The organism is Microcoleus sp. A6-C6, from assembly GCF_036705955.1.
Lineage (GTDB): Bacteria > Cyanobacteriota > Cyanobacteriia > Cyanobacteriales > Microcoleaceae > Microcoleus.
Genome location: NZ_JAUBVR010000016.1, coordinates 1 through 57,671 on the forward strand (window position 1 = coordinate 1; position 57,671 = coordinate 57,671).

General features: G+C 46.0%; 51 protein-coding genes (1 of these 51 running past the window's edge). 21 read left to right on the top strand and 30 right to left on the bottom strand.

Features of this window, described 5'->3' with window-relative positions:
* Positions 1-165 precede the first annotated feature (165 nt).
* Positions 166-534, top strand: a complete 369-nt coding sequence (locus tag QUB52_RS09215; protein ID WP_332976160.1) for a hypothetical protein — start codon at positions 166-168, stop codon at positions 532-534.
* Positions 535-614: 80 nt separating this feature from the next.
* Here QUB52_RS09215 and QUB52_RS09220 read toward each other — a convergent pair whose 3' ends face one another.
* From QUB52_RS09220 to QUB52_RS09235, 4 genes are all read right to left on the bottom strand, one after another.
* Positions 615-1,379, bottom strand: coding sequence for an ABC transporter ATP-binding protein (locus QUB52_RS09220; RefSeq protein ID WP_321161633.1), 765 nt, complete (start codon positions 1,377-1,379; stop codon positions 615-617).
* A gap of 221 nt (positions 1,380-1,600) precedes the next feature.
* Positions 1,601-2,308 (bottom strand): Uma2 family endonuclease, encoded by a 708-nt coding sequence (locus tag QUB52_RS09225; protein ID WP_332973668.1) that lies wholly within the window; start codon positions 2,306-2,308, stop codon positions 1,601-1,603.
* 214 nt (positions 2,309-2,522) lie between these two features.
* The gene (locus tag QUB52_RS09230; protein ID WP_332973670.1) at positions 2,523-2,813 is read right to left on the bottom strand and encodes an HNH endonuclease; all 291 of its coding nucleotides are present in this window, start codon (positions 2,811-2,813) and stop codon (positions 2,523-2,525) included.
* 7 nt (positions 2,814-2,820) lie between these two features.
* Positions 2,821-3,075 carry a hypothetical protein gene (locus tag QUB52_RS09235; RefSeq protein ID WP_332973671.1) on the bottom strand — a complete coding sequence of 85 codons (255 nt, stop codon included), beginning with the start codon at positions 3,073-3,075 and terminating at the stop codon, positions 2,821-2,823.
* Between the two features lie 522 nt (positions 3,076-3,597).
* Between QUB52_RS09235 and gor the strand changes: the two genes are divergently transcribed.
* The 8 genes from gor to QUB52_RS09275 all read left to right on the top strand — a co-directional run bounded on the left by gor (position 3,598) and on the right by QUB52_RS09275 (position 10,399).
* On the top strand, positions 3,598-4,941 hold the full coding sequence (gene gor, locus QUB52_RS09240; RefSeq protein ID WP_332973672.1) for a glutathione-disulfide reductase: 1,344 nt from the start codon (positions 3,598-3,600) through the stop codon (positions 4,939-4,941).
* Between the two features lie 245 nt (positions 4,942-5,186).
* The gene (locus tag QUB52_RS09245) at positions 5,187-5,777 is read left to right on the top strand and encodes a sigma-70 family RNA polymerase sigma factor (RefSeq protein ID WP_265237696.1); all 591 of its coding nucleotides are present in this window, start codon (positions 5,187-5,189) and stop codon (positions 5,775-5,777) included.
* Positions 5,774-6,208, top strand: coding sequence for a hypothetical protein (locus QUB52_RS09250; protein ID WP_332973673.1), 435 nt, complete (start codon positions 5,774-5,776; stop codon positions 6,206-6,208). Before QUB52_RS09245 ends, QUB52_RS09250 begins: the two co-directional genes overlap by 4 nt.
* 19 nt (positions 6,209-6,227) lie before the next feature.
* Complete coding sequence (locus QUB52_RS09255; protein WP_265237700.1) at positions 6,228-6,716, top strand: Spy/CpxP family protein refolding chaperone; 489 nt, start codon at positions 6,228-6,230, stop codon at positions 6,714-6,716.
* A gap of 279 nt (positions 6,717-6,995) precedes the next feature.
* On the top strand, positions 6,996-7,688 hold the full coding sequence (locus QUB52_RS09260; RefSeq protein WP_265237702.1) for a YqiA/YcfP family alpha/beta fold hydrolase: 693 nt from the start codon (positions 6,996-6,998) through the stop codon (positions 7,686-7,688).
* Between the two features lie 32 nt (positions 7,689-7,720).
* The gene (locus tag QUB52_RS09265) at positions 7,721-8,428 is read left to right on the top strand and encodes an ROK family protein (protein WP_265237704.1); all 708 of its coding nucleotides are present in this window, start codon (positions 7,721-7,723) and stop codon (positions 8,426-8,428) included.
* A 328-nt stretch (positions 8,429-8,756) separates the two neighbouring features.
* Positions 8,757-9,950, top strand: coding sequence for a histidinol-phosphate transaminase (locus tag QUB52_RS09270; protein ID WP_265237706.1), 1,194 nt, complete (start codon positions 8,757-8,759; stop codon positions 9,948-9,950).
* Between the two features lie 53 nt (positions 9,951-10,003).
* Positions 10,004-10,399, top strand: a complete 396-nt coding sequence (locus QUB52_RS09275) for a VOC family protein (protein WP_265237708.1) — start codon at positions 10,004-10,006, stop codon at positions 10,397-10,399.
* A 30-nt stretch (positions 10,400-10,429) separates the two neighbouring features.
* Here the strand turns inward: QUB52_RS09275 and QUB52_RS09280 are convergent, their stop codons facing one another.
* The gene (locus QUB52_RS09280; RefSeq protein WP_265237710.1) at positions 10,430-11,008 is read right to left on the bottom strand and encodes a hypothetical protein; all 579 of its coding nucleotides are present in this window, start codon (positions 11,006-11,008) and stop codon (positions 10,430-10,432) included.
* Between the two features lie 58 nt (positions 11,009-11,066).
* Between QUB52_RS09280 and QUB52_RS09285 the strand changes: the two genes are divergently transcribed.
* Positions 11,067-11,489, top strand: coding sequence for a DUF2358 domain-containing protein (locus QUB52_RS09285; protein WP_265237749.1), 423 nt, complete (start codon positions 11,067-11,069; stop codon positions 11,487-11,489).
* On the opposite strand, the gene QUB52_RS09290 is transcribed toward QUB52_RS09285, so the two are convergent.
* The 7 genes from QUB52_RS09290 to QUB52_RS09320 all read right to left on the bottom strand — a co-directional run bounded on the left by QUB52_RS09290 (position 11,482) and on the right by QUB52_RS09320 (position 23,239).
* The gene (locus tag QUB52_RS09290) at positions 11,482-13,134 is read right to left on the bottom strand and encodes a mechanosensitive ion channel family protein (RefSeq protein WP_265237712.1); all 1,653 of its coding nucleotides are present in this window, start codon (positions 13,132-13,134) and stop codon (positions 11,482-11,484) included. The genes QUB52_RS09285 and QUB52_RS09290 overlap by 8 nt on opposite strands.
* Before the next feature lie 7 nt (positions 13,135-13,141).
* Positions 13,142-14,254 (bottom strand): mechanosensitive ion channel family protein, encoded by a 1,113-nt coding sequence (locus QUB52_RS09295; protein WP_265237713.1) that lies wholly within the window; start codon positions 14,252-14,254, stop codon positions 13,142-13,144.
* A 146-nt stretch (positions 14,255-14,400) separates the two neighbouring features.
* Positions 14,401-16,014, bottom strand: coding sequence for a mechanosensitive ion channel family protein (locus QUB52_RS09300; RefSeq protein ID WP_332969667.1), 1,614 nt, complete (start codon positions 16,012-16,014; stop codon positions 14,401-14,403).
* 269 nt (positions 16,015-16,283) lie between these two features.
* Positions 16,284-17,495, bottom strand: coding sequence for an RNA-guided endonuclease InsQ/TnpB family protein (locus QUB52_RS09305; RefSeq protein WP_332973674.1), 1,212 nt, complete (start codon positions 17,493-17,495; stop codon positions 16,284-16,286).
* A 366-nt stretch (positions 17,496-17,861) separates the two neighbouring features.
* Positions 17,862-19,418, bottom strand: a complete 1,557-nt coding sequence (locus QUB52_RS09310; RefSeq protein ID WP_332973676.1) for a Na+/H+ antiporter — start codon at positions 19,416-19,418, stop codon at positions 17,862-17,864.
* A 143-nt stretch (positions 19,419-19,561) separates the two neighbouring features.
* The gene (locus QUB52_RS09315) at positions 19,562-21,382 is read right to left on the bottom strand and encodes a DUF389 domain-containing protein (RefSeq protein ID WP_332973677.1); all 1,821 of its coding nucleotides are present in this window, start codon (positions 21,380-21,382) and stop codon (positions 19,562-19,564) included.
* Positions 21,383-21,772: 390 nt separating this feature from the next.
* Positions 21,773-23,239: a glycoside hydrolase family 13 protein gene (locus QUB52_RS09320; protein WP_332973678.1), complete on the bottom strand. Its 1,467-nt coding sequence runs from the start codon at positions 23,237-23,239 to the stop codon at positions 21,773-21,775.
* A gap of 62 nt (positions 23,240-23,301) precedes the next feature.
* Here QUB52_RS09320 and QUB52_RS09325 point away from each other — a divergent pair, with 62 nt between their 5' ends.
* The 5 genes from QUB52_RS09325 (at position 23,302) to QUB52_RS09345 (ending at position 27,613) form a co-directional block, all read left to right on the top strand.
* The gene (locus QUB52_RS09325) at positions 23,302-23,439 is read left to right on the top strand and encodes a hypothetical protein (RefSeq protein WP_332969671.1); all 138 of its coding nucleotides are present in this window, start codon (positions 23,302-23,304) and stop codon (positions 23,437-23,439) included.
* 533 nt (positions 23,440-23,972) lie between these two features.
* Complete coding sequence (locus QUB52_RS09330) at positions 23,973-25,262, top strand: glucose-1-phosphate adenylyltransferase (protein WP_332969673.1); 1,290 nt, start codon at positions 23,973-23,975, stop codon at positions 25,260-25,262.
* 801 nt (positions 25,263-26,063) lie between these two features.
* Entirely contained in the window at positions 26,064-26,348 is a 285-nt protein-coding gene (locus tag QUB52_RS09335) for a hypothetical protein (RefSeq protein WP_265237723.1), read from the top strand.
* On the top strand, positions 26,335-26,487 hold the full coding sequence (locus tag QUB52_RS09340; RefSeq protein WP_265237724.1) for a hypothetical protein: 153 nt from the start codon (positions 26,335-26,337) through the stop codon (positions 26,485-26,487). The genes QUB52_RS09335 and QUB52_RS09340 overlap by 14 nt, the downstream gene beginning before the upstream one ends.
* A 109-nt stretch (positions 26,488-26,596) precedes the next feature.
* The gene (locus tag QUB52_RS09345; RefSeq protein WP_265237725.1) at positions 26,597-27,613 is read left to right on the top strand and encodes a J domain-containing protein; all 1,017 of its coding nucleotides are present in this window, start codon (positions 26,597-26,599) and stop codon (positions 27,611-27,613) included.
* A gap of 162 nt (positions 27,614-27,775) precedes the next feature.
* Here the strand turns inward: QUB52_RS09345 and QUB52_RS09350 are convergent, their stop codons facing one another.
* The 6 genes from QUB52_RS09350 to psb35 form a co-directional block, all read right to left on the bottom strand.
* Positions 27,776-28,051 (bottom strand): DUF1816 domain-containing protein, encoded by a 276-nt coding sequence (locus QUB52_RS09350; protein WP_265237727.1) that lies wholly within the window; start codon positions 28,049-28,051, stop codon positions 27,776-27,778.
* A gap of 373 nt (positions 28,052-28,424) precedes the next feature.
* On the bottom strand, positions 28,425-28,712 hold the full coding sequence (locus QUB52_RS09355; protein ID WP_265237729.1) for a DUF1816 domain-containing protein: 288 nt from the start codon (positions 28,710-28,712) through the stop codon (positions 28,425-28,427).
* 236 nt (positions 28,713-28,948) lie between these two features.
* The gene (locus tag QUB52_RS09360) at positions 28,949-29,704 is read right to left on the bottom strand and encodes an LmeA family phospholipid-binding protein (RefSeq protein ID WP_265237731.1); all 756 of its coding nucleotides are present in this window, start codon (positions 29,702-29,704) and stop codon (positions 28,949-28,951) included.
* Positions 29,705-29,831: 127 nt separating this feature from the next.
* Positions 29,832-30,425 carry a pentapeptide repeat-containing protein gene (locus tag QUB52_RS09365; protein ID WP_332973680.1) on the bottom strand — a complete coding sequence of 198 codons (594 nt, stop codon included), beginning with the start codon at positions 30,423-30,425 and terminating at the stop codon, positions 29,832-29,834.
* Positions 30,426-30,533: 108 nt separating this feature from the next.
* Positions 30,534-31,949: an HD domain-containing phosphohydrolase gene (locus QUB52_RS09370; RefSeq protein WP_332973681.1), complete on the bottom strand. Its 1,416-nt coding sequence runs from the start codon at positions 31,947-31,949 to the stop codon at positions 30,534-30,536.
* Between the two features lie 300 nt (positions 31,950-32,249).
* A complete protein-coding gene (gene psb35 / locus QUB52_RS09375; protein WP_332973682.1) occupies positions 32,250-32,444 on the bottom strand; it encodes a photosystem II assembly protein Psb35 in 195 nt (64 codons plus the stop codon).
* Between the two features lie 136 nt (positions 32,445-32,580).
* On the opposite strand from psb35, the gene QUB52_RS09380 reads away from it, so the two are divergent.
* Entirely contained in the window at positions 32,581-35,610 is a 3,030-nt protein-coding gene (locus tag QUB52_RS09380) for a glycerol-3-phosphate acyltransferase (protein WP_332973684.1), read from the top strand.
* 157 nt (positions 35,611-35,767) lie between these two features.
* Here QUB52_RS09380 and QUB52_RS09385 read toward each other — a convergent pair whose 3' ends face one another.
* The 5 genes from QUB52_RS09385 to QUB52_RS09405 all read right to left on the bottom strand — a co-directional run bounded on the left by QUB52_RS09385 (position 35,768) and on the right by QUB52_RS09405 (position 43,412).
* A complete protein-coding gene (locus tag QUB52_RS09385; protein ID WP_265237740.1) occupies positions 35,768-37,495 on the bottom strand; it encodes a phosphatase PAP2 family protein in 1,728 nt (575 codons plus the stop codon).
* Positions 37,496-37,832: 337 nt separating this feature from the next.
* Positions 37,833-39,053 carry an ABC transporter permease gene (locus QUB52_RS09390; protein ID WP_332973706.1) on the bottom strand — a complete coding sequence of 407 codons (1,221 nt, stop codon included), beginning with the start codon at positions 39,051-39,053 and terminating at the stop codon, positions 37,833-37,835.
* A gap of 163 nt (positions 39,054-39,216) precedes the next feature.
* On the bottom strand, positions 39,217-40,434 hold the full coding sequence (locus QUB52_RS09395) for an ABC transporter permease (RefSeq protein ID WP_265237746.1): 1,218 nt from the start codon (positions 40,432-40,434) through the stop codon (positions 39,217-39,219).
* Between the two features lie 457 nt (positions 40,435-40,891).
* Positions 40,892-42,763, bottom strand: coding sequence for an efflux RND transporter periplasmic adaptor subunit (locus QUB52_RS09400; RefSeq protein ID WP_332973686.1), 1,872 nt, complete (start codon positions 42,761-42,763; stop codon positions 40,892-40,894).
* Between the two features lie 508 nt (positions 42,764-43,271).
* Entirely contained in the window at positions 43,272-43,412 is a 141-nt protein-coding gene (locus tag QUB52_RS09405) for a hypothetical protein (RefSeq protein WP_332973687.1), read from the bottom strand.
* A gap of 49 nt (positions 43,413-43,461) precedes the next feature.
* Between QUB52_RS09405 and QUB52_RS09410 the strand changes: the two genes are divergently transcribed.
* Positions 43,462-43,884, top strand: a complete 423-nt coding sequence (locus QUB52_RS09410; protein ID WP_332973688.1) for a hypothetical protein — start codon at positions 43,462-43,464, stop codon at positions 43,882-43,884.
* On the opposite strand, the gene QUB52_RS09415 is transcribed toward QUB52_RS09410, so the two are convergent.
* From QUB52_RS09415 to QUB52_RS09440, 6 genes are all read right to left on the bottom strand, one after another.
* Positions 43,885-44,895 carry an ABC transporter permease gene (locus QUB52_RS09415; protein WP_332973689.1) on the bottom strand — a complete coding sequence of 337 codons (1,011 nt, stop codon included), beginning with the start codon at positions 44,893-44,895 and terminating at the stop codon, positions 43,885-43,887.
* Between the two features lie 137 nt (positions 44,896-45,032).
* Positions 45,033-46,691, bottom strand: coding sequence for an ABC transporter substrate-binding protein (locus tag QUB52_RS09420; RefSeq protein ID WP_332973690.1), 1,659 nt, complete (start codon positions 46,689-46,691; stop codon positions 45,033-45,035).
* A 354-nt stretch (positions 46,692-47,045) separates the two neighbouring features.
* Positions 47,046-47,660, bottom strand: coding sequence for a hypothetical protein (locus QUB52_RS09425; RefSeq protein ID WP_265235648.1), 615 nt, complete (start codon positions 47,658-47,660; stop codon positions 47,046-47,048).
* 289 nt (positions 47,661-47,949) lie between these two features.
* Complete coding sequence (locus tag QUB52_RS09430; RefSeq protein WP_332969685.1) at positions 47,950-49,077, bottom strand: type II secretion system F family protein; 1,128 nt, start codon at positions 49,075-49,077, stop codon at positions 47,950-47,952.
* A gap of 101 nt (positions 49,078-49,178) precedes the next feature.
* Positions 49,179-50,279, bottom strand: a complete 1,101-nt coding sequence (locus tag QUB52_RS09435; protein ID WP_332973692.1) for a type IV pilus twitching motility protein PilT — start codon at positions 50,277-50,279, stop codon at positions 49,179-49,181.
* A gap of 130 nt (positions 50,280-50,409) precedes the next feature.
* On the bottom strand, positions 50,410-52,422 hold the full coding sequence (locus QUB52_RS09440; RefSeq protein ID WP_332973694.1) for a GspE/PulE family protein: 2,013 nt from the start codon (positions 52,420-52,422) through the stop codon (positions 50,410-50,412).
* A 176-nt stretch (positions 52,423-52,598) separates the two neighbouring features.
* Here QUB52_RS09440 and QUB52_RS09445 point away from each other — a divergent pair, with 176 nt between their 5' ends.
* Positions 52,599-52,799, top strand: a complete 201-nt coding sequence (locus tag QUB52_RS09445; protein ID WP_332969687.1) for a hypothetical protein — start codon at positions 52,599-52,601, stop codon at positions 52,797-52,799.
* A 258-nt stretch (positions 52,800-53,057) separates the two neighbouring features.
* On the opposite strand, the gene QUB52_RS09450 is transcribed toward QUB52_RS09445, so the two are convergent.
* The gene (locus QUB52_RS09450) at positions 53,058-53,243 is read right to left on the bottom strand and encodes a hypothetical protein (RefSeq protein WP_332973695.1); all 186 of its coding nucleotides are present in this window, start codon (positions 53,241-53,243) and stop codon (positions 53,058-53,060) included.
* A 155-nt stretch (positions 53,244-53,398) separates the two neighbouring features.
* Here QUB52_RS09450 and grpE point away from each other — a divergent pair, with 155 nt between their 5' ends.
* From grpE to dnaJ, 3 genes are all read left to right on the top strand, one after another.
* A complete protein-coding gene (gene grpE / locus QUB52_RS09455) occupies positions 53,399-54,190 on the top strand; it encodes a nucleotide exchange factor GrpE (protein WP_265235654.1) in 792 nt (263 codons plus the stop codon).
* A gap of 548 nt (positions 54,191-54,738) precedes the next feature.
* A complete protein-coding gene (gene dnaK / locus QUB52_RS09460; protein WP_265235655.1) occupies positions 54,739-56,871 on the top strand; it encodes a molecular chaperone DnaK in 2,133 nt (710 codons plus the stop codon).
* A 126-nt stretch (positions 56,872-56,997) separates the two neighbouring features.
* A protein-coding gene (dnaJ, locus tag QUB52_RS09465) for a molecular chaperone DnaJ (RefSeq protein ID WP_265235656.1) crosses the window boundary here: on the top strand, positions 56,998-57,671 show its 5' portion. 457 nt of this gene lie beyond the right edge of the window; the window shows 674 of its 1,131 coding nt (coding positions 1-674); its start codon is at positions 56,998-57,000; its stop codon lies beyond the right edge, outside the window.

Consider the following 57,671-nt stretch of genomic DNA (forward strand, 5'->3'; position numbering starts at 1 on the left):
AATTGAAGGCGGTTGAAACCGCTACCGAGTTCCTCCTCATGTCTAAAGCCAGGGGCTTCCCTCTCGTTTTTTGGTGATATAATGTTTTTTGGTGCTGTAGAGAGTTGTGGCACTTATTTTGCTTGTTATTGTCTGTATTAAGGGTCAGCATTAATGGATTGTGCTTTGAACTTTAAACCCGGTCAAATTGTCAGTTTAGAATGTGGAAATGCGTGCCTGCATTCAGAGGTGATTGAAGTGGTTGAAGCACGTCAAATTTGTTGGGTGCGCCCTCTAATGTTGGTTGGATTGGTATCGGGGAAGGATTTCTCGCAAAAGTGGCCGGAAGAATACACTTTATCGGATTTGCGAGATGGTGCTGATTTGCTTTGGCCGTTGAGTTTGTTTCGGGCGGCGCTGGATACTGAGGTGATTTCGCTGTTGACTCAGTTGCAGTCTCTGGATTCTGATAAGAAGGATAGCGCGATCGCGTCTCGGCAACTTAGAGATTTTGTCGATCGAGTTTGGGCTGCTTTTCCGAGTGCTTTTAATTAGTTATTGGTTATTGGTTATTTGTAACAGGTAACAAATAACCAATAACCAATAACTAATAACTAATAACTAATTACAAAATTTTAAAATACTGCGTGAGAAAGCTCTGCCGGATCGAGATTATTATGAATAACTTCACCGTCGCGGAACCAGACCACGCGGCGAGTTTGACGCGCCACTTCCGGTTCGTGAGTCACCATCACCACAGTCATGCCGCTTTCATTAAATTCTGTAAAAATATCCATTACTTCTTGAGTGGTTTTAGTATCCAATGCACCAGTCGGTTCATCTGCAAGCAACAATACCGGACGGTTGACAATCGCGCGGGCGATGGCTACGCGCTGCTGCTGTCCTCCTGATAGTTGATTCGGTTTATTTTGCAGCCGACTTTGCAGGCCTACTTTCGTTAAAGCGTCTACGCCCCGTTCGCGTCTTTCGGCTGCGGGAATGCCTGCATAAACCATCGGTAACATGACATTTTCTAAGGCTGTTAATTGAGCTAGCAGGTGAAATTGTTGGAAGACAAAACCTAATTTTAAATTGCGAATTCCGGCTAATTCTGCTTCGGGCATTTGGGCGACATCTACGCCGTCTAGGTAGTAACTGCCGCTCGTAGGGCGATCGAGACAGCCGATAATATTCATGGCTGTAGATTTGCCAGAACCCGATGCGCCCATAATTGAGCAATATTCTCCTTGCGTTACCGTCAAACTTACACCATTTAGGGCGCGCACTTCTAGGTCGCCAATGCCGTAAACTTTTGTTACGTCTTGCAGGCCGACGATGACGGGTTTTGAGGTGTCTTGCTGCTGGAGGTCTTGGTGGGTCTGGGTTTGTAGTTCAGGCATTTGTTTTTATGTGCGATCGACACAACGTACTACTAAGTTAACACTTCTGAGAGGTTTTGGCGGGTGGAAGGGCGATCGTTTGGACGCTTATAGGACTTACGCACGGGCGGGTCAGAAACCGGGATTTTTCACGAAAACAATTCGTTATAGCCCGCAAAAACGATAAAAAACCCGGTTTCTTTGGTATTAATGAATAAGTCCTAAATTAAATAATTTATGGCTTAAATGCGATCTGGATCGATGTTCAATTCCCGCATTTTTGCTGCTAAACGTTCGGCTCGCTGACGTTCTTGTTCGGCTTTTTGAGATGCTTGTTCGGATATTTGAGCTGCTTGTTTTCTGCGCTGACGGTTTAATTCTATCTGTTCCACCAATTCTAAATAGGAAATAAACTTTTGTCCATTAGGTTCATAAATTTCTAACCCATCTTCGCCCAACTCAAATCGGATTCCCAATCTCGGACTTACCCATCCCCGCATCTGCTCGATTACTTCTAAGTTTACTTCTTTTCTTTGCCAACCGCTCATTTTTTTTTCATCTTCATCTAGCTCGTAAACGTAATATTCGTCAACTCCATAGCGATTGTAAAATAAAAATTTATCGTCCATTTTTGTTTGACTGTCTTTGTAAGAGCGAATCTCAAACACGAATTGAGGAGCAATATCATCTTCGCGAAATTGTAGATAGGAAAGTCTGTCACCTTTGGGTCTGCCAAAGATTACCATTGTATCCGGTGCTTGAAAGATGTCATTTCTTCCCTCAACCGGATACCACAGTAAATCTGCTGCTACAAATACGTTTGGATCTTTTTTAAACAGCGACTCGCAACCCTGTTGAATTTTGACCATTAAATCAAATTGAGTTGTGCTATCTGCCATTGGTTGACCGTCGCTGGATGGATAAATAATTTGTTCGGTCGTGACTTGCATAGTGGGTGTCTCCGAGAACTATCCGATCTTAATTATACTATTATTGGGTGATGTTTCTTGATTTACTGGGTCATCCGTTGTTGCGCGGCTGGTGACGGATATGCACCAAATTCTATGAACATCTGTCGCTCTCTAATCCGCTCATTATGATTAAATTCTAGGATTCGTGCTGTCACTTCTCCAATATCTGTTTTTGGTTGAATTGCAGCTTCATCTAAGCGAAAATGTTCTCCCAAAAATCTCTGCGCGGGTTGAAAAAACGCACCAATTCTCCAGTGCGCCAAACAATTGATCCTAAATCTGTTCCTTTCTGGAGGTTGCAGAAAATACAAGCATAGGCGAGGTTATCGGCTGTTGTTTCTCCACCATGTTTGACGCTGATGATATGATCGACTTGACAGCCTGATGCTCTGTTTGTCTCTGCAATTAGGCAGTATTCGCAAATGCGATCGGCACGGAGAGCAACTAAACGCCTAAGTTCGGCATTAATGTAAGGACGAGGCATAAAAAACTTACTCTGTGACGACGTGTTTGTGAGCGACTGCTTTGATAAGAGTTATCAGATGTTCTAGGATTAGATAGTTGTCTAATTCGGTTTTTTCATCGGTGGTTAAACCTTCGTTATTGTGTGCGTAAATTAGGTCGGCGATATGCTCTTTTGCTTCTTCGGATAGTTGAAAGTTGAGAATGCTTTCGGGAGTAGCGCCAGCAGCAAAAAACTCAACTATTTCTGCATAAGCTTGGGGGAGCTTAGTGGCTACAGTCATAACTTGTTTCTCCTTTTTTTGTTTATATCACAGCTTGTCTAGTTATGCCAATTGTTCCTCGGCAAATTTGCGGACTTTTTCATCTGGAGCGTTGACAAATCGATCGCGAAGTGTTTCTAATATTTTTGGGCGGGGTATTGCTCGATCGTTATTTTAATTGCTGTGTGCCTGCGCGGGTCATCCTCTGATCGGTCATACTTGTATTCAAATGTTGTGTTGGGTTTCGCCCCCTGTCAACCGAACTTACTTTCTTTTAGCAATTTAGTTATTTTCTGTTCGGCCGCCGCCCAAAAATAGTTACATTTTTATATGTTTTTTGCGCCTTGCTTGTGCTATACTCAAATAATGGAAGTGTGAGCAATTTAAAAATTAACAGACAGATTTCTATTATTTAATAATACCATGTCAAGCGGAAGAAGTAAAGTAGTTGACCCCCCAAAAAAAACAAAAAATTTTTGAGATATCATTAAGAAAAGTAAAGCGTAAAATTGGTAAAATTGAGATAGGAAACTAACGAGAATTATGACATACGACTACGACTTGTTTGTGATAGGTGCGGGCTCCGGCGGATTGGCTAGTTCCAAGCGGGCGGCATCCTACGGGGCGAAAGTGGCGATCGCCGAAAATGACTTGGTAGGCGGCACCTGCGTAATTCGCGGCTGTGTCCCCAAAAAACTGATGGTTTACGCCTCTACATTTTCGCACCTTTACGAAGATGCGATCGGCTACGGTTGGAGTCCAGTAGAAAGCAGTTTCGATTGGGAAAAACTCGTCACCAGCGTAGACACAGAAGTGCGGCGGCTGAGTAAACTGCACATCAGCTTCCTTGAAAAAGCCGGAGTGGAATTAATCTCAGGATACGCCAAATTTATCGACGCCCACACCGTCGAAGTTGGTGATAAAAAATACACCGCTGCTAAAATCTTAATTGCAGTCGGTGGCGAAGCTCACAGAATCGACATTCCTGGCATCGAACACGCCATTACTTCCCGCGAAATCTTCTTGATAAAAGAGCAGCCGAAACGGTTGGCAATTTTGGGAGGAGGTTACATCGGCGTTGAATTTGCCTGCATTATGAACGGTTTGGGAAGTCAAGTAACTCAAATCATCCGGCGCGATTTAATTTTGAACGACTTTGATGGAGAACTTCGCGCCAACGTGCAGGAAGGAATGGTTAAGCACGGGATCAATTTTGTGACGGGAAACTCGATCGCCCAAATTGAAAAAACCCCGGAAGGCTTAAAATTAACTTTGTCGGGAGAATCCGAAGAAACCTTGACAGTTGATGCGCTTTTGTGCGCTACTGGACGCTGGCCCAACTTGGAAAAATTGGGTTTGGAAAATGCGGGAGTTGAAACCGAAAAAGGTGCGATCGTAGTTACGAAAGACAGCCGCACCAGTCAACCGCACATTTTTGCCGTCGGAGATTGCACCAACCGGATTAATTTAACGCCAATTGCGATCGCCGAAGGACGCGCTTTTGCCGATACGGAATTTGGCAACAATCCGAGAGCAATTAGTTATGAAAATGTCGCATCAGCCGTATTTTCCCAGCCGGAAGCTGCTACAGTCGGTTTAACCGAAGAGCAAGCGAAAGCTAAATTTGGCGACTCTATTAAGTGCTACACAGCCAAGTTTCGACCGATGTTTCACTCTTTGACAGGTGCAGATGAAAAGATTTTTGTCAAGTTAGTTGTTGAAACTAATACTGACAGAGTTTTGGGCGTACACATGGTGGGGAAAGACGCGGGCGAGATTATTCAAGGAATGGCGATCGCTGTTAATATGGGAGCGACGAAGAAAGATTTCGACGTGACTATTGGCATTCACCCATCGACTGCTGAAGAGTTTGTGACTCTGCGGTAAAGAAAAGACGGCGGTTGAAACCGCGTCTACACAAACAATGTCCGCCTCCGCGGACTGAAGACGATCTTCAACCCGCGCACCATCCGGGTTTTGTCTGTATAGGCGCGGTTTCAACCGTACGTCCGATCTACCTGTCTGATCTACCTGCCACCTCATTAAAAAAGAATTTTAAATAATTTGAACCTTTTTCGAGATCGTCCTGTCTAAAGCCTTCAGATAACGAACAGGTGGGGGAGACTTCACAGGTGTTAGGTGTGCCAGCCAATGTTTTAACCGATGATTGTTCCGACTCCGACTTAGTTGATAAATGCTTAAAGGGCGATCGTACTTCCTTTCGATACCTTTACCAACGCTACCAACACAAAGTCAGGTCAACCCTTTACCAACTTTGTGGCCCGTCACTGCTAGACGATTTAGCACAAGAAGTATTCCTGCGGGTTTGGAAAGGATTACCCAAACTCAAGCAACAGGAAAATTTTGCTACTTGGCTTTATCGAATTACATGGAATGTGGCTTCCGACCAAAGACAAGCATTTGCTAAACAGCATTCTTTTGACTCCAAGCTCAAAAATCAAGAAACAATGGATCGAGTTATTGTCAACAATCACCGCTCCGACTTGATGCAGTTACACTATCAAGATTTAGTGCAGCAGGGACTGGAGCAACTGAGCTTTGAACACCGCAGCGTTTTGGTGTTGCACGACCTAGAAGATATCCCGCAAAAAGAAGTATCCCAAATTTTGGGACTGCCATCAGGGACTGTCAAATCTCGCGTGTTTTATGCCAGAAATGCTATGCGGCAATTTTTGCAAAAACAGGGAGTTCACGAACTATGAAGGACGGAAATAGTGACGAAAAATTAGTTAATTTTTTAAAGCAATATCGCCCAGATGTTCCGGAATCTGCCCCAGATTTTGAGCTAAAACTTTTAGCAGCAATAGACAGGAATGAGGCGACGGTAGAGTTAAATCATCTAGGAGAAGCGCGAGCGAGCGAGACTACTAAAAAGTCAAAAATCCTCCGTTTTCCCAAATGGGCTTTTCCTACTGCGATCGCTGCAAGTCTGCTAGTTTTTGGATCGGGTTATCGCGTCTTAGTTACCGCACAACATCAGAAGGATGAGGCGGCACACCTAGAAGCATTTCTGGTCAATAACTGGGAGGCTGTATTGAAGGAGCCTTCAGCGGACAACTTGCTGGAACGCTCGCCAACTGACTTGTTTAATTACGCTGTCACCCCTGACAGCGAACAGCCAACAAATAACTAATCTCAAAGAGGTAATTTTCATGTCTATTCGCCGAATTTCTGCCCTAGCAGTTTTAATGTTAACCCTCGGCACTACAGCCGCTGCGACAGCCGTTTCTGCCCCCGCCAAAGCAGAAACAATTGCCCAAAACCAGCCTCCCAATCGACCCGCTGGCAAGAAAGGCGGGCTGTTCGAGCAACTCAATTTAAGCGCTGACCAAAAGCAGAAAATGCAGGCTGTGCGCGATCGCTACAAAGACCAAGTTTCCCAGCGAATGCAAGCCGTCCGCCAAGCCAGACAAGAATTGGAAACAATGATGTCTAGTGCGACATCAAATGCCAGCCAAATGCGCGATAAAAACCGTCAAATCATGGGATTGAGACAGCAGTTAGAAGAAGCGCAATTTGAAAGTATGCTAGGAATGCGAGAAGTGCTCACCCCCGAACAGCGCAGCCAACTATCTCAAATGATGCAGCAGCGCAGGGAAGCTGCTAAAACCCGGAGGCAAAACAGCCAAAAACCGCAGTAAAATACAAGTAATTTTGAGTTAATCCTAGGGTGTGCATTGCACACCTTAATAATCCTCCTGTACGCACTGGACACCTTACTAATTAAGTTAATTGTAGGGTGGGCACTGCACACAGGAGGATTGGCTGTAAGCAGCTAGAGATCAATAGGACTTAGGCGAAAAGTGGTTTGACGCGCTAGCTATAGCGACCGGTGCGCGGTGCACACCCTACAAAAGAATTGCGTACCTTACTAATTTAAGTTAAAATAATTAGTTGGTAAATTTCATAAAATTTTCTGGATGAATCTACAAAACGATTCAACTTACATTTATTTACACGGATTTGCTTCAAGTCCAGATTCAGCTAAGGCTAAATATTTCCGATCGCACTTTTCTTCCCTAGGAATCGATCTCAAAACTCCCGATCTCAATCAAAACGATTTTTCCAGCCTCACCCTCACCCGCCAATTAAACCAAATAGAAACAGAATTTTGGCAAACCCAATCCTCCCCATCTCCGGCAGAAAATGTAAATAATCCAGGGGGAGTTACAATCATTGGGTCAAGTTTTGGCGGCTTGACAGCGGCTTGGTTGGCCCAGCGACAATTATCGGTAAAACGAATAGTTTTGTTAGCGCCGGCTTTTCAATTTCTCTCTCACTGGCTGCCGCTGTTGGGACAGCAAAAGTTAGAAAAGTGGCAGTCCGACGAGTATTTACCAGTTTATCATTATGGCGAACAGCGCTATCTGCCGCTAAATTATCAGTTTGTGGCAGATATGGCTCAATACCCTGAAGAAAAATTAATGCGGTCAGTCCCTACGTTAATTCTTCACGGCAAGCATGATACAATCATACCGATTCAAGCTAGCAGAAGTTTTGCCGCTGACCGTCCCTGGGTGCAATTAATCGAATTAGAAGACGATCATTCTTTGGGAAATGTCCTAGGGGAAATTTGGGAAGCGATGCAAAAGTTTTGCCAATTCAAAAATTAAAATTTGACCAACTTGCAAGTCTCAACAATCAAATGACTGAACAAGATTCATCGACTCGCACCTTAGCCGTTGACATTGGCGGAAGCGGCATCAAAGTTATGGTTTTGGACGCTGAAGGTGAACCTCTGACGGAACGCAGCCGTTTAGAAACGCCTCAACCGCCGAAACCGGAACCGGTACTAGAGGCGATCGCCTCTTTAGCCAGCGCACAAGGCGAATTTGACCGAGTATCCCTGGGTTTTCCCGGCGTTGTGCGTCACGGTGTCATCAAAACCGCAGTAAATTTAGATCCGTCTTGGATAGATTTTGACCTAGCAACTACCCTCAAAGATCGCTTGGGAAAACCTGTGCGAGTGGCGAATGATGCCGATATTCAAGGATTGGGATCGATCGCTGGGACGGGGGTAGAATTAGTAATTACCCTCGGCACCGGTTTCGGTTCTTCCTTATTTGTCGATGGTATTTTGGTGCCAAATCTAGAATTAGGACATCACCCGTTTCGCAAAGGGGAAACTTACGAACAGCAATTAGGGCGATCGGCATTAGATGCAATCGGCGCGAAAAGATGGAATCGCCGTCTGGAAAAAGCCCTCGTGTCTTTGCAAAATCTCTTTAATTACGATCGCCTTTATATCGGCGGTGGCAATACAAAAAAGATTGTTGTACAGTTACCATCACTGGTTAACATAGTGCCGAATGTGAGCGGTTTGTTGGGCGGCATCGCTTTGTGGCGCGATTAACATAGTCATTAGTCATTGGTCATTGGTCATTGGTCATTAGTCATTAGTCATTAGTCATTAGTCATTAGTCATTAGTCATTAGTCATTAGTCATTAGTCATTAGTCATCAGTTATTTATAGCGGTTCTCGAAAAAGTGAGGTATGCCCTATGCCCTATGCCCTATGCCCTATGCCGTTCGCGTACCTCATCTTTCTGAAAAAGGCTATATTTATTTGTGAGAATGAAGAGTTTACCAACTAGATATTAGAGACTAATGACTAATAACCCTAATAGTGTCAAACTAAATCGTAATTAGACAATCTACAATCTCAGACCCGAAATCATACTATGCTGCCTTTTATCCGCCAAGACTTAGCCGAACTTACCGCCTACACTCCCCATCCGGGCGGCGCATCAACAGAATCGGCGCACTCCGAAAGTGTAATCGATCGCCTAGACACCAACGAATGCCCCTACGACTTACCAGAAGAATTAAAACAAAAGCTAGCTTGGACTTACCAGCAGTTAATTGAAACAAATCGCTATCCCGACGGAGGCCACGCAGCACTCAAACAGGCGATCGCCCAATACGTCAACGAATCATCTCAAAATATCTGCCCAGAGGGCGTTACACAGCCAAAAACCGCCATTACAGCCGACAATATTTCTGTCGGCAACGGTTCCGACGAACTAATTCGATCGCTCTTAATTGCAACCTGTCTGGGTGGCCAAGGCTCAATTTTAGTCGCCAATCCCACCTTTTCGATGTATGGAATTATCGCCCAAACCCTCGGCATTCCCGTTGTCAGTGTTGCCCGACAAGAGGATAATTTTGAAATTGATATTGAGGCGGCAAAAAGAGCGATCCTCTCCGAGGGCTGCGCTAACGACCAAAATCAAAATCCCCCCGTGCGCGTCGTCTTTGTCGTCCATCCCAATTCCCCCACCGCCAATGCTTTAACAACCAATGAAATAGAATGGTTGTCAAGTTTGCCCGAAGATATTTTAGTAGTAATTGACGAAGCCTATTTTGAATTCAGTCAAAATACTTTAGCAGACAGATTGCACCAACACTCGAATTGGATAATTTTGCGAACATTTTCCAAAGCATTTCGACTAGCATCAATGAGAGTCGGATATGCGATCGCCCATCCCGAACTCACAGCCACCTTAGAAAAAATCCGCCTCCCCTACAACCTTCCCACTTTCTCGCAAACCGCGGCCGAGTTTGCCCTAGCGCAGCGGCAGTTATTGCTAGCAGTAATTCCCGAAATCATTGCAGAAAGAGCCAAATTAATTGCAGCCCTAACTCAGTATCAAAAATTGCAAGTTTGGCCAAGTGCGGCGAACTTCGTTTATCTGCGGGTTAAATCGGTTGAGGGCGAATCGGCAGAAAAGGCACACCAACAAATCATGCAGCAGCTAAAAGCTAGAGGTACTTTGATTCGGCACACAGGCGGAGGTTTGCGAATTACGGTAGGGAGTCCCGATGAAAATCAGCGAACTTGCGATCGCATTGCAGAAATTTTTGACAACTCATAATATTCGGTATCCAGTTTTTGCTTAACACAAAAATAACTTTGGAGAAGATATATATGCTTAAAGGAAAGGTTTTACGGGTTGCTCGTCCAACTGATTGCCTTGATCAAGTTGTTCATTTCTACACAGAGGGTTTAGGGCTGCAAATCCTCGATAGTTTTGAAAACCATGAAGGTTTTGACGGAGTAATGGTTGGGATGCCAGGAGAAAGCCACCACCTTGAATTCATCCATCAACGGGGACATATTGTAGGTGGCGCTCCAACTCAAGACAATATTATTGTCTTTTACCTTCCTAACCAACAAGAATGGCAGCAGGCTGTTGAGCGAATGAAAGCAATTGGATTTGAGCCTGTAAACTCATACAACCCCTACTGGGACAAAAATGGAGTGACTTTTGAAGACCCAGATGGCTATCGAGTCGTTTTGCAAAATGCCGAGTGGAGCTTGTAGCAGCGCGCCGCATCAGGTATGTACACCAATTTATAACTCATCATTTCCTTGTCTGGCCGCGCGAATAGTTTGGGGAAATACGCCTACTAAAAGTGCCAAAGCTTCATCGGGAATTTGTGCCACTGTTTCCCCATCAAAATATTGTTCAAACTGAGTTAAAATCATTTGTGCCCGTTCCAAAGCTACAGGCTTTGCCGTTAACTGTTCCGTTAACCGCACCCAATGCCGCCGAATTTCAAAAGCTTTCTGTTTTTCTTCGGGAGATTGAGGACAAACCAAACAAAAATCCCCCACCGGAATCGCCCGCACAGAATCAACATCAAAAGCACCGCCAACCGCAGCCCCCGGCCCGGCAAACTCTGCGTGAAAGCGTTTAATCAAAATTAGACCGTTCCGGCGACGGCTATCTACCATCAACAGCTTGCCGCTGTTGATTTCTGCGAGAATGTCAGAGGAGTGGGGGTGTTCATTCAAATCTGTGCCAAGGTTTCGATGTCCCAAGTCCGGGTCAGCAGAAAGGTGGGCTCGGACAATACCGCTAGAGTTAAAATCAGAACTGGATGAAATCTCAAATCTGCGATACTCCAGCGATCGATCGAGATTATTCATTTAAACTTATAAATTAATACTGTCACAAGGTGGTAGCTTGAGCGCGATCGAATATCAAATGCAGGTAGAACAAGTAGTAGACACCCTGAAAGCGGATCTCCCGACGCTGTTTGAGAAAGACATCTCCTACGACATCTACACAAAAGCCATCTATTTTCAAGATCCAGTCAACAAATTTAAAGGAAAAATCAACTACCGCATTATCTTTTGGACTTTGCGATTTCACGGCCAGCTATTTTTTAACGAGATTTACTTCGACCTCCACGACGTAAGCCAGACAGCCCCTGATACTATTGTGGCAAATTGGACTGTGCACGGGACACTGCGCGTACCCTGGAAAGCTCAGATTTTCTTTAACGGCTACTCTACCTACAAAATGGATGAGGACGGCTTAATTTACCAACATATCGACACTTGGGACAGAAATCCCGGAGAAATTTTAAAGCAGTTTTTCCGTAAGGGCAGCGTTGTCTTCAAATAGTAGCAGGGGACTGCACATAAACCGTAGGATTTTCCATCGTAAACACAATACCGTGGACTGCAAGAGATTTAGCAATTTCAGCACTTGCTAACTCTAGTAGGCGTTTACGCACCTCGATCGCATTATCCTGAGAGCCTAAAATTGCCAAACTCACCCTTAATCTTTTTCCCGATCCATCGGCGAGAGCAATATTTGTGCTGTTAGGATCGATTCCTGATAAAAAAGCAATTTTTTCCATGATAGCTTGCTGCACTAGGGCATATTCTCGTTCTCCTAAAGCACTTGCAAAGTCCATATACAGTAACACCATAATTTTTTTGGCAAGAGTAACGTTTTCAATTTCTACACTGACTAAGATAGAGTTGGGCATCACAATAATTGTACCCGTACCGAGGGAACGAATTTTTGTCGATCGCAAGCCAATACTTTCTACTTTCCCCAAATCTCCAGCGGGTAGACGGATATAGTCACCAGTAACAAAAGGGCGATCTAAATACAATACTAAAGTAGCAATGAGTTGTTCAAGAATTTTTTGGGCAGCAAAGGCGACGGCTAAACCAACTAACCCCAAACTAGCAACCAAACCAATCAAGTCAAAGTTTACGCTGCGGGCAAATGCCACCAGTGCTACAATAAAGATAAAGACATTAAACACAGTCTCAAATACTAAAATTGCATCATCGCTACTGGGATTAAATTTCCCCCCAAACTTCAATCCATAGGTACGCAGGTAGCGGCTAGTAAGTTTTGTGGATAACCAATACAAACAGCCAACTACAAATAAATTAGCAATCGGTTTGAGCAGCCCATACACAACTGGTACTAATGTTTCCAGTAAGTTCAGAGACCAACTGATACAAATACAGAGGACTGAAAATTGCACAAGGCGATCGCTCGGTTGAACAATTTCCAGATAAATATTTTCTGCTGATTGGATATCTAGCTTTTTGATGGCAAATCTCAGTAAGGCTGGAGCGTATTGACTAAATACAAAAGACCCTCCTAATGCTCCTAAAAATATCAGCCACTGGGGCTGAGAAAATGGGGAAACAATCTGATAACGAATACTTCGCAATACCGGGAACCATTCCGAACTCACTAGGACGATCGCTAACCAGGCCAAACCAAAAAAAACCTTTGTAAAAATACCAGTTTCCCACTTAGCTATTTTGGCGACAATTACCAACAAAAAGCGCAATATTATAATAATTCCTATGCCAATTAAAATCCATAAACTTCGCTGTAAAATGTATTGTGAAGTTCGTTCTTTTTTAGCCTTAGCGACCGCCTTTTCTAGAATATTTTCCCATTCCTTAGCTTGTTGAGACAAAGAAAAGTTTGGTAAAACATCGTTGGCTGTAACTGTCAACAGGTAATTCTTGTTTAAAGAAATTGAGGTAGCGCTTGTATTAGGATCGTTACGCACATCGAAATTTATGACTTTATCATTAGAGATCGCATCAGCCAGTAAATTATTGGCAAATTCGGTACGATCTAATGCTGAAAACCGATCGACAGGTTGCAAATAAAATAGCGGAATGCCATCAACTACTACAGGAGAATGAGGGCCGTCAGCACTTAGAGAAAAACTCATCGGAAAAGTCGCCAAAAACAAAGCCATTACAAATAAGAAGATTAGCTTCATTGGTCGCTTAAATAGGAATTGGAGCATCCACATAAATCGTTGGTTGGTTAATGGTAAAAGAAATATGATGTTTTTGGAGTTGTTTGGTGATTTGTTGGGTAGTTAGATCCAGCAATTGCCGCCTCAAGTCCATAGATAATTCATTAGAACCCAAAATGAAAAAAGAAATTTGGGCTTGGTTGTTACTGAAAGAAACCTCCGTGCTGCGCCAGTCTAAACCAAAAATGTCCATCGTGCTCTCCATCACGGTTTGGCGGATTAGTGCTTGCTCCTGAGCAGATACCTGTTCGGGAAACTCTAGCATCATAATCGACATGACTTTCTTGGCGCTTGTATAGTTCTCTATGGTAACTTCTGTCAGGTAATTATTAGGAATAACTGTGAGAGTACCTTTACCAGAGGTACGAATTTTTGTTGACCTTAAACCAATACTTTCTACTCGTCCAAAAGTGCCTTGTTTGCCCATAGGCCCGTCGGATAAACCAATATAGTCTCCAACTTGAAAAGGGCGATCGAGAGTTAATACAATTCCTCCTAAAAATTGTTCTAAAGTTTTCTGAGCAGCAAAGGCAATAGCAACACCTCCAATCCCCAAGCTAGCAAGTATGCCTCCAACATTGATATTATGGCTAATGCAAAAGACTAAAATTATTATTACAGCGATCGCAAAATCTCCCAGATAGCGAATTAAAAAGATAGACTCGCCTCTTACTTTAGGGTTGGAGTCAAAGGTTGCGCCTAAAATTGTGCTATTAAAAACTTCTCGAAATAAACTTGACACTAGCCAACCGGCAGAGAAAGTGATGCCGGCACTAAAACAAAACTCCATCAATTTTAGCCATTGAGTGTGAGGGATTACAACTAACATGACTTCCATCGCCGACAGAGTTAATAATATTAAAATTAGGTTTCTAGATGCAAGCAATACACCAATATAAGTTTTTGTCAATAAGCTTGGGGCAAACCAAGCTAATATTAATCTCAAGGTTGGGATCGCTATCATTCCAGCTAATCCCCCAATCCCTCCGGCTAGAAAAATCAGGATAACTTGCAAAAAGCGATCGCCATTATTTAAAGGCAGTTGTGCGAACATAAATAGCGCATTAATTGTTGTTGTCATGGTCAAACTAACTGTATTATAATAAATAGTTGACAGTTGACAGTTGACAGTTGCTATTAGTGCGAGCTTAAAATCTCGCGAATCTAGTCATTAGTCATTAGTCATTAGGAAGAAAAAAGAAGCAAGAAGGAATAATTTAGTTTAAGTTATTTAGGGGCAACTGAGTTATTTTCCGACTTGAGTAAAGTGTTTCGTAAGGTTGCCTCTAGTTGCGGTGATAAAGTCAAAGGGATGCTCCCAGAGCGGAGGTGCAGATCTCGTTGAGGAAACGGAATTTCGATTTCACGCTCTCGAAACAGTTCTTCAATACGGAACAATAAATCACTTTTGACGCGATACTGTACCATTGGTTCAGCAATCCACACCCGGAGTTCAAAATTAAAGGAACTCTCACCAAAACCCAAGAAACAAACAATCGGTTCTGGAGTATTCAATACATCAGAATGCCCCTTCGGAGCTTTGAGCAGCGCTGCCTTAACTTCACTGATATCACAGCCGTAGGCAACATTAACCGGAATTCTGATCCGCGAAACAGCATTCTCGTAGTTCCAGTTAGTTACCTCATCCTCTAAGAAACGGGAATTTGGCAAAATAATGGAAACTTGATCGAGGTTGCGAAGCACTGTACTGCGAGCGCCAATTCGGACAACAGTGCCTTCAATTTTACCTACACTCACAAAATCGCCTACCCGAATCGGACGTTCAAACAGCAAAATCAGACCGCTACCAAAGTTTTTAGCGATGTCCTGCAACCCAAAACCGATACCAACTCCCAACGCACTAAAGATTATTGTTAGAGAACTCAAATCGATTCCCCATACTTGCACCAAAACGATCGTTCCCAGAACAATCAGCAAGTATTTGGAAATCACAGCAACAGCTTCTTGACTCCCTCGACTGATGCGGGTGACTTGCAAAATTCGCAGTTTAAAGAAATTTGAAATAGTACCGCTCAGGGCGACCCATCCTAGGATGAGAGCAGCTAAAAACAACAGATCAGTGACGGAGTAATTGTTGCGCCCTACAGAGAGCGATCGAGAAATGAAACTGGTTATTAAACCGCTGGTCAGAGTGTAACTCCAACTCCGACTTATTGGAAACAAATTGGTAATGTAAAGGACGGTGGCAATCCAAAGCGCAGTCCTAGCTGCAAGCAAAGTCAAGATCAATAATAAGTTCAAAGATTTGGGGGAGTCAGCAACCGCAGCTTCTGCTGTTGATGGCTCTACAAATCGCTGGATAATTGCTTGTTTTACCGATCGCCACAGCCATCCCAATCCTTTGTGAAGGGCGATCGCCAGCACTACAATCGCCATTGTCAGCAGCAGCATATTTTTGATAAATTCGGCGCTTTTTTCTTCTTGAGCTTGCTGCAAAGCTTGACGGAGTTGTTCAGCCCAAAGATTAGCTTGTTCGGTAAGCGTGCGAGTTTCTTGCAGATCCGATTGAGTCACTGTCAGCAAGTATTTGCCATTAACCAGAATGGTGGGGTATTGATTGCGAACTTCTGTTGTGACTTCAACTGTTTCTTGAGATTGCTCAATTTGTTTGAGTCGCAAATTGAGCAAATCGGCACGTTCGACGGCTGTTAATGAGTCAGCATCGCTGACGCTAAAAAGCGGGCGACCATCTACCACAATAGATGTCGCCGTCCGAGCGGCTTGAACGGGCCCGGCCAGCAAAATTAATGTCAGCGCCAAGGCTGTGATGATTCCCAGTATTTGGTAACGAACAGATGAAAATTGCCGAAAATTTAACATATTTTACCGATTTCAATGGACTCCTAATATTCCGCGATGCTACGCTTCTAATACACCTCACCGCAAAGCAAGTTTTTGAACAAGCTGGATGCCCGTTATACAAGAATCATTGGAGAAGTCTAAGGGAATTGCAAACGGGATATTGATGACAAAGCCCATGAGTGCAACCATCAGAAGGATTAACGGCGCGGCAGTGCTTGAGGAATACGCAGCCAGCGCACTTTTGTACTTGATACTCAGATTCTTTTTGCATTTTGACACTCCCCTGGCTAAAGCCGAGGGGATTCTTGATTCAACGAATTGACTTGCCAAGCCAGGATTTCTCCAGAATTAGTAGAGGTCATTTCTCCACAAGCGTTATGGGTTTCACCCCAAGTTCCGGTATGCCCTACCGTACTTAATCCTCGACTTAGGATGTTTTTTGCTGCATTATGATCGCGGTCTAAAACACATCCACATTTACAGGCGTGAGTTCGTGTTGACAGACTTTTTTTGACAACAGTTCCACAACTAGAGCATTCTTGAGTCGTCCCCTGTGGTGGAACGGCAATCATAATTCTTCCGAATACTTTGCCAAAATATTCCATCCAAACTCGGAATTGATACCAAGAAGCATCATTAATTGATTTCGCTAAACAGTGATTCTTCACCATATTTTTAATCCTCAAATTTTCGTAAGCTACACAATCGTTAGATTGGATTACGTACCGTGCTAATTTCACAGCATGGTCTTTGCGTTGCCTACTTATTCTGAGGTAATGTCTCCCTAGAATCACTCTAGCTTTTCCTCTATTCTTAGAACCTTTGACGCGCTTTGAAACTCGTCTTTGGGCTTTATTCAATCTACGTTCTGCCTTGCGGAGGAATCGTGGATTCTCAACTGCGATACCATTAGAGTCGGTGTAAAATTCTTTGAGTCCGACATCTAATCCAGTGGCTTTTCCAGTTGTTTCAATCGCTTCGGAGCGGTCAACCTGAATACAGAATTGGACGTAATACCCGTCTGCACGCTTTACTAACCGTACTCGTTTGATTTGAGTAGGCTGGTAGAAATGTAGATCGCGTGTCCCTTTTAACTTCAGTTTACCAATTTCTTTTTTGTCCGTGAAAGTAATTGATTTCCGATCAGGCGCCAATTTCCATCCCGATGTCTTGTATTCAACGGAACGGTTGTTTTTCTGGAACTGCGGAAATCCCTTTTTCCCAGGAATCTTCTTTTTGCAGTTGTCGTAGAATCGGGAAATTGCTGACCACGCCCTTTCCGCGCTTGATTGTCGAGCCATACTGTTCAGTTCGTCACAAAACGGAAACTCTTTTGCTAAAATAGCGCTATACTTATTGAGGTCAAATTTATTGACTTTTTCGTTATCCATCCAAAAGCGTAAAGCTTTGTTGCGAATGAACTGTACCGTCCTAATCGCTTCGTTCACACCATCAAATTGCTGTTGCTTTCCGTAAGCTTTGAATTCAAAAACTAGCATGACTTCGACCTCATCACGATACTCTTAGTCTAACAAAATTCAGACTAATATTGATATGTTATTGTTGCATTTATTCATGAAAAGAGGTTGCTTAGTTTAAGATAGAAAAAAAGCCGTCCTAGAAGGACGGGGTTTTCAACCCAATTTCTTGATAACGGCTTGAACAGATTCAGTTACCCGTTCAGTTCCCTTAACACTGTTAGACAATGCTCGAAAGGACTGAAGTCCTCACTACGAACCGGCTCGAAAAGACAAAAGTCCGAACGATCGAACTTGCTCGAAAGGACTGAAGTATTGGTTTGAATCTATTCCGGGCCGGCATTTGGGAAGTTTTCAAGATAGAGAAAAAACCGTCGCCCTCTATAATTACTCCCCTATATTCTCAACTCCCAAAAAGAGAGACAGTTCTTGATTTAAGCGACCCGATCGCACAAACTCAGCATAGGTGTCAGCCTCGATCGCCAGCAACTCCGCTCGAATTTGCTCAGCAATAAACGTGCTGAGATCGGGATATTCATCTTGAAGCCGATCGACCTCCGCCTCAATCCTCATGAGCTCCCCCTTAACCAGCGATTCTTGATACTCATAAAACTCCCGATCGACCCCCGGCTGTTCCTCCATCTCAGCCAACCGTTGCAACACCCTACCCAAAGCCGCCCGACGGGCGATCGCCTCCAAATACTCCCCGCGCATCGGCCCATCCCCCAGCAGATCCAGTTTTGCCAGAACAGGCTGAATAGTCAGTCCCTGCACCAGTAAAGTAAACAACACCGTCCCAAAAACCGTCGCAATCACCACCTCCCGGCCCGGTAAACCTTCAGGTACGCTCAAAGCCAAGGCCACCGACACCGCACCCCGCAGCCCTCCCCACCACAGCACCGTTTGCTCCTGGAGCGGAATGGCGGATGTGGCAAAACGGTTGCTGAGACTTCCCAGTCCGTAAATGGCGATCGCCCGCGTTACAATCACCGCCACAATCGTCACCGCGATCGCATCCAAATTTTCACCCAAACTCCCAAACCGAATCTGATCGCCAATCAGCAAAAACACAATCGAATTCACAAAAAAAGCTAAAAATTCCCAAAACTCACTCACAATAATCCGAGTACGAGGATTCATCCCGATGCGAGAACCAAAATTGCCCAAAATTAGCCCCGTCGTGACCACCCCAATCACCCCCGATCCCCCCAAATCCTCCGCAATCAAATAAGTACCGTAGGCCGAAACCAACGTCAGAGACTGCTCCACCAGAGGTAAATCGAACCGCTGCGTCAGATAAGAAATCGCAAACCCGATCAGCCCGCCAACCCCCAGCCCAATCCCCACCACCGTTATCAACTCCAGCAAAATCGGCCCCGGCGATAACTTAGCAGTTCCCTGAGCAAAAGCAGCCAGAAATCCAAACGCCACAACCGCCATTCCGTCATTAAACAAACTTTCGCCTTCCATCAAAGTGCTGAGACGCTTCTCAACCCCCAACTCCCGAAACAAAGCCGTCACCGAAACCGGATCGGTAGCTGAAAGGGTAGCCCCAATCATCAGCGCAGTTCCCAAAGAAAGACCGGCAAATTGATTCAAACCAATTGCCACACCCACAATCGAAATCAGCACACCGAAAACAGCATAAAGACAAATAGGAATTAAATCCTGTTTTAAACTCGACCACTTCAAATTCCAAGCAGCTTCAAACAGTAGCGGCGGCAGAAAAATCAACAGAATCAATTCAGGCGAAAGATTCACCAATCGCACATCGACCAAAGCCAGACAAGCTCCCACAATTACTAGCAGCAGCGTATAGGGAATTCGGCGCAACCAACTAACAATTTGTGGCAGAGTTGCCACACTCAAAGAAACTGAAAGCACCAGTAAAAATTGCTTCAAATTGTCTTCAATTCCCACTTCTTGTAGACTCGTTTCTATCATTTTAAAATTTTCCTATTTGTAATGATCGGATTGCATATAGCAATCCTAAATGATTTTCTGTAGGGACACGGCACTGCCGTGTCCCTACAGATGGGTTTTGGGGAAATCACATTCCGTCTTTTCGACACTGGTGTTAAAAATAGTCAGCGTGTCACTTCTCCTTCAACTGCATCCTGCCCAACAGAAGGTGAGGAATTTTGGGGCGGTTTTTTAAGAACTGTTTTCAACTGGACAATTGGTTGAGTTGCAGTTGCAGTTTTAGTAATATAGCGATCGGGCTTAATTTGCCATTTTGTTTGCAAATAATTGCGAACCGCCACCGATCGCCCTTGGGCCGGCGCTCCAGCTTCCGAGGGCGCTTGGCCGGAACTCATTTCAATCTGCAATTTAGGATTTTGCTGTACAGTCTTACCCAGTCGATCGAGCAATTGAACTTGATTTGCCGCAATTTGAGCTTGATTTAACGCAAAAGTAACCGTTCCAGCGATCGGCGCAATCCGATTGAAATTGACCTGTGCTGTAGGGTAATTTAATTGACTGCGGATATCCTCCACTAGCAGCGCTTGGCCGTCGCGATCGAGATCCCGCGGACTAAAGTAAGCAATCTGAATCCTTAACGGCGTCACGGGGCTCGTAATCGCCTGATAACTGATCAATTGAGCCGGGAGAGGCAAAATCAGAGAATCAAGGGCAGACTCCACAGCGTTCAAAAAACTCGATTGCAATTGGGCAACCGTCGGAGGAGGCTCCGGCTTGATTGTTTTTTCAGAAACCTTTGTTGCTAACAGCTCGCTAGAAGCTATAGGAATTTGAATCAGATTCAGAGAAATTGACTCCAACGGCCTCCCCAGCTTCGCTGACAGCAATTGCTTGTATTGCTCTCGTTCCGCTTCCGTGTAAACCTGGCTAGTAACCACCTGAAGTTGAGCGACCAATTTACGCTTTTGTTCTCGAAACGAAAGTTGACTGATGTACGATCGCACTTTGCCATCAGCAAAGTTACCAAAGTTTTTTTGCCAAATGTCTGTAGCGTTATTACGCAGTTGATTTTCTTGCTGCTTGCGAGAGATTTCGTCGCTAAGTTGATTGTAAGATTGATACAGAGGAATCGAAGTCAATGAAATAGTCATCAAAATCAGCAGCAGGCGACTTGGCAAACTACCGATGCGCTTCAATCGTTCCGACGCCGGAATTCGAGCGACCAACGACTGCATCCAAATGCTTTCTCCATTGCTTTCCCGCCACAAACGCACCCGCTCGCGCACGGGAAAGCTATCAATGTGCAGAACCAAAAACACCAGCATCGCCATAAACGTAATAGCGACTAAGTTGGTAAAAAACAGCAGCCCTCCCCCTCGCGCCACCGCCAACCCGCTTCCAGGACTCACACTCACCGCCGTTGCAATACCATAACCCACAACACAAAGCGGCGGCATCAGCGCCACTGCGATCGAAACCCCCGGAATAGACGTAACAACCCCCTTAGCCTCCTTGCAAATAGCCACCGCCCCCACAGCCCCAGAAAACAGCGCAATCACTAAATCCAGCAAATTTGGCTGAGTTCTCGCCAGAATTTCGTCGGTCATTTCCTGAAATGGCAAAATCAATACCAACACAACCGCAAAGGAAATAGCTAGCCCGCAGCTCAAAATTAAATTAACAAGAGCCCGTAGCGCCAAAATCGCATCCCCAGCAGCCAAAGCCAGCCCGTTTGCCAAAATACTCCCCATTAAAGGTGAAATCAGCATCGCGCCAATGATGACGGCCGGACTATTCAACACCAGTCCCAGGGTAGCAATCCCAGCAGAAAATAAAACTTGAATCCAATAGCTGGCATCTGTCAGCGTCACCGATTGAGCAATGTCCAAATAGACTTGTTCTTTGCGAAGGGTGCTCACCCCTAAATTCTGAGCAAACCAGCGTCTCAACCGAGAGAACTGCGCTAATATCTTTAGGCGCTGCATTACATATCCTGAGAAACAATAGATATTTTTCAATAACCTAGTTTACTGCATTGATGCCTGTCTTTGTGGTGGGAGCATCAACAAGAGGCAGTTTGTGTAGGTTGGGTTGAGAGGAACTGAGATATTGCACTATTTTCAATAAACTTATAAAAACCGGAAATAAGACCAAATATCTAAGTTTTTATCCTAAATGTTTAATCCTATTTCCAGTTTTTGTTTGTTGTGCAAGATGTCAGGAGGAACGAACCCTACGTTTCACTTTGCCCAACAATCTCATGAATCAGAAATCTTGCACCAATGTCAGAAACCGGGTTTTTTACTTCAATATTTCGTTTTCACTCACAGATTAGGTCAAAAACCCGGTTTCTTTGGTCTCAAATGTGTAAAGCACTAATTAGCTGAACCGATAATTAAACCCGATCGCGCCGGCAGACTCAATTCTAACTGCCGAGTTTCCCCTTCACCTTTCCAAACAAATTCGCCTTTACCGAACAGCAATTTATCGTGAGGAGATTTCAAACTGGGAGTTTCAAAATTCACCTTTACCTCTTGAGTTGCGACATTCACCGCCACAATTATTTCCTCATCCTCCAAAATTCGAGCAAAAACGTAAACCGTGCCTTCAGCAAACAGAATTTGGTAAGTCCCAGTGCGGAGGGCGGCGTATTTGTGGCGCAAAGCTATCAACTGCTTGTGATAGTCTAAAACATCAAGTTCCCAGTGAGCATTTAAGGGAAAACTGCGGCGAGAATCAGGATCTAGAGCACCGGGTAAACCAACTTCATCACCGTAATAAATGCTGGGAGCTCCGGGATAAGTTAACAGCAGCAAAGTCGCAATTTCTACACTAGCTCGATCGTCTCCAGAAATTGACAGCAACCTCGCAGTATCGTGACTGGCCAACAAATTTAGTTGAGTTAGCTGTATTTCCCAGGGATATAATTCCAAAACTTCCTGAATCTTCTCCCCGTACTGCTTGGCAAACAGCGCCGGATAGGGGTAATAAGAGCGACCTTCTAATTGGTTCATATCTACCCGATCGCCCGCTGCAAAAGCAATAGTCGGGGCCGCAAACAGATAATTCATCACTCCGTCAAATTGACTGCCGTCGAGCCATTCTCTGGCATCTTCCCAAACTTCGCCGACAATGTAAGCTTCAGGATTAACCGCTTTCACTCTGTCTCGAAATTCCTGCCAAAATCCCTCTGTTTTAATTTCAAAAGGAACGTCCAGCCGCCAGCCGTCAACGCCGAATTTAATCCAATATTCGGCGATTTCCATGATATATTCTCGCACTTCAGGATTGTCGTGATTGAATACAGGTAGCGCTCGATTGCCGTCCCAACCGGCATAATTAGCTGGGAAATTGCCGTCGTAGGCGGATAGCGGCCAGCCTTCAATTTGAAACCAATCGAGCCAAGGAGAATGGGGCCCGTTTTCCAGGATGTCGTGAAAGAAGAAAAAGCCGCGGCTGGCGTGGTTGAATACGCCGTCGAGGACGATTTTGATGTCGCGAGCGTGGGCGGCGTCTAGAAGCTCTTTAAATGCTGGATTCCCGCCCAACATTGGATCTACTTGATAGTAGTCGTGGGTGTGGTAGCGGTGATTGCTGGCTGACTGAAATATCGGGGTAAAGTAAATGGCATTAATGCCTAAATCTTGCAAGTAATCTAGCTGTTCCATAACACCCCACAAGTCGCCTCCTTTGTAGCTTTGGAGGGTAGGGATTTCGTGCCATTCTTCCCACATGAAGTTTTGCAGCAGGCGTTTGCGGGGCTGTTTGCTTTTTGCGAAGCGATCGGGGAATATTTGGTAGAATACGGCGTGTTTAACCCAGTCTGGCGTTTGGATTTGCATACAATTTTCCTGTCTTTTACGGCTTAGGCTACAGTATCAGAGGTTTCTAGCGGATCTAGCTTTTGGTAGAGAATAGACACGGCTTGTCAAGTTTGGTCGATCGACCGATCGCCAAATATCACACAAATTTGCAGTCTATCCAAAATTTAAAACAGATTCTACCCTATAACTCGATCGTCCCGACGGGCGGCGATTCCTGAGTGCTGTGGAGTTAGACTCGCCTGTGAGAAGAGGAACGCCAGCAAAAACAACGGGATCAAACTCAAGCATAACAAGAGCGCTCTTGACAAAGTGCGATCGGTCTACAACAAAAACAATAAGTGCGATCGAGCCTGAATGGAGTAATGGCGAGAAGCCCGAATTAACGAGATAAAACTTGTAATCTACAGCCAAAACCCCGAACCTTATTCTTTCGTTAAACTGCCCTTATTTACCGATGGGTATTTTAACCCAAAACTCCCAACTTGTGAAAATATCGATTATTGATTGATGAGTATTTTAACTCAAAACTTCAAACTCATAACACCAGTCCCGGACGCACGCCAACTTTCATAAACCGAGTTTTTTAACTCTTGTCGAGGGTTTGAACGAAGTATTTGGATTAAACAACCCGGTTTCTGCACCAGCGACTGAACTCATCACTCAAAACTTCCTCCTTCCCCCCCCTTGTCAAGATGCCCTCACCATCGGACACTGGACTTGAAGAGTTCATAGATCCTAGGGAGAAAGTTCCTTGAAAAGAGTCTTAGCCATCATCCTCGGTGGCGGTGTCGGCACCCGCCTTTACCCCCTAACCAAACTGCGAGCCAAACCCGCAGTTCCCCTCGCAGGCAAATATCGCCTCATCGATATTCCTGTCAGCAATTGCATCAACTCCGAAATAGTCAAAATCTACGTCCTCACCCAGTTCAACTCGGCATCCCTCAACCGCCACATCTCTCGCACCTACCAGTTTTCGGGCTTCACCGAGGGATTTGTCGAGGTGCTCGCCGCCCAGCAAACTCAGGAAAACCCCAACTGGTTTCAAGGGACAGCCGACGCAGTTCGCCAATATCTCTCGCTGCTAGAACAGTGGGACGTTGACGAATACTTGATTCTCTCAGGCGACCACCTCTACCGCATGGACTACCAGAAGTTTGTGGAGAGACACCGCGAAACCAAAGCCGATATCACCCTCTCGGTTTTGCCAATGGACGAGAAGCGGGCCTCGGATTTTGGTTTGACAAAAATCGACGACAACGGCCGCATTACTTCTTTCAGCGAAAAGCCAAAAGGTGATGCGCTCAAACAAATGCAGGTGGATACGACTAAACTGGGACTGACACCGCAGCAGGCTCAGGAAAGTCCTTACATTGCTTCGATGGGGATTTACGTCTTCAAAAAAGAAGTTTTGATTAAACTCCTGAAAGAATCTCCCAACCAAACGGATTTTGGTAAAGAGATTATTCCGAATTCTGCAAAAGACCACAACGTTCAAGCTTATTTGTTTGACGATTACTGGGAAGATATCGGAACCATTGAGGCTTTTTATGATGCTAACTTGGCGCTGACAAAACAGCCTCAGCCGCCTTTCAGTTTCTACGATGAAAATGCGCCGATTTACACTCGCCCGCGTTTCTTGCCGCCGACTAAGCTTTTAGATACTCATGTGACGGAATCGATTATTGCTGAAGGCTGCATTCTCAAACAGTGCCGGATCGACCATTCTGTGTTGGGAGTTCGATCGCGCATTGAAGCTGGATGTACGATTCAAGATACCCTGGTTATGGGTGCTGACTTCTACGAACCAGACGCTGAACGGCATTCGAGTTTAGACAATGGCGGAGTTCCCCTCGGTATCGGCCCAGATACTACAATTCGCCGCGCGATTGTGGATAAAAATGCCCGCATCGGCCGCAATGTTCAAATCATTAATAAAGACCGAGTGGAAGAAGCTAACCGCGAAAACCAAGGTTTTTATATCCGCAGCGGCATTGTCGTAGTCCTGAAAAATGCCACGATTCCTGATGGAACTATCATTTAGTTATTAGTCATTCGTCATTAGTTGTCAGTCATTAGTTTTTTAAGTTAAAATCTGTTACCTGCTTTTCAAGTGACTGATGATAAATAACTAAATTAGTGGCAGATTACCGATGACTGATGACTGATGACTGATGACTGATGACGCAATTATTTTTTGAGTTCATTAAGCTGTCGCGCATTTGAATGGTATATTTGGAACGGCGTCGGAGCAACGTACCACAAGAGTTTTATTAATTTTTCACACACAATTTAAATGTAGAACAGCTTATTAATGGCAACTGCTGGTGCAAGGCTGTCGAAATACTTGGCTTTATTCAAACTCAGGCGCATTAATAAGGGACAGTCTCTGTTACGGTCTGCGGTGATACAGATATGTTCGATCGCCTGCGTCGGGCCGATAGCTTCTGATTATTGTATTTGCGATCGTAGCACGACTGACAAATGCGCTGCCCGTTTCTGAGTACAACACAACTCTCGGAATTTTCTTTCCAATCGTCGCAGCAGCCGCAAGGCCAACTTAGCAAATAATTCATGGTAGCTGCACTCTCGTAACGTTAATAACTTATTGAGCTACCATCCTATCTTAATTTTTCTAAAAGTGTGTGTTCTAGTTAACAAAAAGCAGAGAGATTATGTTATATTTTTGTGACATAAATCTATGCAGAGGCTTTCAAAATAAATAGTATAGCACCAGTCTGGGGAGGAAAAGATATCTCGAAGGGTTGTTGAATTACTGCGCACTTTAGGGTATAATTGAGTCAAAATTTAGGTAGCAGATTGGACTGGAGTTGCTGATGAGAACGTGCTAGGATTTGCATTGGGTGAAAAGCTAGAGAAGAAAAGTTCGATCGCACCGCGCACCCCAAAAAAAGATCGATCGCCAGGGCCAGTCAACCCAACGGGCGATCGCACAACCGCAGCAGCTTTCTCCGGCCCGCCTCAACTCTCATCTAATCTCGCAGCCACACCAAAATCGCGAAGACGCACAACTCGTCAAAATCTCCAACAGCAGCGGGGTGCGGAAATTGCGATGTCCCGCAAAGCAACAACCGAACTCGATCGAGTCCAAACCTTTGATAACCTATAATTTGAAGAAGGAAGAAGGAAGAAGGAAGAGGGAAGAGGGAAGAAGGAAGAGGTGCAACGCGAGAACGTCCTTACTGTCGGGTGCGGTTGCTATAATTCGCCATCCTGCTAATTTGGGATTTATTCTTTCTAACAACTAACAACTAACAACTAACAACTAACAACTAACAACTAACAACTAACAACTAGCAACTAACAACTAACAACTAACAACTAACAACTAATAACTAATAAAGAGAGGATTACTTAATGGCTGCAACAGATTTTAAAGACTATTACGCTATTTTGGGACTCAACAAAACCACCAGCGCTGATGAAATTAAAAAAACTTTCCGCAAACTAGCCCGCAAATATCACCCGGATATGAATCCAGGGAACAAAGAAGCCGAAGCTCGTTTTAAAGAAGTAAACGAAGCTTACGAAGTGCTTTCCGACCCAGAAAAACGCCAAAAATACGACCAATACGGTCAATACTGGAAGCAAGCGGCTGCAACTCCCAGCGGATGGCCAGGAGGGGGCGCCACGAATGTAGACTTTGGTGGTGTTGACTTCAGCCAGTACGGTAGTTTTGACGAATTTATCAATGCCTTGCTGGGGCGCGCGGCCAGTGGTGCGGGTGGTAGTAGTAGCCGTAGCAGCAAGTGGAATTATAGCAACCAGCGCACCAGCGCCGGCGGGCCGACCGGTTTTGGCGGATTTGAAGATTTCGCGGGGTACGAAAACCGCAGCGCAGGAGGCACTCGCGACACTGAGGTGACGATTTCCCTGACTCTGGGGGAAGCATTTCGGGGAACTTCCAAGCGAGTCGCCACGGGCGAAGTTTCGATTCCTGCGGGAGTGAAAACTGGCAGCAAAATTCGGGTAAAAGGCAAAGGTCAAGTTGACCCGTACACGAAGCAGCAGGGAGATTTGTACTTAAAGTTAGAAGTTTTACCTCACGCTTTCTTCCAGTTTGAGGGAGAGAATTTGGTCTGCGAAGTGCCGATAACTCCCGATGAAGCGGTGTTGGGAGCTTCGATTGAAGTGCCGGCGCCTGAAGGTATGATAACTGTAAAATTTCCAGCCGGGATGCGATCGGGTCAGTCTTTGCGGTTGCGCGGGAAAGGATGGCCGAAACCGAAGAAGGATGAACGGACTGATTTGTTGGTCAAAATTGCGATCGTCCCGCCGAAAGAACTCACCGCTGAGGAACGAGAGTTTTACGAGAAAATCAAAGCCAATCGTACTTTTAATCCTCGCAGTAATCTCAACCAAATGCTCCCTTGAAAAAACTTGCATTTACCGGGCGCAAATAATACCAGTTCTTAAAAATTTTAAAGGGACACAACCATGCTGTGTCCCTCCTGTATGAAAGCGCGATCTCATTTGAAAAAAAACCTGTTAACAAGTCAAATTTTATTCGCCCGTAATTGGCAGTTTCCCAACTTCTCAAGACTCTTCGCTAGCTCTTAGCTGAGTAGGTTGGCTACCTTGTTTGATGTTGATGCTAATTTTTTTAGCTCCTTTGTTCTCCAGGTCTCGGATGTAGCCGTTCGACCTGTTAGAAGCTTCCTGTCTGCTGTCATAGGGGCCAAAGTAATAGGTACGCTTTGGCGAATCTGTATCAACTTCTACCCACCATTCGCTAGGTCGAGTGCTGCTAGCAGGTTGAGTTAGCACCCAAAATGCCGTGAAAAACATACCGAACATAGAGAGCTCAAACATATTTACCTCTGGGAAGATTTAAGTAGTTTTTACTGTTCTATCTCAATTTATCAACGCAACGGGATCGATCGGATCGTACTCTGTGCTGATTTAGCCCTGGTAATTTTTGACAGTTAATTCTGCTTACAATCAGCATTTTGGTGGAGAAGAAGCCGACTTTTAAACCACCACTACAAATACAAAGTCCGCACGGTAAGGACTAGGACAAGATGATGCTTAATATTATTGTTGAGGCTTCAGTTAATGAAAAACTAACACAGAACTTACGCACTCTTGACGCTCAGAAACCAGGTTGTTTAACCGATACCCCTCGCGATAGACGGAGTATTTTCGTCAAAAAACGCGGTTTCTGTGGTCAGGAATATCAAAATTCTTAAGCAGCGACACCTTCTGAGAATTCATCACAAATGGTGAGCTCGGAAGGCTGACACCGTTTGATGCGGATGCTAACCCTTTTGGCTCCTTCGCTTTCCAAGTCTTCGATGTAGCCCGGAGTATTGCTGGAAGCTTCTTTCTCGGTGTCGAAGGGGCCAAAATAGTAGGTACAGTGGGGCAAATCGGTGACAATTTCTACCCACCATTTCTCAGACCCGCTGTGGCTGGGTCTAGCAAGCACGGACAAAACTGCTACGTAGATACAAAACAAATAAAATCCGAGCATCTTTATTCTTGAGGGGTGATTTAATCGATCGTTTAAATGTATCAAAATAATTTGCCAGATCGAATCAACCTCAGTGCTGATTTTGAGTCGATCGACGTTAGATGTTAGATTTTAGATCTGAAATTTTTCCTCCAATCTAAAATCCAAAGCAAAACCCGCATCCGCGGGTTGTTTGCTAACTAAAAAATTTTCTCTTTCCCAACTAGATTGTTGGGCAAAGCTGAGCAGGCTGAGGCTTAACGCTTGCCTTTGGGGAACTGTTCGATGCCAGCCCAACCGTAAAAAACTAGCTCGTCGTTTTGAACTCGGCAGCGGTCTACTCGCAGTTGAGTGCCTTCTAAGGCAAATTTGTCTAAGTCTAGCAGGTTATTTACGTGGGCAATTATAGCTTGACCCAAGTCTACTGCTTGCTGGTCGCCTCCGTATGTAACGCTGACAAATTGGATTTTGCGTCGGTCTTCTACTTGCAATTGAGCTGTAATATCTATGTTGACGGGTTCGCTGGCATCGCCTACGGCAATTTCAGACTGAAGCCGAATTGATTTGTCTGTTCCGAAGCTGACTTCTGTGTTTTGAAAGTGCAGAGATTGCTCTTGGTATTTCAGCTTCTGGAGTTTTTCAACTACAAAAGGTGTGTTGAATGAGGTGGTTAAATCCGATCGACTTAAAACTACTCGCATATTTGCCTGGGTAGGCTGCCGCAATTTCACGCTTCCTGCAAAAATCGCCCCAAAATCAATGGAGAGTGCTTGCAGGTAGAGTTCCATCACTTCTATGCGAAGGCCGTTGTACATCAACATACCTTTGCCAATGAAGTCGAAACCGTCGATGCTTCCCTGCAAGAGTTTGGCTACTGGTTCGACTCGGATGTTGGCTTCGGCCTTTTCCGAACTTTTGAATAAGGCCGCGATCGCAGCTCCTGCTACTTTGCTGACAAGGCGATCGCCATTTTGACCTTGAAAGGATGTACCGCTAAACAAAGCTGCTACCATTTATGCGTTTGCTGATCTACAGTCGCCATTATAACCTCCCATTAAGAAATGTTAAAATAGCTTGTGCTTATTCACTTTATAAGGTGATGTTATTTTGGGTATGCCTAGAAAGGAATATTTTTGAAATTTAAGGGTTCAGGGGAGTGCCTTGGAGACAGGCGCGATCGAGCAACGCTCCATCCCAAAGGGTTTGTTCGATCGCAGCACAGAGCAAATTAGCCCCCGTTAGGTTAGCGCCGCGCAGTACGGCTCCATTCAAGATGGCTTCTTCCAAGTCAGCGCCGGACAAATCAGCACCGGACAAATTAGCATGGCTCAAATCGGCGGATTGCAAAATTGCCCTAGCCAAAGCTGCGCCCCGCAAATCTGCACCGCGCAAATCGACACCGCTCAAATCCAAATTGCCGATCGAAGCGCCTGTCAAAAAAGCACCCCCAAAACTTGCCTCGCGCACTAAAGCATTAGCAAAGGAAGCTCCGCGCAAATCGGCATTCCGAAAATCTGCGCCCCGCAAATCTGCACCACTCAAGTCAGCGCCGCGGAGGTTTGCTCGCAGTACCGCCCGCTGCAAGTTAGCGCCGGCGAGATTAGCTCCTGCTAAGTTGGCTTGAGACAAGTCAGCACCGGCGAGATTGGCTCCCGCTAAGTCTGTGCCGGCTAAATCTCTGCCGGCCAACATATGAATTTTGCCTTTGCGTATGGCTTCGAGGTCGTTAGTCATTAGTCAGTTGTCAGTTGTTGGTTGTCAGTTGTTGGTTAACAGTCAACAGTCAACAGTCAACAGTTAACAGTCAACAGTCAACAGTCAACAGTCAACAATCCAGTGATTCTATAATGCCGGAGCAACGGTTGGAGTTCGATCGCCCGATTCTTCCAACCAGACATTCGGCAATTGGCTGGGGCGGCTCGGTAACTCCATCAAACCCATTTCTGTGAGTCTGACGACGTTACTGAGAGTTTCCACCAAAGCCGGATCGAAACGAGTACCAGACTGTTCGCGGCACTGTTCCAAAGCTGCGCTCAAACTTAAAGCCTGACGATCGCCCCGCGGTTGAGTCAGTTCTTGATAATAAGCTACCAATCCCAAAATCCGCGATGCTATAGGTATTTCTTCGCCTCGCAAACCTTCGGGTCTGCCGCTGCCGTCCCATTTTTCGAGTTCGTGCTTGACAATTTCGGCTACTGGTGCTATCTCCGGCATTGCTTGCAAAAGTTGGCAACCGATGAAACTGCGATCGCGCCAAAATGATAGAGTTGATTGGTCGAATTGATCGGGAGTGCGATCGAATACTTCATTTGGGGCCGAAACCAAGCCGACTCGAAACAGCAATCCGGCCAACCGTAGACGACGCAACTGCAAAGCCGGTAAATCCAGCAATTGCCCCAATGTTTCTGACAGCGCCGCTACCTGCAAAGAAGCTGCGGGATTTGAACTATCGCGTTCGTCCACGCGCTGGGCCATCCGCAGAAAAGCTTGCAGTTTGTTGGCGTTCAAATTGCGGCTGACGCGCAAAGCTTGACCTTCCAATTCCCACAAATCGCGGGTTTGGCGGTTAATTGCTACCATTTGCTGCTGAGAACTTTGCAGGTAAGTGACAATCCGCGATACTACGCCGCTAATGTCTGCTAAGGGCGGGCCTTTGGTGGCGAGAATTTCATGGTGAATTTCTAGCAAACTGTCGGCTAGGGAAGAATTATAATGTCGTGTTTGTTCTATAAAAATTTCTGCAGACGCCGACACTAAAGACTGGTCAAACGACCACAAGCCGTAGAATTTTCGCTCTGTATCAACTTCTGGCTTGCCCTCTGGCAAATATTCCTCGTCTGAAAGTTCGCGACAAAGCACCATTGCTTTATAAGTCGGGGCGAGGATGATTAAATTCCATTCTTGGATGATGGGATCGATCGGATCTAGATTGATTAAAGATACATTTTCTAATTGACCTGTTTTGTGGGTAGCGAAGCCGCTGTCGGCTACTGCACCGATGACGACGCGCCGCGAGGCATTAGCAATATCCAGGTAGCGATCGGCTTCTTGCAAATACCATTTTCCCTGCTGAAATGTCACCAATACCAGTGGTTTGAGTGCGAGATCGTCCTCCCCCCCGCTGGTTTGCAAGATGTGGTCTTCTAGGGCGTGACACAGGGCTACTAGGGTGTTTTTGAAGTAAACCCCGTAGCTAGAAGGCAGTTTTCCGTCGGGAAGTGTAGCTTGTAGTCTGGCGAGAGTTGATTCTGGATTCATTGCAAAAGGCGGTGCCGGCTCTTATTTATTGTAGCGGGCGATCGAGCTTTTTTGGCATTTTTTCTCATTCCCAGGCTACAAGCTGGCGCGTATCTAATTTTAACAATCCTGTTTTTCTAAACTTTTGTGGGTGGGATTTGAGCAGCGCCCGAAAAGTTAAACTTAAACTGGCAACTTCAGAAACCCGGTTTCTTGCGTGATTGTTCGTTACCAAACGCAAAACTCGTAGAAACCGGGTTTTTAGCTACATATCGATCAGCAATGAAACTGTCGCTATGTATTGTCTAAAAAAACTTTGTTTTACTTACCTTTGGAATCAGAAACATCAGCAATCAAATCGTCTTTGTCAACTTTCGGTACAAAATCAGGCCGTTCTTTGGATTCCCAGCCGGGGGGACGCTTGGAGTTGTACCACGCAATGGAGCCGATACTAACCGCAGCTACAAATCCCACACCAAGAACTGAGATGGGAATAATTAGGTTGTGTTCTACCATTATGTTGAAATCCTTATTTACTCTACTTCCATAGTATTTTATGTGCTATTGGCGATCGCGCAATATATCTGAAGGCTGAAAAAGTGAGTGCATTGCAGCCATAATACTTAGATATGGGAATTTGGGGGCTGATTTTATGGCGCTGTTGACAATGGCATTGCTGTTAGCTGCCAGTTTTGCCCTCGGTGCTTTGCCACTTACTAGCTGGGCGGTGCGACTGTTGGGCGGCGGTGATTTGAGGCGGTTGGGTACGGGGAATGTTGGTGTTTCGGCTGCTTTCATTCACGGCGGGAAATTGGCGGGGATTGCTGCGGTGTTGGCGGAAGTTGACAGGGGTATTTTACCGGTTTTGGCGGGCCGATTTTACTTCCCGGATGCACCGCAAATTGCGATCGCCCTGTTGATTCCTCTAGTCGCTGCTAGATATGCGATCGCCGGAGGTGGAGGTGTCACTAATGCCGTTTGGGGTCTTTTGGTATTTTCGCCGCCCGTGGCTGTCTCGTCTGGCATCTGGGGGATGCTGGTGTGGGGTTTGGCACGGCGGTGGTGGCAAAATGGCGATCGGGCGAGACTATTTGCTTCCCGCTGCGGCTGTCTGTGCACTCCTCTCTGGGTTTGGGTGTGGCGTCAATCAATGCCCGAATTTTTAGCAGCAGCCGGATTGGGAGTTTTATTAGCAGCGATTAATATCCGTCAGGGTGATGATATGGCTTTATCTAAATCGGAACAATTGTTTTCTCTCGATGACTCATTGGATGCTACAATCTGTGGCGATAAGGCTGCTAAGTTGTCTCAACTAAAACGCGCTGGTTTTAATGTTCCTTCGGGCTGGATTTTGCCATCTTTGAAGGAAGAAGGAAGAAGGAAGAAGGAAGAAGGAAGAGGGAAGAGGGAAGAAGGAAAAGGGAAGAAGGAAGAGGGAATAAGGAAGAGGGAAGAAGGAAGAAGGAATGAGGAGAATGTCGATCGCCCTTCAATCAGTAATTCTGTCATTCAAAACCTCAAAGCAAAAATCCCCAACCGCATAATTGTGCGATCTTCTGCTGCGGGAGAAGATGGCGATTTTAGTTCCGCCGCCGGACAATATCAAACCATCGGGCCTGTTTTTACTGAAGCAGAATTGCTCAACGGCATTAATTCCTGCCGCCAGTCTTATTGGACTTCCGAAGCTGTGGCTTACCGCCGCCAGCGACAACTCCCCGACACTCAAATGGCTGTCTTGATTCAGCCTTACATTGAAAGCCAAATTGCCGGAGTTATGTTCAGCCGCAATCCTTTAGATGGCGGTTCTCAAATCATTATTGAAGCTTTGCCGGCAGGTGCTGCATCTGTTGTCGGCGGGCAACTTACTCCGGTTCATTTGGAAGTGGATTTTAGTCAACCTGAAACTTTAGATCAAAATTTAAGCGCCCTAGAATTTAGTTCAATTATTGATAAAAAAATTATCGCAGAATTAGTCAAACAAGCGCAAGCCATCGAAGCCTTTTTTCATGGCATCCCGCAGGATATTGAGTGGAGTTGGGATGGGGAAAAAGTTTGGATTTTGCAAAGCCGCCCGATTACTAATTTGCAGCCGTTTTGGACGCGGACTATTGCGGCAGAAGTGATTCCCGGTGCAATTCGCCCGCTAACTTGGTCGATTAATCGGCCGCTGACTTGCGGGGTTTGGGGAGAGATTTTTGGGGTGGTTTTAGGCGATCGCGCTGCTAATCTAAATTTTAATGAAACAGCAACTTTGCTTGGTTCCCACGCCTATTTTAACGCGACTTTGTTGGGCGAAATTTTTCGGATGATGGGATTGCCGGAGCAGGGTTTGGAATTTTTGCTCAGAGGGCAGAAGATGGGTAAGCCGCCTTTGGGGAAGATTTTGCCCAATTTGCCCGGTTTGTGGCGTTTGTTGCAGCGGGAGCGGGCGCTAAATGCAGATTTTGAGGGCGATCGCACTTCTGTTTTTATCCCCGCACTCCAAAGTCTGGAGAAGTCAGTTGATAGTAGGCAGTTGGCAGTTGATAATAGTAACAATGCCCAATGCCCAATGCCCAATTATCAGTATTTGTCGGAGTTATTGGATAAATCTGAGCAAATTCAGGAGTGGCTGAAACCGATTACTTATTACAATATCTTAGGGCCGATCGGGCTGGCAATTCGTAAAGCAATTTTTCAGGTTGACGATGAATGGCTTGACAATAATACTGCTCCTGAAATCGCTTCGGTGCGAGCTTTACAGCAGTTGGCTGAAAAGTTGCGAACAACTGCTATTTTGCAATTGGGCGAAACTGTTTCAACCCCACAGTTAGCACAATTTTTTGCTGAAACTCCGGCTTTACAAGCAGACTTTGAACAGTGGCTTAATACTTACGGATATTTGAGCGAAGTGGGAACGGATATTGCTGTTCCTACTTGGCGGGAACAGCCGGAATTTTACCGAAAGTTGCTGTTAACTCTGGCTCAAAAACCTGTTGTTGCTAATTTGGCAGCAACGGGTAAATTAAGATTGACTTTTGCTCAAAAATGGCGCTTAAATAAATGTCAGGAGCGAGCTATAATCAAAAGCCAAATTAGCGAAGTTTACGCTCGTTTGTTGGCTCATCTGCGCTGGACTTTTCTGGAGATTGAAGCTTGCGGGTTGGAAATGCAGGTATTTGATGAACCTGGGGATATTTTTTATCTGGAATTTGGGGAGATTCAGCAGTGGATTCGCAGTGCTGCAAATGTTTGTTTTCAAGATACGATTAGCCAAAGGCGCGATCGCCTCTTAGCCGATCGCGATCGCCCGATTCCTCCTGTAGTCTACGGCAATTTACTGCCCAATTCTTCCAAAAGGTCGATCGCACCCGCAACATCAACAACCGCTATCGTGCAGGGAATCCCCGCAAGTATCGGCTGCGTCGAAGGTTTTGTCAAGATTTGCCGGAGTGTCACCACAGAATTAGGCGAAAGTGCGATCGTTGTCGTACCCTACACCGATGCAGGTTGGGCACCGCTATTATTAGGAGCAACAGCAATTATCGCCGAAGTTGGCGGCCAACTCTCTCACGGAGCAATTATCGCTCGCGAGTACAAAATTCCCGCAGTCATGAATGTTGCTGAAGCTACAACGCGCTTTCGAGACGGTCAAAAAGTACGGGTAGACGGATATCTCGGCACTGTAGAATTGCTCGAATAGTAAGTATTGGACGCAAAGCGTGGCTTGACGCGCTACTTGTAGCGGTAAGGTGTGCAATGCTTTTTTCTTTTATTTGCAAAATTAGAGATGCACCCACTTAGAAAATAGAAAATAACAAGTTTTCCATTTTCCATTTCCCGATCGACTCGCCACTGTCCTAAAGTAAGAAATTCTGCACAACATAGTTCCCCAGATTTCTACCAGAACTCAAACCATCTAGGTTAGCAGTCATGAAATGGATGCCTCCGTAAAGGCGGCTCATCCCCGATTCTTCAGCAGCTTGGGCAAAGTTGTCAAAAGTTCGCAAACTGTTGACAGATTTATCTCCCTTGTCCGCAAAGCCGTAATCCGAACCGAATACAGCATTCAGAACAGGCTCTGCCGCACCGCTAAAGGTACTGTGGCCCGACGTGTACTCTGGGAACGGCGGAGTCGTTAGCAGCGGAGTCCACAGGGGGTCGGCTGTCGTGTTGGGGTTGTTGTCTCTGTCAGCTTCGCGGATAGCTGTCACCGGCCGCCACAAATTGTACTTGTACTTGGTATCCCAAGAGACAACAGCAGCATCGGCGAGGGCAAAATTTAGCAGGGCGAACAACCGGGCGTTATCTTCCAGAGAGCTACCCGCCATAGCCGCTGCATCTTGGGCGATTTGGTTCCAGTGGCCCGGAGGCGTAAAAGTACCTGCACCGTTGGCCCAGAAGTTGGCGATCGCAGTTTGATCTGGGGTGCGCGTCAGGCTGTCACTTTTGCCGATTTCTTTGACGAAGTTAACTTCCTCTGCGTACTTGGCGGTGTCAATGGCGAGGGGGCCCTCTGTGCGAAACTGAGGACCGCTAGTCATAACAAAGGGAGTAACGCCGGGCCACTGCGGCGCCAGCCCTACAGCAAAACCGGGGGTAGTCGGCGTCCAGAGACCGGGCTCGGTTGAGGGGATGTACGGCACTTCTGTCTTTGTGCCGTCTGCACTCCGCAAAGCGATAATTTGGTCGGCCACCTGTTGTCCGAGGGCGATGCCGTCTTCTTTAGATTTACCATCAGGAATTTTGGCTAAAGACGATGCGTATGCTTCGTTGAATGTGGCTGCTTGGGCTGGGTAGAGGCTGACTAAGACGCGGAGGGCAGCGGCTGCTGTGGCTGCTTCTGGTGATGTGCCTGCTGGTGCATCGATGCTGATCCGGTAAGGGCTGTATTTTTTGCTGATGGAGTTAACAGAGTCGTAAACGGCTGCCTGAACCATTGCCATGTTGCGGGAGGCTTGGGGAGGCGCGCTGTTGGCTGTCCGCACTGCATTGAGCATGACTCCGTTCCAATCGAGGATCGGGTTTCCCGATAAGTGAGTTGTGAAGTTGTCGCGGTTGACACTGCTGCTGTTGACTGCTGGCAATACTGCTAAATATTCGCCCGTGAGTTTGTCTTGAATTACGGTGCTGTTGCTGTTAGCGTCTGTGCCTTGCTGGATGTTTAAGTCGTTAAATGTCAGGCCGTCTAGCAATTGAATTTTGTCGTTGCCGCTGCCGAAGTCGTTGATGTAGTCGGCTGTTGCTACCGTTGGGCCACCGTTCAATTTCGCGATCGCAAAAATGTCATCGCCGGGGCCGCCGGCCATTGTATCGCTACCCGCGCCGCCGACAATTGTATCGTTGCCAGAGTCGCCCAAAATTAGATCGTTGCCTTTGCCACCCCAGATGATATCCTCGTCTGCGCCGCCGACAATTGTATCGTTGCCTTGGTCGCCGCAGATTTTGTCTTTACCTCGATCGCCTTCAAGAAAGTCATCTCCGCCCTTGGCATAAATTATGTCGTTGCCATCCAAGCCGCTAATTGTGTCTGCTGCTGAAGTTCCTTCGAGAAAGTCGAATTTAGGACTACTGGTAATAGAAGCCATTGGTATTTATGTGATATTTTTCATTAAATTATAGCAAAGAATCATAGCATTGATAAGTGCTCATGTCTGTTTGCTTCTCATTTATATTATTAGACTTTCCGCTTACTACGTAAATACCCGGACTACAACTTTATTGAATCTTTAATATTTCACTCATTTTTATAAAGTTTCCGGATTTATTTGTAATTTCTCATACATGAATTTTGCTCACTATGTACAATCCCACTGGTTTTATTAATATTTAAAGATATATATATCGCGGTTAGAATCAAACTGTAACATTAGGTATTTACTGATCTCGGTATTTACTTAAGTATATTATATGTGTGATTATTAGTTAAGCACTTCTTAATGCTGCGATCGGGTCGAGTTTGGAGGCTTGACGCGCGGGGACAACGCCGAAGAAGAGGCCCACTGTGCCGGACACGCTGACAGCAAGGGCGATCGCCACAGGGGAGATACCAGCTTGCAATGGCGTAAAATTACCTACAAGCAAGATACCGCCGACACCTACGCAAGTACCGACTATCCCTCCTGCAGCCGATAAAATTATAGCTTCGACGATAAATTGAAACAGGATATCTTGTTGGGAAGCCCCGATCGCCTTTCTGAGCCCGATTTCTTGCGTCCGTTCGCTCACAGACACAAGCATAATGTTCATAATCCCAATGCCACCTACCAACAGGGAAATGCTAGCAACAGCAGTTAACATCAGTGTCAGGGCCCCGGAAATCGAGTCCATTGTCGCCATTAAATCTTTCTGATTTCTGACCGTAAAGTCATCTTCTGTGCTAATTTTGTGCCGCAGTCTCAGCAAGTTTTCTACCTGAAATTGAGCCGCATCCATTTTCGACTCATCTTGAATTGAAATAAACAGCGAAGTGACAGCTAAACCGTAGGGAGATTTCCGCCCGACAATGCGGTTGGCCATTGTGGCGATCGGCACAACAGCCGAGTTATCATAATTCGTACCAAAAGATGTGCCTTTGGGCGCGAATACTCCAATTACTTTCATACTGACATTTTTGACTCGCACTTGTTCGCCGAGGGGGTTAGCATTCTCAAACAGTTGCTCGGCCAATTCTGAACCGAGCACTACAACTTGATTGTTTTGCTTAACATCGAGTTCAGTCAAAAATCGCCCTTTAGCCATTTCAAAATTTCTGACTGTGAGAAATTCTGGAATCGTGCCAAAAATTAGAGACGAAACATTTTTGTTACCGTAGCGAACAATCTCAGAACTGTTGAGTTCTGCGGAGACACCTTGGACGGAAGGGACTTGAGAGGCGATCGCCTTAGCATCCTCTACTATCAATGTTTGAGGCGCGCTGGCGATCGAACTTCGCCTAGCATTGGGAACTCCTGGCCTCACGATCAATACATTTGTACCAAGGGATTGAACTTGTCCACTTACAAATTTTTGTGCTCCCTCTCCAATACCAATCATCGCAATTACCGAAGCGTTTCCGACAATCATCCCAATCATCGTTAAACTGCTGCGAGTTTTATTTGCTAGCAGTGTTTGGCCAGCCATTTTAACACTTTCAATAAAATTCATAATTTGGGAATTGGGAATTGGGAATTGGGCATCGGGCATCGGGCATTGGGAATTGGGAATTGGGAATTGGGAATTGGGAATTGGGAATTGGGAAAGTTACAAAGTAAAGCCTTCTTCCATCTTCCCTCTTCCTTCTTTCATCTTCCTTCTTCCTTCTTCCTTCTTAAGCACTTCTGAGTGCCACAATCGGGTCTAATTTCGCAGCTTGTTTTGCAGGTACGATGCCGAAAAATAAGCCAATGCTGCCAGAAACGCCGACTGCAAGGGCGATCGCCACTGGAGACACGCTAGCTTGCAGAGGAGTAAAAGCCGACACCAAAAACACGCCGCCGATACCGAATCCAGTACCGATCGCGCCACCAGCAGCCGACAAAATTACAGCCTCGATCATAAACTGAATTAGAATATCTTGGGGAGAAGCCCCGATCGCCTTTCGCAGTCCAATTTCCTTAGTACGTTCCGTCACAGAAACCAGCATAATATTCATAATCCCGATGCCGCCCACAAACAGCGAAATTGCCGCCACAAAAGCCAACATTAGAGTCAAAGCCCCAGTAATACTGCCCAAAGTCTTCATTAAATCCTTCTGATTTCGGACAGTAAAATCATCTTCTTTCGTAATATTGTGGCGCAATCTGAGCAAATTTTCAATTTGAAATTGCGCCGCCCGCATCAACTTCTCATCTTTCACAGACACAGAAATAAATGTCACCTTAGTACCGTAGGGAGACGAGCGCCCGACAATCCGATTAGCCATCGTTGTCAGCGGCAAATAGACATTCATATCTTGATTGTCGCCAAAACTCGAACCCTTTGACTGCATCACTCCAATCACTTGAAAAGTAGAATTTTTGATCCGAATATATTGACCAATCGGCTGCGTATTGCCAAACAATTGTTCAGCAGCTTCTGAACCTAAAGCAACTACATTTTCCTGTCTTTCTAAATCTAATTTGTTTAAAAATCGACCTTTACCAACATCAAAGCTTCTGACTGTCAGAAATTCGGGAGTAGTTCCGACAATGGAAGATGAAACGTTTTTATTGCGGTAAGTAACGAGTTGACTGTCATTGAGAGTTGGTGCAACTTCTTGGACAGAAGCAACTTGAGAGGCGATCGCATCTGCATCTTCCAACACCAACGTCTGAGGCGGAATCACCGGGCGACTTTGCGCTTCAGGACTTCCGGGAATGATAAACAGCAAATTTGAACCCAGAGAGTTAACTTGTCCCGCAATAAATGTCTGTGCTCCTTCACCGATACCAATCATCGAAATTACAGAAGCATTACCGATGATAATTCCTAACATCGTCAAGCTACTGCGTAACTTATTTGCTGTCAAAGTTGTGACAGCCATTTTGACACTTTCAAAAATATCCATAATTCAATTTTAGTAGTTTGTAGGGTGCGCACTGCGCACCGGTTAAGTTGATCGGATAAGCAATAAGCACCGGCTGACTAAATTTCAGGAAATCAGGACTGACGACCTAATCATCTTGGGTGCACAATGTCAAAGAAAGTCAATGTGTTAAATCTGAAGCACATAAGAAGCATTAAACCGCTAAGCAATAAGCACCGGCTGACTAAATTTCAGGAAATCAGGACTGACGACCTAATCATCTTGGGTGCACAATGTCAAAGAAAGTCAATGTGTTAAATCTGAAGCACATAAGAAGCATTAAACCGCTATTTCACGTTCGGATTAGTCATAATTAAAGCAAGGAAAATTGCCTGGAATGAGCTTAGGTTCAAAATGAAAACGCTTCGGTGGGCTACAAAGTCAACCGGTGCGCAGTGCACACCCTACAAACTAATGACTAATGACTAATGACTAATGACTACTTCTGATTCTTAATAATATCCTCCAACTTTTTACCAGCAGGAAGTTCAGTAAAAACCCGATCGCCCGCCTTAGCACCTTCCAAAATCTGAATCTTGTTACCAATAGTCGAACCCACAGTCACAGGCTTAAACTTCGGTTGCTGCTTCTCATCGGGAACTAGCACACCTGTTTGACCTTTATTCGTCACAATTGCCACCGTCGGGACAACCAAAGCATTGCTGAGCTTTTGACCGATAAATCTCAAATCAACATTCATTCCCGACTGTAAGAAATCCTTACCAGAGTCAATAATGGCGACGCGCACTTGAAACAAGGTCACATCTCGTTCCTTAACAGCTTCCGGCGCAATCAATTTAACGCGGCCTTTAAACACTTTATCGGGATAAGCATCAGCCACAATTTCAACTATTTGACCCGGTTTAATTTGACTGATATCTGCTTCCGGCACTTTCGCCAAAACTTCCACATCTCTAGCCAAAGCGACAATCGATGTCGAAGTTGCCGAAGTCGCTTCCGATGCCGAAGTTGCCGGAGTTACAAAAGCTCCTTCAATCGCGTATCTTTGGGTGATAATTCCCGCAAAAGGAGCGCGAACTTTTGTATCTTCTAACTGCACTTCTTGAAAGCGGACTTGAGCCTGAGCTTCTGCTAAATCAGCTTTAGCGGAAGCTATTTCTTCCGGGCGAGCCCCATTTTCTTGGACAGCTAATTGGCTTTTTGCTTCAGCAACTGCTGCTTGGGCTTTAGCAATTTCTTCGGGACGATTGCCGTTTTCAACTTGTGCTAATTTGCTTTTTGCTTCGGCAACTTCTGCCTCACCTTTAGCAATTCCTTCCGATCGCGTACCGTTTTGTAACTGCTTCAATGCTTGCTGCTCGACTTGTGCCGCAGCTTGCAATTGCTGAATTTGCGATTTCCGACTTTCTTGCAGTTGTTGGAGGCGTTTTTGGGATTCAGTTACTTTAGCTTGAGCAGTGCGATTTTCTTTGATTAATTCATCCAGTTTATCTTGAGCAAGAGCACCTTCTTGCACTAACGGGCGGTTACGTTCTACCCGCTTAGCTGTTAGTTCAGCTTGGGCTTGACTCGATACAATTTGCGTTTGTGCTTGGGCAATTTCTTGTTTGACACTGCCAGTTTGAGCATCTGCTAAACGGGCTTGAGCTTGGGCTAAACGAGCTCGCCCTTGGTTTACTTCTTCCACGCGGTTGCCGGCTCGGAGTTGCTGCAAATTAGCTTGAGTTTGCTGCAAGCGGGCTCTGGCTCCTGCAACTTCTTCTACGCGACTGCCGGCTTGGACTTGAGCGAGAGAGGCTTCGGCTTGATCTAAGCGCGCTCTGGCGCTGGCGATATCTTCCGATCGATTCCCGGCTTCGATTTTGGCTAGTTTGGCTCGCACGCTGGCCTCGCGGGCTTTAGCTTGAGCCAGTTGAGCTTCTACATCGCGGCTTTCCATGCGGGCCACGATTTGTCCTGCTTCAACTTTATCGCCCTGTTCGACAAATAATTCTGCGATGCGCCCTGAACCTTTGGGGCTGAGATTCACGCGCTGTACGGGCTGCACCGTACCGCTAGATGTGATTCGCACGGTGAGGTTTTGCGCTTCTACCGGCACTGTCATCGCCGCGATCGCATCTACTTTCGGTTGCGATTTACTATTTACTAAATATATGGTAGTCGGTACAGCTAGCAACCCGGCTGCAACCAACCCGATCGCCCACCGCTTCGACTTCGGCGCGGGCTTCTTCGGAGACTGCTTTTGGGCGGTTTTATTATCTACAATTTTAGTCTCTGCGGCCTCGGTGTCTGCTGTCTGAGTATCTTCCACCTTAACCTGAGCAGTTTCCTTTTTTGGGCTAACGATCATAAAAAAATATGGTAAGCGGGAAACTCAGCGACTTTAGTCCTGAGAGGGCAACGACGCGGGGGACTGAAGTCTCCGTGTCTTTATGCTAAAGTTGGCAAGTGGTAAATAGAAGCGAAAAACCTTCATCCACTTAAAAAGTAAGCGCAATTGCAATACCTTTGGTACTGGTAGTTGTTTTTGAGCGTGTAGAGGTGAATTGTCAGCACCTGTAAGACTTAAATCGTCGTCTTATGAATCCCCGAACCTTTAGGACTGGGGAGATGTCAACTAATTTAAATCTCAGGATTACCTTAAAGGTAATTTTTTTTTTGATGCTTGGCATCGTCTTTGAGACTCATCCGATCGGGTGATTTAAAAAAAGTTCCCCAACCAGCACCTGTAAACAATTATAGCTAATCTTTTGCAACTTATTAAAAAATGTTAAGTTTTTTCAGTCTAAAGATGTGGGCCCAAACTTTCGATCGCGCGAAACTCACTCTCTACGGAGGCTTTCTTCGGGCGGCGAAACCTACTCAACTAGGTTGTGAGTTGTTTGGGCGATCGCAGTTTGGGCATAAAACCACACAATATTAAGACGCTGACTCTCATAAACCCGGTTTCGCGATCGCAAGGTGGTCAAATCCTGAATATCGATCAGCTCTGTGCCCACAACAGGTTAAAATATTTTGCAAATCCGTTAAAAATGGAAAAGCCCCAACATGAATCGTCCTCAAAGCGTTACCGTTCTGGCAATTTTACAGTTAATTAGCGGCATCTTCAGTCTGCTTGACGGCTTGTTCATCCTACTATTTGCAGGCGTTTTGGGCGGTCTAGGTGCGGTTGGATTCGGCGCAAAAGTTGGCACTGTCATCGGCGGGTTCATTGCAATTTTTTCGGCGATCGCTCTAATTATCGGAATTATTTCCTTAATCTTAACATGGGGTTTGTTTCAACTAAAAAAATGGGCTTGGACAGGAACATTCATTATCCATGTAATCGCCGTCGTCACGCAAATTGCCAAAATGTTTGGTAGCGCAGGTGCAGCAGTCAATTTTCTATCTCTTGGTTTTGCGATCGCTAGCATTTACTACCTGCTAAAGCCGGATGTTAAACAAGCATTTTCTGTTGAACTCCCCTTTTAATTAACGGTACTGAATTCTCGGATCAAAAAAAGCATAGGAAATATCAACCGCCAGATTAATTAGTACAAAAGTCACAGCAACAAAAATTACTCCACCTTGAACAATTGGGTAATCCCGCGCCAGAATACCGCTGTAAATCCAAGAACCAATTCCCGGCCAGGAGAAAATCGTTTCAGTCAGAATCGCGCCGCTTAAAAGCGTCCCAAACTGCAAACCAATAGTTGTGACGATCGGCAAAAACGCATTTTTTAAAGCGTGTCTCAAAATCACCCAAAATTCCGGCAAACCCTTAGCCCGCGCCGTGCGGATATAATCTTGCTGCATCACTTCCAGCATCGCCGAACGGGTGATGCGAGCTATAATAGCCAGCGGAATAGTCCCTAAAGTCAAGGCTGGGAGGATAAGATGGGCGATCGCATCCCGAAAAGCCGCCAAATCCCACCTCAGCAAAGAATCCAAAACATAAACACCAGTAATCGACTTAAAATTAAATCCCAAATCTACACTAATTCGCCCGCTAGGAGGCAGCCATTTCAGATAAACAGCAAACAAATAGATCGCCATCAATCCCAACCAATAGACGGGCAAAGATACGCCTATTAAGGAACCGCTCATCGTTAGATTATCGAGCCAGCTATTTTTGCGAACAGCAGCCAAAATTCCCGCCGGAATTCCGATAAAAACTGCCACCAACATCGCCGCCACCGACAGTTCAAAAGTAGCAGGCCAGCGAATTTTAATTTCATCAACTATCGGAATTCCGCTAATAATGCTATTTCCCAAGTCAAAGCGGAGCAAACTCCCTAAAAAAGCCAAATATTGCAAAGGTAAAGGCTGATTTAAACCCAACCTAGCTCTCAAAATTTCTACTTGTTCGGGAGTTCCCCGTTCTCCCAAAAGTACAGTCGCCGGGTCTCCCGGTATCAAATGCAAAAAAGCAAATACCAGCAGCGTGATTCCGAACAAAACTGGCAATATTCCCAGCAAACGTTTAAGAATATATTTAGCCATTTTTATAAGTAGTAATTCGCAACTGATGATATCGTATTTTGTCGCATTTTCATCTCCATTATTGTCTTCAACCCGCGGAGGCGGGTTTTGTCTGTGTAGGCGCGGTTTCAACCGCCGTCTTATCTATGCAGGAATTCTCAAGACTTACTAACATCCTCAAAAGACTCAGATCCCAAAGGACTCGGAATCCAACCTTGAATATTCTTGCGTTTCCCTAAAAGTGGCTGCGAATGTACGATCGGCAAACGCACAGCTTCCCCATGCAAAATCTCGCTAACTTCTGCATAAATTTTCGCCCTAGCTGCTTTATCCCCACTCGCCCTCCCCCGATCCAAAAGTTCCAAAACTTTGGGATTTTTCCAATTTCCTAAATCCGCTGTGGAACCAGGCCCGAAGTGAGGATAATAAAAATTGTCTGGATCGCCATAATCTCCAGTCCAACCCATCATAAAAGCTTGAAATCCTGGAGGTTTTAGTCGATCGGCTAAATAAGCAGACCAATCCTTTGTTAGCAACTTTACCCGAATCCCGATCGCGCTCAAATCCGCCGCCAAAGCCTCAGCAATCGGCTTCGGCGTGGGAAAATAGGGACGGCTGACCGGCATATACCACAAATCCAAATCAAAACCGTTCGGATAACCGGCTTTCGCCAGGATTGCTTTAGCTTGCTGCGGGTTAAATTCGTAATCTTTAACTTTGTCAGACTGCGCCAAATTCACCGCCGGCGGAACAAATTGCGAGTCATATTTGCCAAGTTCTCCCCAGAAAGCCTTGACGATGGCTTGTTTGTTGATTGTTTGGGCGATCGCCCGCCGCACCTCCGGTTTCGACAAAGGCGCGTAACTCGGATTTAACGCTAAATAACCCACATTAAAAGAAGGTCGCAAAACAGTTTCTAAATTAGCATCCGCCTGCACTTCTTTCAATTGATCCGGCGTTAAATCCACAGTAAAATCAAGTTGACCGGCCCGCAATTGAGCCAGTCTCGCCGCCGGATCGTCAACAAAACGAAGTACCAACTGATTTACTTTCGGTGTTCCTGCTTTCCAATAATTGGGATTTTTTTCTAAAATAATGCGATCGCCCGATCGCCATTCCTTAAACACAAAAGGCCCCGTACCCACCGCCAGCGACCCCGGAGTACCGTATTTAGCACCCGCTTTTTTCACCGCCACCGGACTCGCAATCCCAAAATAACCCGACCCAATCGCTGAAGGAAAGGCAGCAAAAGGTCGATTTAACACAAACTTAATCGTAGACTTATCCACAACGGTAACATCCTTTACCAGGGAATCTTTATCGCCCTTAAATCCAGCAAAAAAGTCCTTCCAAATTTGATAAGTTTTCCCCGAATCTCGATAACCTTGAGGATTTTTGGCATCCCACCAGCGATCGACATTAAACTTAACACCATCCGCGTCAAAATCCGTGCCATCGTGAAACTTGACACCCGATCGCAATTTAAAAGTCCAAGTTTTGCCATCCGTCGAACTCGACCATTCAGTCGCCAGACTCGGTGCGAGTTCCACCGTTCCCGGTTTAAAATCAGTTAAGCGATTGTAGATTTGGTCGATCGCAATCACCGAATTACCATCAGTAATATTTCCCGGTTCCAGATTGACAGGCGGCCCGCCCGCACCGTACACTAAAGCGCCCGGTGGAACCGCGGCGGGAGTTGTCGGAGTTGGAGAATTATTGCTAACCGTGTTTGAATTAGTGCTGCAATTTGATAGAATTACAGCCATCCCAAAAACTAGAGCTAATAAAACTAAACGCCAAGATTTTAACAACCTCATCTCAATAGCTCCTGTTTAATAAAAAATTGTACTCATCTAAATAAATTTCTAATTTACTCTTTCTCTCCCCTCTGCGCCCTCTGCGTTCTCTGCGGTTAATTTTGTTAATTAAATATTCAAATCAAATTTAATTAACAAAATATAACACACTGATTACCAATTACCCTTTACCATTACCAGAAAGAATTGGTTTAAAGCCGGAATCCTGATCGAGGAGAAATTAAAATCCGACTATTCATTACTCCAATCCTCGGACTTCCAGGTAGAGGTGGCTGTCAACTGAAAAGCTGTCAACTGTCAACTGAAAAGCTGTCAACTGAAAAAACAGACCTGATTATTGATCGCACCACCAGCCTACAACTCATAACTTTCTTCACCCATATTCCCCAATTCTCGCCTACCCATAAACTCTTCATCCTCTGCTTCCTCAACCGCCAAATCAAAACTTTCAACAACAAATGGCAAACCAGCAGCCATCAAACCGCGCTGAATGCGATCGGACGTTTCGTCAAACAAAACAAATAGCGGATGAACAGCCTCAGCTTCATCGCTGAAAATATGCTTATAGCGGTACGGCATCACCCACTCGTAACTTTTATCCAGCCAAACCTGGCACTGTCGCCAGCGGCCCAACAAATCAGAAAAATCTTCACCAGGGCGGTGAATAAAAACCAAAATTTCCACCCCAATTTTAACTTTCCACTCTGGATCGCACATCAAAATCACCAAATCGCAGGGCAAACAAACTGCCTGTCCGGGCGATATGCTAGTCCCCCCGCTTCCAGCATAGGAGACCCCCTCCCGCAAGCGCGCAATGGGCAATGGAATGGTAATTAAACTTTCGTTAGCGCGGCGAATACTCGGAATCATCTCCATGTACAGCCGATATTTTTTCAGCAGGGCGATCGCTGCCGAAAATTCGCTGTACTGGGCTAGTAAAGCCTCGTAATGTAATTGTTTGACAGACATTTTAAATCAATTAATAATTAATTAGTCAGTTGACAGTTGACAGTTGACGGTTGACAGTTGATAGTTGTAATTGGCAACTTGTAATTGGCAATTAGTCATTAGTTGGAAACAATTGGTCATTGATTATTATTGAAAAATTAGCCAAAACCATATCACTGACTGAACATTATGAACAACTCAAACAAAGCCAATGACAACTGACAACTGACAACTGTCAACTGTCAACTAACAACTGTCAACTGACAACTGTCAACTGTCAACTGACAACTGTCAACTGACAACTGATTTCTTACAGCTTCTGAAACACTGCGAACATCGGCAGATACATCGACAACAAAATCGAACCTACGATACCACCGACGACAACAATCATCAGAGGTTCTAGCATACTGGTAAGCCCTTTGACTGCTTCTTCAACTTCCGTTTCATAGAAAGCGCCAACTTTCATCAGCATCTTGTCAAGTTCCCCAGTCTCCTCACCAATTGCCATCATTTGAATTGCCAAAGACGGGAAAACTTGCTGTTCTTGCAAAGCAATACTGATCATGCCGCCACTTTGAATTTCCTGTCTGGCATATTCGATCGCATTCGATATCGCCTGATTCCCCGCCACATCTCGCACAATTTCCAAAGAATTGAGAATCGGCACGCCCGATCGCGTCAGCGACCCAAATATCACGCAAAACCGAGCCACAGCAGATTTTTCGATCAAATCTCCAAAAATCGGTAACTTCATCGCAATCCGATCAATTTGCAGGTGGCCCATTGGAGTTTTGTAGTACATATCAAAGGCAAATTTGAGCGCTATAATCACCCCAATAACAGTTATTTGTTGGATGGGAGGCCAAGCCGTACAAAATGCACTAATTGCCAACATAAACAGCGTAAAAGCAGGCAAATCTGCACCAATATCCTTAAAGATTTTAGCGAAAGTTGGCAGCAAGAATATGGTCATTGCGAAAAAAATCACGATCGCGATGGAGAACACAGTCTTCGGATAAGACATCGCCGAATTAATTTCAGCCTCCGTCTTGTGATTTTTTTCCATCATCAGAGCCAGACGATCTAGGGTTTCATCTAGCACACCGCCGACCTCTCCCGCCGCCACCATACTGATAAACAGTTGGTCAAAAACATCAGGAAACTTCGCCATCGCCTCTGCCAAGTTGATACCCTCCTGCACGTCAGCATTCATGCTCCTGAGCGCTCGCTTCAACTTAGCATTAGAACACTGCTCATGCAGCACGGAAAGGCATCTCACGATCGCCACCCCGGCATTAAACATAGCCGCAAACTGACGAGCAAAAATAGCCATATCCTTAACCGTAAGACTGGTAAGGTTATACTCTAGTTGCTCTTGAATCGCACTGAAATCAAAGCCACCTTTCGGTTTTTGACGGATAACGTTGGTAGCCATATATTGCCTCTGAAAATTTATTAAAAGTTAGTTGTCATCAGTCATCAATCATCAGTCATGAACTCTTTTTTCGGACTCATGACTAATGAGTGCTGACCGAATTAATGAGCCCCTCCCTTGCCGCCACCACCAACAGGTGCCGGGCCGATCAAGCGTTCGAGTTCATCAGGCTTAGAAGCCTTGCCCATTGCCGATTCCCAAGTGATTTTACCGGTCTTGTAAAGTTCAGCTAGAGCCATTTCCATTGTCCTCATACCCAACTTCGCTCCCATTTGGATTTGGGAGTAAATCATTGGAGTTTTACCCTCCCGGATCAAGTTAGACATAGCTGGAGTATTCAGCATGATTTCCATCGCGCAGCAGCGGCCACCCCCAATTTTCACAACTAAATTTTGGCTAGCAATTCCGACTAAAGAGTTAGATACCTGGGCACGAACCTGGGGTTGTTGAATGGGCGGGAACACGTCCAAAATCCGATCGACCGTTGCACCCGCAGAATTCGTGTGCAGCGTTCCCATCACCATGTGACCCGTTTCCGCAGCCGAAATTGCCAGACCAATGGTTTCCAAGTCGCGCATTTCCCCCACCAGAATCACGTCAGGATCTTCCCGCAGAGCAGCTCTCAGCGCATTTGAAAAGCTCTTAGTATCTTCGCCCTTTTGACGCTGGTGAAACAAACTCTTGATATTAGGAAACACATATTCGATCGGGTCTTCAACTGTCAGAATATGTTCTGACCGCGTCCGGTTGACCAGATCCAACAAAGCCGCCATCGTAGTAGTTTTCCCGGAACCCGTTTGTCCCGTCACCAACAGCATACCTCTGGGTCTCTCCGTCAGATCCCGCAAAACCTGCGGCACACCTAAAGCATCTGCGTTAGGAATCTTAGAAGCCAGAGCCCGCATACAAGCCGCCCAGCAACCCCGCTCCCGGTAGACATTCACCCGGAACCGAGCCAATCCCTTCACCCCGTAAGCGCAGTCGAGTTCCCACTCCATTTCCAAGTGCTTACGCTGCATATTGTTGAGCATTTGGAAAATCAGGATCTGCACTTCCTCGGCAGCCAGAATGTCGCCGTATTGCGGCTGAGGAGTTAGTTTCCCGCTGACGCGGAAGAAGATAGGCGCGCCCGCCTGGATGTGTATGTCCGAACCCCCTTGCTCTACCAGGGACTCCAGTACGTCTTCAATCATCAGACCCATAGATACCTCTTCTCGATCTAGTTGATAGTTATTGACCAATCTAACTCAGATACATTTAACAGTTAACAGTCAACAGTCAACAGTCAACAGTCAACAGTTAACAGTCAACAGTCAACAGTTAACTGCTGAATCAATCCAAAAAGCGCGGCGTCAAGCAATACGGACAATCCAGCATCTCCGGCTTCAATTCCGCCCGACAAGTTTTGCAGGTAAGTCCCTGCTTGCGTTTGGCTTTCAGTTCCGCCTCCAGCCCGGAGTCAGTAAACGTCACCCGCTCGACTTCTTCAAAGGTAGTCGCGCCTTCCCGCACTAACTGCAAGCTGTAAGCCAACAACGTTTTCATCCCTTCTTCTACTGCTGCTTCCTTAAGTTGCTCTGTGGGAGCCCCTTGAGTGATCAGAGTTTGAAGCCGCTCAGTATTTTTCAGGAACTCGTAAACTCCTACCCGTCCTTTGTAGCCTAAGCCGCCGCACTTGCGACAAAGTTGCTCGCGTTCTGCCAGTCCTTTCCTTTCCTCCACCGGTATGATGTTGGCTTTGTTAACAGTTAGATCGATTTCTTGAGAAGCCGACAGACCGTACCGACCGAGTTCTTGAGCGGTAGGCTGGTAAGGAATGCAGCATTTGTCGCAAACGCGCCGCATCAGACGCTGAGCTAACACGCCCAACAAAGCGGCCGACACCATGAACGGTTCTACGCCCATTTCGTCCAAACGCGCGATCGCCCCAGCCGCGTCATTCGTGTGCAATGTCGTCAGCACTAAGTGTCCAGTCAAGGCAGCTTCCAGAGCTGTTTTGGCCGTTTCTCTGTCCCGGGTTTCTCCCACCAGAATCACGTCAGGATCTTGCCGCAAAAACGCCCGCAGCAGGTTGGAAAAACTCAAGTCTTTTTCCCGAATTACTTGACATTGGGTAATTCCTGGCAAAGCATATTCGATCGGGTCTTCCGCCGTACTGATATTAACCCCCGGATCATTCCGTTCCGCCAGAATCGAGTACAGAGAAGTTGACTTACCAGAACCCGTCGGCCCCGTCACCAAAATCAGTCCAAACGGACGGCTAGCAGTCTCTCGCACCAAAGCCAGAGTTTCTTGATCCGAGATCAACAAACCCAAACCCAACTGAGTGCTGGAACTGTCCAAAATCCGCAGCACGATTTTTTCTCCGTACCGCGAAGGCAAGCTGTTCACCCGGAAATCCACCGTGCGTCCCTCAAACATCCGGCGGATGCGACCATCTTGAGCTTGTCGGCGTTCGGCAATGTCTAGGTTGGCAATAATCTTGAAACGAGCCGTAATCGCTTGCACTACCTGCTTGGGAAACCGGAAATACTCTTGCAGCACCCCATCCTTCCGCATCCGTATCCGCATAAACTCTTCTTGAGGTTCTACGTGGATGTCAGACACCTTTTCCGACAAAGCTTTAGCCAAAATGATGTTGACAGCCTTAATTACCGGAGCCGCCCCAGCATCGTCTATGGTGTTCGCTAAGTCTTCTTGATCGGAACTCACCTCTTCCAGCGAGAGTTCGCCAAAATCTCCGTCCCCTAACTCCAGCTTTCTCTGCTTTTCGGCTTCTGCTATTTTGGCTGCTACCTTAACTTGATCGTCTTGATAGGTCGAAGTTATGTCCTGATAGTCGTCTGGCGTAATCACCCGTCGCTGCAAAGCCAAGCCGTGAGGCTGTAAAATCCGCCGCAAATCTTCTATGGCGTTGAGGTTGTCGGGGTCTACCATTGCCACTAAAACCGCTGGAGGCTCAGTTTCAGTCTTCGCTACGGGTAAAAAACGACCTTGGTGACAAATGTCGATCGAAATTTTCAACCCATCGAGCATAATTCCGAGTTGCTCGTTCGACATTTCGCTCATTTCTGGGTCATACGCTTCCACCCCGTAGACTATCTTCCGTTCAAACATCTGCTGCTTCTTGTAAAGCCGCAGCAATTCTGGGGGCAACTGCTGGCCGGTAAGTGCTTCTAATACCTCCGTCAACCGCTTCCCCGACTTCCGGCTTTCAATTTGAGCTTGATTCAGTTGGTCTCCGTTGACGTAACCCGACTGAATCATCTTGTTGAGAGCCGGAGTAAATTTGCTTACAGCAACTAGCGATGTGGTGGAGCGAAACCCCTGGGGTGTGTTAGTCATAAAAACACTCAATAGGTGGGAACTGAGAGGAAAACTAACGCGGGCTTTTAACCCCCGTCTTCTTTGCTTATGGATGAGCTATCATGTTCTGGCTCGATCCCTATATGTCAAGTGTAAGCTCGTAGTCTCCTCTAATTTTCGTCTACAAATTGACGAGACGTTGGAGGGAGTTGCGGATGCTTGAAATCAGATCTTGTTCGTTGAGTGCGATCGTTGCCTACTTAGCCGATCGACCTGCGAGATACTCTCGTTATAGCCTCATGGCACATCACTTGGGGATTTGCACCGTAGGGGTGTGTCGCCTTTCCACGATCGTTCTATATTCGCAAATTGTTTGGTCAAATTACAGTGCCCCTGCTGGCGCGGTGCATCACTAGGTTAAAGATCCGCTATGCGATCTTTGATGATCATAGCTTTGACTAAAGCGTCGATCGGTCTTTTGAGATATATTTTGATTAATTATGTGCGATCGCGCACAGCCCGATCGTCCAGCCGGAGTCCGAGCGCACAGATTTTGAGCAGCTCTACTTTTGAGTCTGGAAATATTAATATAATTCTACGCTGGTGTCCTAACTGATTAGTAAGTCCGCAAGACCCGCTAATTTGTCTGATTTGAATTACCCAAAATCAAGACTTCAAGCGACTTTAGTATGAATTAAATCCTTGACGCTTGCATCAGAATCAGAGAGCATCTCAGTTTGATAAAAAGCATTTTTTAGAAGTGCGAGCCGGAAAGCTCTGCCGATATATTTAGTCCCCAACAAGCAGCCAACCAAAGCTTTTTGCTGGCTCATACTATCGGTATAGATATAAACGACCATTTTAATATTTTATTGAAAGCTTTGAGGCATTCCTCCACAAAGGCAGGAAATATCCTCTGAATGAGATAGTGCCATAAACAGTAAATTCTAGTTTTCTAGATTTACCCGGTTAACTGTATCTGCTAGAATTGATAGGGTTCTGTCGCGCAGCTTTTATGATTGACGAGGAAAAACAGCAAGATCTAGATCCTAACTCAACTGGGGAAACCCCAGAGGGTTCGCCAATGGCAAGCGAAACTCCGCCGGCACCAGCAAACTCGAACGGATCTGCCGATTGGGAGCTCGAACTTGCTCAAGCTTATCAAAGCGCTCAGCCCGATCGCAAGAGAGCAAACGCATCCGGGGATACTGTTACAGGCAGTTCCACCAACAGCCCGACAGCAGACGCGGCTGAGTCGTGGCAGAGGGAACTAGCCTCTGTAACCGATGAAAAAGAGGCTTTAAAAACTCAGTTGCAAGCCACATCCGCTCAACTAGAAGACCTGAAAAATCAAAATCTCCGCCTAGCAGCAGATTTTGACAACTTCCGCAGGCGCACCCAAAAGGAAAAAGAAGAGTTAGATTTACAGGCAAGGTGTATCACGATCAAAGCCCTGTTGCCGGTGATCGACAATTTCGAGCGCGCTCGATCGCACATCAAGCCACAAAACGACGGTGAGATGAACATTCACAAAAGCTACCAAAGCGTTTACAAGCAAATGGTAGATGGCCTCAAACAAATCGGGGTTTCTCCGATGCGCCCCGAAGGTGAACAGTTTGATCCCAACCTCCACGAAGCTCTCCTCAGCGAGCCCACAGACGAACATGAGGAAGGCACAATCATCCAAGAACTAGAACGCGGGTACATTCTGGGCGATCGCGTCTTGCGGCACGCCAAAGTGAAAGTTGCAGCGCCTGGGATATCTGTGGTAGCCTCAGATGAAAATCCCGATAGTTCGGAAAGTTAATCGGGATACAAGCTACTGCATTCTGAGAAGTCACTGACCCCCGAAGAGAATTCGGGGGCCCCAAGGTGGCAGACTGACCAACTTCTTAATTCAGGACTAAAAGCAGGTCATTCAGTTGACAGTTGACAGTTGACCTGGGACAGCGACCTTTACCTAGAAGGAAGAGGATTGGAGTAATGAATAGTCTGATTTTAATTTCTCCCGATCAGGGTTCCGGCTTTAAACCAATTCTTTCTGGTCAGCGCTTTCTCAACAAATTCTGAAAAATGCTTTAACCCGTCCAAAAATGGGTACAAACCCCCGACTTAAGTCGTGGATGCTCCCAAAATTTTAGACCAAAGTTTAAGATCCCAGATTCATCTTTGGGAGTCAATCTAAAATCTAAAATCTAAAATCGACTTGCCCGTCTTTGATATTGGATTAAGATATCAAGTTGGTTTCCTAAAAATCTAGTCAGGTGATGCTTGTTAAAACAAGCTGAGTCGTTTTTGATCCCCCAATTTGTAGTTGGAAGTTTCCAAACATCCCACAAAGTTTTATGAGGCGCTATGGGAAAAATTATTGGAATTGACTTAGGCACGACCAACAGTTGTGTAGCTGTATTGGAGGGCGGTAAACCAGTCGTGATCGCCAATTCTGAGGGCGGCCGCACAACTCCGAGCATTGTAGGATTTGGCAAGGGGGGCGATCGCTTAGTCGGTCAACTAGCCAAGCGGCAAGCTGTAACTAATGCTGTAAATACTGTTTACAGTATCAAACGATTTATCGGGCGCAGGTGGGACGACACGGAAGAAGAACGATCCCGCACTCCCTATACCTGCATCAAAGGCAAAGACGACACCGTTAACGTCCAAATTCGGAACAAGGTTCACACCCCTCAAGAAATCTCGGCAATGGTACTCCAAAAGCTCAAGCAAGATGCTGAAGCTTATTTGGGACAAGCTGTTACCCAAGCCGTAATTACAGTGCCGGCATACTTCACAGATGCTCAGCGCCAAGCTACTAAAGACGCCGGTACGATCGCAGGTTTAGAAGTCCTGCGGATTGTCAATGAACCGACGGCGGCCGCCCTTTCCTACGGGCTGGACAAGCAAAATATCGAACAAAAAATCTTGGTCTTTGACCTCGGCGGTGGTACTTTCGACGTTTCGATCCTGCAACTGGGAGACGGAATTTTTGAAGTCAACGCCACCGCAGGTAACAACCATCTCGGAGGAGATGACTTTGACGACTGCATAGTTCAGTGGCTGGTAGAAGCTTTCCGAACTCAAGAAGGCAGTGACCTCTCAATAGACAAAATGGCCTTGCAGCGCCTCCGAGAAGCTGCGGAAAAGGCGAAAATTGAACTCTCTCTCTCGCAATCCACATCCATTAATTTGCCCTTCATCTCTTCTGATGAAAAAGGGCCGAAGCACTTGGAAATGGATCTCTCCAAGGCTCAGTTTGAAAAACTTGTCGGTCATTTGGTGCAGGCGACGATAGATCCGGTGACTCAAGCCCTCAAAGACGCAAGTCTTACCCCTAAAGATATAGACAGGATTATTTTAGTCGGAGGCTCAACCCGAATTCCGGCAGTTCAAGAGGCAATTAGCAAGTATTTTGGCGGCGCTTCTCCCGATAAATCGGTGAATCCCGACGAAGCTGTAGCCGTAGGCGCGGCAATTCAAGCCGGAGTGTTGGGCGGCGAAGTCAAAGATTTGCTGCTGCTAGACGTGACGCCACTTTCCTTGGGACTCGAAACCTTGGGCGGTGTGTTCACAAAAGTGATCGATCGCAATACAACTATCCCCACCAGTCGATCGCAAATGTACAGCACCGCCGCAGACGGACAAACCTCCGTAGAAATTCACGTCCTCCAAGGCGAGCGCGCATTAGTTAAAGACAACAAAAGTCTCGGCAAATTCCTGCTCAAAGGCATTCCCGCAGCCCCCCGTGGTGTACCTCAAATCGAAGTTACCTTTGAAATCGATGCCAACGGCATTCTCAAAGTAGCCGCAGAAGACAAGGGAACCGGCAAAGAACAAAGCATCCAAATCTCCAATACAGGAGGATTGACCGAAACCGAAGTCGAGCGAATGCGGCAAGAAGCCGAACTTTATGCCGACGAGGACATCAAGCGCGCTCAAGTCGTCGAACTCAAAAATCAAGCCGACACCCTGGTCTATAATTGTGGTGTCACTTTGAAAACCAACGCGCAATTGCTGGGCGACGACCTCAAAGCCGAAGCCGAAACAGCAACAGCAGCCTTGAAGGCGGCGATGGCTAACCCTGACATTACAGGCGAGGAACTCACGCCCGCAATCGAAGCTTTCAAGCAACTGCTATACTCCCTCGGGACAGCAGTCTACGAGCAAGCCCGCAGCGGGGTAGCCCCCTCTTCGGCAGAGCTTGAAAGCGAGATGATGTCAGAAATAGAAGAGGTTGCAGCTACCGAAGACAGCATTTTGCTGACAGAAGAGCTGCTGGTGGCGATCAAACCTCCACCACCAGCTCCATCACCAGCTCCATCACCAGCTCCGTCACCAGCGCAACCAAAGGCGCAAGTAAAGCGGGAACCAAAACCGGAACCAAAACCGGAACCAAAACCGGAACCAAAGTCAAAGCGACAGCCAAATCCACAGTCAGAACCAAAACCGAAGGTTCCAGAACCTGAAGTTGATGATATGAATCCTTTCCTTTAGATCTGAAAAGATAAAAATTAAAAGTTAAAAATGATTATTTTTGATTTTTAATTTTGTAACTTCAGGAAAGGTCGCCCGTTTCTTTTTCGTACACTTTTTGTTATTTACCTCCAGGCAAGCAGCTTTATGGCCGGTGATTACTATGAAATATTAGGCGTTTCTCGCAGTGCAGACAAAGAGGAAATTAAGCGTGCTTACCGTCGTCTAGCTCGCAAGTTCCATCCAGATGTCAACAAAGAACCAAGTGCCGAGGAGCGGTTTAAAGAAATTAACCGCGCTTACGAGGTACTCTCAGAACCAGAAACCCGCGCCCGTTTCGATCGTTTTGGCGAAGCAGGCGTGAGCGGTGCAGCAGCGCCGGGGTTCCAAGACTTCGGCGACAGCTTTGCCGATATTTTTGAAAGCTTCTTCCAGGGTTTTCAAGGAGGAGCGGGCGGCCAACAACAACAAGGTCGCAGACGCAGCGGCCCAGTGCGCGGAGACGATTTGCGGCTCGACTTGCGGCTGGAGTTTCGCGAAGCAGTGTTTGGTGGAGAAAAAGAACTTCGCATTAAGCACCTAGAAACCTGCGAAACTTGCAGTGGAACTGGCGCCAAGCCGGGAACTAGACCCCAAACTTGCTCGACTTGTACCGGCAGCGGCCAAGTCCGCCGTGCTACCCGCACTCCTTTCGGCAGCTTTACTCAAGTTTCAGTTTGCCCTACCTGTAACGGCACTGGGCAAGTGATTGAGGACAAGTGCGAAACTTGTGGCGGCCGGGGCCAGAAAGAAGTGATGAAAAAGCTGAAAATCACTATTCC

Excerpts from the sequence above, each read along its gene's own strand:
- QUB52_RS09220 (WP_321161633.1), bottom strand. The coding sequence starts at position 1,379 with ATGCCTGAACTACAAACCCAGACCCACCAAGACCTCCAGCAGCAAGAC.
- QUB52_RS09225 (WP_332973668.1), bottom strand. The coding sequence starts at position 2,308 with ATGCAAGTCACGACCGAACAAATTATTTATCCATCCAGCGACGGTCAA.
- QUB52_RS09230 (WP_332973670.1), bottom strand. The coding sequence starts at position 2,813 with ATGCCTCGTCCTTACATTAATGCCGAACTTAGGCGTTTAGTTGCTCTC.
- QUB52_RS09235 (WP_332973671.1), bottom strand. The coding sequence starts at position 3,075 with ATGACTGTAGCCACTAAGCTCCCCCAAGCTTATGCAGAAATAGTTGAG.
- gor (WP_332973672.1), top strand. The coding sequence starts at position 3,598 with ATGACATACGACTACGACTTGTTTGTGATAGGTGCGGGCTCCGGCGGA.
- QUB52_RS09250 (WP_332973673.1), top strand. The coding sequence starts at position 5,774 with ATGAAGGACGGAAATAGTGACGAAAAATTAGTTAATTTTTTAAAGCAA.
- QUB52_RS09255 (WP_265237700.1), top strand. The coding sequence starts at position 6,228 with ATGTCTATTCGCCGAATTTCTGCCCTAGCAGTTTTAATGTTAACCCTC.
- QUB52_RS09260 (WP_265237702.1), top strand. The coding sequence starts at position 6,996 with ATGAATCTACAAAACGATTCAACTTACATTTATTTACACGGATTTGCT.
- QUB52_RS09265 (WP_265237704.1), top strand. The coding sequence starts at position 7,721 with ATGACTGAACAAGATTCATCGACTCGCACCTTAGCCGTTGACATTGGC.
- QUB52_RS09270 (WP_265237706.1), top strand. The coding sequence starts at position 8,757 with ATGCTGCCTTTTATCCGCCAAGACTTAGCCGAACTTACCGCCTACACT.
- QUB52_RS09275 (WP_265237708.1), top strand. The coding sequence starts at position 10,004 with ATGCTTAAAGGAAAGGTTTTACGGGTTGCTCGTCCAACTGATTGCCTT.
- QUB52_RS09280 (WP_265237710.1), bottom strand. The coding sequence starts at position 11,008 with ATGAATAATCTCGATCGATCGCTGGAGTATCGCAGATTTGAGATTTCA.
- QUB52_RS09285 (WP_265237749.1), top strand. The coding sequence starts at position 11,067 with ATGCAGGTAGAACAAGTAGTAGACACCCTGAAAGCGGATCTCCCGACG.
- QUB52_RS09290 (WP_265237712.1), bottom strand. The coding sequence starts at position 13,134 with ATGAAGCTAATCTTCTTATTTGTAATGGCTTTGTTTTTGGCGACTTTT.
- QUB52_RS09295 (WP_265237713.1), bottom strand. The coding sequence starts at position 14,254 with ATGACAACAACAATTAATGCGCTATTTATGTTCGCACAACTGCCTTTA.
- QUB52_RS09300 (WP_332969667.1), bottom strand. The coding sequence starts at position 16,014 with ATGTTAAATTTTCGGCAATTTTCATCTGTTCGTTACCAAATACTGGGA.
- QUB52_RS09305 (WP_332973674.1), bottom strand. The coding sequence starts at position 17,495 with ATGCTAGTTTTTGAATTCAAAGCTTACGGAAAGCAACAGCAATTTGAT.
- QUB52_RS09310 (WP_332973676.1), bottom strand. The coding sequence starts at position 19,418 with ATGATAGAAACGAGTCTACAAGAAGTGGGAATTGAAGACAATTTGAAG.
- QUB52_RS09315 (WP_332973677.1), bottom strand. The coding sequence starts at position 21,382 with ATGCAGCGCCTAAAGATATTAGCGCAGTTCTCTCGGTTGAGACGCTGG.
- QUB52_RS09320 (WP_332973678.1), bottom strand. The coding sequence starts at position 23,239 with ATGCAAATCCAAACGCCAGACTGGGTTAAACACGCCGTATTCTACCAA.
- QUB52_RS09345 (WP_265237725.1), top strand. The coding sequence starts at position 26,597 with ATGGCTGCAACAGATTTTAAAGACTATTACGCTATTTTGGGACTCAAC.
- QUB52_RS09350 (WP_265237727.1), bottom strand. The coding sequence starts at position 28,051 with ATGTTTGAGCTCTCTATGTTCGGTATGTTTTTCACGGCATTTTGGGTG.
- QUB52_RS09355 (WP_265237729.1), bottom strand. The coding sequence starts at position 28,712 with ATGCTCGGATTTTATTTGTTTTGTATCTACGTAGCAGTTTTGTCCGTG.
- QUB52_RS09360 (WP_265237731.1), bottom strand. The coding sequence starts at position 29,704 with ATGGTAGCAGCTTTGTTTAGCGGTACATCCTTTCAAGGTCAAAATGGC.
- QUB52_RS09365 (WP_332973680.1), bottom strand. The coding sequence starts at position 30,425 with ATGACTAACGACCTCGAAGCCATACGCAAAGGCAAAATTCATATGTTG.
- QUB52_RS09370 (WP_332973681.1), bottom strand. The coding sequence starts at position 31,949 with ATGAATCCAGAATCAACTCTCGCCAGACTACAAGCTACACTTCCCGAC.
- psb35 (WP_332973682.1), bottom strand. The coding sequence starts at position 32,444 with ATGGTAGAACACAACCTAATTATTCCCATCTCAGTTCTTGGTGTGGGA.
- QUB52_RS09380 (WP_332973684.1), top strand. The coding sequence starts at position 32,581 with ATGGCGCTGTTGACAATGGCATTGCTGTTAGCTGCCAGTTTTGCCCTC.
- QUB52_RS09385 (WP_265237740.1), bottom strand. The coding sequence starts at position 37,495 with ATGGCTTCTATTACCAGTAGTCCTAAATTCGACTTTCTCGAAGGAACT.
- QUB52_RS09390 (WP_332973706.1), bottom strand. The coding sequence starts at position 39,053 with ATGAATTTTATTGAAAGTGTTAAAATGGCTGGCCAAACACTGCTAGCA.
- QUB52_RS09395 (WP_265237746.1), bottom strand. The coding sequence starts at position 40,434 with ATGGATATTTTTGAAAGTGTCAAAATGGCTGTCACAACTTTGACAGCA.
- QUB52_RS09400 (WP_332973686.1), bottom strand. The coding sequence starts at position 42,763 with ATGATCGTTAGCCCAAAAAAGGAAACTGCTCAGGTTAAGGTGGAAGAT.
- QUB52_RS09410 (WP_332973688.1), top strand. The coding sequence starts at position 43,462 with ATGAATCGTCCTCAAAGCGTTACCGTTCTGGCAATTTTACAGTTAATT.
- QUB52_RS09415 (WP_332973689.1), bottom strand. The coding sequence starts at position 44,895 with ATGGCTAAATATATTCTTAAACGTTTGCTGGGAATATTGCCAGTTTTG.
- QUB52_RS09420 (WP_332973690.1), bottom strand. The coding sequence starts at position 46,691 with ATGAGGTTGTTAAAATCTTGGCGTTTAGTTTTATTAGCTCTAGTTTTT.
- QUB52_RS09425 (WP_265235648.1), bottom strand. The coding sequence starts at position 47,660 with ATGTCTGTCAAACAATTACATTACGAGGCTTTACTAGCCCAGTACAGC.
- QUB52_RS09430 (WP_332969685.1), bottom strand. The coding sequence starts at position 49,077 with ATGGCTACCAACGTTATCCGTCAAAAACCGAAAGGTGGCTTTGATTTC.
- QUB52_RS09435 (WP_332973692.1), bottom strand. The coding sequence starts at position 50,279 with ATGGGTCTGATGATTGAAGACGTACTGGAGTCCCTGGTAGAGCAAGGG.
- QUB52_RS09440 (WP_332973694.1), bottom strand. The coding sequence starts at position 52,422 with ATGACTAACACACCCCAGGGGTTTCGCTCCACCACATCGCTAGTTGCT.
- QUB52_RS09445 (WP_332969687.1), top strand. The coding sequence starts at position 52,599 with ATGCTTGAAATCAGATCTTGTTCGTTGAGTGCGATCGTTGCCTACTTA.
- QUB52_RS09450 (WP_332973695.1), bottom strand. The coding sequence starts at position 53,243 with ATGGTCGTTTATATCTATACCGATAGTATGAGCCAGCAAAAAGCTTTG.
- grpE (WP_265235654.1), top strand. The coding sequence starts at position 53,399 with ATGATTGACGAGGAAAAACAGCAAGATCTAGATCCTAACTCAACTGGG.
- dnaK (WP_265235655.1), top strand. The coding sequence starts at position 54,739 with ATGGGAAAAATTATTGGAATTGACTTAGGCACGACCAACAGTTGTGTA.